We start from the raw sequence: 55,034 nt of genomic DNA, 5'->3' as shown, positions 1-55,034 counted from the left end.
CGGGGGATACCGCTCGAGACCGTCGTGCCGTGGTTCACGACCGGTCCCGCCGACCTCGTCGGCCTGTCCGACCGTGGGCGGATCGCGGAGGGTGCCGTCGCACACCTCGCGGTGTTCGACCCCGCCGCCACGGGCGTCGTCGACGTCACGGCGCTCGAGCACCGCAACCCGGTGTCGGCCTTCGCCGGGCACCGCACGCTCGGATCGGTGACCGAGACGTGGCTGCGCGGCGAACTCGTCGCGACCGCCGCCTCCGGTGTGACCGCCGTCCGCGGGGCGCTGCTCGACCGACCCGGCGCGGACACCACCCCGCAACACGTCCGTAACGAACGTTCCGGTAGCGTTGTTCTCGGAACGGAGGCACCATGACGCAGCCAGTGAACCCGCCTGCCCGACTCCTGATGGGCCCGGGACCGATCGACGCCGACCCGCGGGTGCTCCGCGCGATGGCGACGCCGCTCGTCGGGCAGTACGACCCGTGGATGACCGGCACGATGACCGCGACGCAGGCGCTGTACCGGCAGGTGTTCGGGACCGCGAACGAGGCGACGGTGCTCGTCGACGGCACGTCCCGCGCCGGCATCGAGGCGGCGCTCGTGTCCCTGCTGGCACCGGGGGACCGCGTGCTCGTCCCGGTGTTCGGCCGCTTCGGGCACCTCCTCGTCGAGATCGCCACGCGCGCCGGCGCCGAGGTGCACACCATCGAGACCGAGTGGGGTCAGGTGTTCCCGCCGTCCGTCGTCGAGGACGCCGTGCGCCGGGTGCGGCCGAAGGTGCTCGCGGTCGTGCAGGGCGACACGTCCACCACGATGAACCAGCCGCTCGACGAGCTCGGGGCGATCTGCGAGCGGTACGGCGCGCTGCTGTACACCGACGCCACCGCCTCGGTCGGCGGGAACCCGCTCGAGGTCGACGCGTGGGGGATCGACGCCGCGACCGCCGGCCTGCAGAAGTGCCTCGGCGGGCCGTCCGGCTCGGCCCCGCTCACGCTGTCGCCGCGGGCCGTCGACGTCGTCGAGGGCCGTCGCAGCGTCGAGGCCGGCATCCGCGAGGCCGACGACGTCGTGTCCGACGACCCGATCCGGTCGAACTACCTCGACCTCGCGATGATCCTCGACTACTGGGGGCCGCGGCGGCTGAACCACCACACCGAGGCCGCCTCGATGCTCTACGCGGCGAACGAGTGCGCCCGGATCCTGCTCGAGGAGGGCAAGGACGCCGCGGTGCTCCGGCACGCGACCGCCGGGCGGGCGATGACCTCCGGCGTCCAGGCCCTCGGGCTCACGGTGTTCGGCGACCAGGCGCACAAGATGCACAACGTCGTCGCCGTCGAGATCCCCGACGGCGTGGTGGGCGACGCCGTCCGCACCGCGATGCTCGAGGACCACGGGATCGAGATCGGCACCTCGTTCGGGCCCCTGCACGGGCGGGTGTGGCGGATCGGCACGATGGGCTTCAACGCGCGGAAGGACGCCGTCGTGACGACGCTCGCCGCGCTCGAGCACACGCTGCGCCGCGCCGGCCACGCCGCGCCGCAGGGTGCCGGGGTGGACGCCGCGCTCGACGTCTACGCGGGTGTCGTCGCCGCCCCGGAGCTGACCGGTCCGGAGCCGACCGGTCCGGAGCCGACAGGTGCGGTCGCCCCGCCCGCCTCGGCGGCGCAGGCGGCGGTCGCCGCTCCGGCGGTGTCCGCGTGAGCCCCCGGACGGCCACCGTGCCGGTTGCGAGCCGCCGTGCGCTCGCCGACGCCGCGACGGTCGTGCGCTGGTGCGACACGCTCGCCGCCGTGTCCCAGGACCCGGACCGGATCACCCGCGTGTACCTGTCACCCGAGCACGCCCAGGTCGACGCGATCGTCGCCGGGTGGATGCGCGACGCCGGACTCGAGACGTGGCAGGACGCCGCCGGCAACCTGCACGGCCGAGTCGCGGGCGCCGCGCCGGACGCACCCGTGCTGCTGCTCGGCTCGCACCTCGACACCGTGGTCGACGCCGGGCGCTACGACGGTGTCGTCGGGGTCCTCATGGCGATCCGCACGGTCGCCCGGCTCGTCGAGGGCGGACCGCTGCCGTTCGCGCTCGAGGTGATCGCGTTCTCCGACGAGGAGGGCACCCGGTTCGGCAAGGCGCTCCTCGGGTCCTCGGCGGTCGCCGGGGTCTGGGACGACGGGTGGTGGGACCTCGTGGACGGCGACGGTGTCACGCTGCGCCAGGCCTTCATCGACTTCGGCCTCGACCCCGCCCGCGTCGGCGAGGCAGCCGTCCGGCCCGAGCAGGTCGTCGGGTACCTCGAGGCGCACATCGAGCAGGGCCCCTGGCTCGAGCAGGCCGGGCAGGCGCTCGGCGTCGTCACGAGCATCGCGAGCGCCCGACGGTTCTCGGTCGAGGTCGTCGGCGAGGCCCGGCACGCCGGCGGGACCCCGTACGAGCGCCGCCACGACGCGCTGCTCGCCGCTGCCGAGGCGGCGCTCGCCGTCGAACGGATCTGTCGTGCCGAACAGCACGTCGGCACCGTCGGCACGATGACCGTCGAACCGGGCGCCGTGAACGTCGTGCCCGGCCTCGCCCGGTTCGCGGTCGACCTTCGCGGTGAGTTCGACGAGGGCCGGGACCGCGTGTGGGATGCGATCACCGACGCCTTCGACGAGATCGCCGCACGCCGTGGCGTCACCGTCACCCCGACCGAGGTGCACCGCGCGCCCGCCGTGTTCTGCGCCGAGCGGCTCACCGACGCCGTGCGGGCCGGGATCACCGCGACGGGGGAGTCCGCGCCCGCCGAGCTGTTCTCCCGCGCCGGCCACGACGCCATGTCGCTCGGGTTGGTCACCGACGTGGCGATGCTCTTCCTCCGCAACCCGGACGGCATCAGCCACCACCCGGACGAGTTCGTGTCGGAGGACGACGTCGCACTCGGGCTCGACGCGCTCGCGGTGGCGGTCGAGCGGATCGCGGACGACCGCGGTGCCGGTGCCGGTGCCGGTGCCGGTGCCCGCGCCGAGCGCGCCGCCGACCGCGGGGCCACCTCGTGAGCCCCGCCGTGCAGGACGTCCGCGCCCGGGTCGACGCCGTCTGGGACCGCCTGTCGCCGGCCGAGCGCCGCGTCGCCGCAATGGTCCGCCACGACCCGGAGCTCCTGCTCGTCGGGACGTCGGCCGAGCTGGCGGCCGAGTCGGGCACCTCGAAGGCCACCGTCTCCCGGCTCGTCCGGTCCCTCGGCTTCCAGGACGCCGCCGAGGCACGTCAGGAGCTCATGTCGGCACGCGGCAACGGGCTGCCGTGGGCCGCGGAGGACGCCGCACACGTCGACCAGCGTGCCGTCGAGGCCCGCAACCTCGACGCCGCGTTCGCCTCGCTCGCCCGTGCCGACCGGGTCCGGTTGGCGCGACGGATCGTCCGGGCGCACCGGGTGCTCGTCTTCGGCGAACGGGCGGCGCACCCCGTGGCGATGCAGCTCCGCTCCCAGCTCGCGCAGGTCCGTCCCGACGTCCGGATCGGACCGGCGCCCGGGCAGCGCCTCGGCGAGGAGGTCGCCGACCTCGACCGCCGCGACCTCGTCGTGCTGGTCACCGTCCGGCGGCACGCGGCCGGTGCGGCCGGGCTCGTGCGGCACTGCGTGTCGACCGGTGCCGACGTCGTGGTGCTCGGCGACCCGACGGCCGCCGTGATCGCCGCACCGGCGGCCACCGCGGTGCTGTGCCCCGTCGACTCGCCGTCGGCGTTCGACTCGATGTCGGCGATGTTCGCCGTGGTCGCGGCCATCGCGAACGACGTCTACGAGGCGGCGGGTCCGGCGGGGCGTGCCCGTGTCGAGGCGGTCGCGGCGGCGTACGACACCCTCGGGGAGCTCGCCGCGTCGTGACGGTGCCGCCCGGACACCGACCGTCCGCGGAGCGCGGCGGTCCCGTGGACGCACGGACGTGGTCCGCCGCGGCGGGGCGGTGGGACCGACACCCGGCAGGCCGCGATACTCGTGACGTGACCCGTGCCCTCGTCCTCGTCGACATCCAGCGTGACTACTTCCCCGGAGGAGCGTTCCCCCTCGTCGAGCCCGAGGCCGCGGCCACCGCAGCCAGGACGGTCCTCGACGCGTTCCGGGCGTCCGGTGAGCTCGTCGTGCACGTCTTCCACGTCAGTACGGACCCCGAGGCGACGTTCTTCCGCCCCGGGACGGCGGGGGTGGCGTTCCACCCGACGGTCGCACCGGTCGAGGGAGAGGTCGTGCTCGAGAAGCACCGCCCGAACAGCTTCATCGACACCGGTCTCCGGGACGTCCTCGACGACGCCGACGTCACCGAACTGGTCATCGTGGGCATGATGAGCAGCATGTGCATCGACTCGACCACCCGAGCGGCGCACGAGCTCGGGTACCGCAACACCGTGGTCGCGGACGCCTGTGCGGCACCGGACCTGCGGCTCGGGGACACGACCGTCCCCGGTGCGGCCGTGCACGCCGCCTTCATGGCAGCCCTCGACGGCAGCTTCGGGACCGTGACCACGAGCAGCTCCCTGACCTGACCGGCAAGGCAGGCCGCGCAGCCAGCTCCCTGACCTGACCGGCACGGCAGGCCGCGCAGCCAGCTCCCTGACCTGACCGGCACGGCAGGCCGCGCAGCCAGCTCCCTGACCTGACCGGCACGGCAGGCCGCGCAGCCGGAGATCCCCGCTCGCGCTCCTCGACGGCGGCCTCCGTCAGGCCGTCCCGATCAGCCACCCGTTGTCCGCGGCGACCCGCAGTGCCTCGGTCGCGTTCCGCGCCGCGGTCTTGCCGATCGCCGCGGACAGGTGGTTCCGCACCGTCCCCTCGGACAGGTGCAGCGCCGCCGCGACGCCCGCGACGGTCGATGCCGTGCGGAAGGCGACGAGCACGTCGGTCTCCCGCGGGGTGAGCGGGGACGGGCCGGCGGCCAGTGACTCCGCGGCGAGCACCGGGTCGACCACGCGGAAGCCCCCGGCGACCCGGCGGACGGCGTCGGCCAGCTGCTCGGCGGGGGTGTCCTTCACCACGAAGCCCGCGGCCCCGGCCTCGAGCGCCCGCCGCAGGTACCCGGGCCGGCCGAACGTCGTCACGATCAGGGACCGGCAGCCGGGGTGTTCGCGGGCCAGGGTCGCGGCGGCCGTCAGGCCGTCGGCGCCGGGCATCTCGACGTCGAGGAGCGCGACCGTGGCCCCCGACGCCCGGGCCGCGTCGAGCACCTCGTCGCCGCGGGCGACCTGCGCGACGACGTCGATGTCCCGTTCGAGCGACAGCAGCGACGCCAGGGCCCCGCGGACGAGCGCCTGGTCGTCCGCGAGCAGGACGCGGATCGGGTCGGTCACCGTGGTCTCCTCTCGACCCGCAGCAGGAAGCCGCCGAGGTCGCTCGTGCCCGTCGTCACGGTGGCGCCGACCGCGTCGGCCCGCTCGCGCAGTCCGCGCAGGCCGTTGCCACCGACGCCGAGGGGGTCGGCGGGAGCGGCGCCGTCGACCGTGCGGGTGCCGTCGCCCGTGCCGGTGCCGTCGTCCTCGACGGTCAGGGCCGTGCGGGTCAGGGTCACCCGCGCCCGACTGGCCGCTGCGTGCCGCACGACGTTCGTCACGCCCTCGCGGAGCACCCACGCGAACAGGCTCCGGACGTCGGCGGCCGCCGCGTCCCCGGTCGCGGGCAGCTCCGCTGCGACCCCGGCCGCGTCCAGGGCCGACCGTGCGGAGACGAGCTCGGCGTCCAGGTCGGCCTGGCGGTACCCGCTGACCGCCTGCCGGAGGCCTTGCAGCGCCTCGCGCGACAGCCGCTGGACGTCCTGCATCTCGGCCTTCGCGCGGGCCGGGTCGACGTCGACCAGCCGCGCGGCGAGCTCGGACTTCATCGTGACGACGGTCAGGGAGTGCCCGAGGACGTCGTGCAGGTCGCGGGAGAACCGCGCACGTTCCTCGACGACCGCGAGCCGGGTGAGTTCGTCCTGCGCGATCCCGAGCCGGTCCTCGGCCTCGCGCTGGCGACCGAAGAACACCATCGAGGCGCCGATCGACACCGCCACGATCGGGGCGAACAGGATGCCCGTGCCCGACGCGGTGTCCCACCCGACGACCGCGGCGACGACGAGTTCGGCGGCGACGACGACCCCGAGGACCGCGAGGGCGACCCAGAGCCGCACCGCCACGAACCCGGACAGGGCGACGACCAGCAGCCAGGACCACACCGCGGCCGGGCCGACCGGTACGAGCAGGAGCCCGGCGTACGCGGCGAGGACGGCGAGCACGACCACGCGCCGTCGGAGCCCGTGCCCCCACATGGCCTCGGGTGCGAACAGGTACCCGGCGTACAGCACCGCGAGCGCGAGCGTCGCGGAGACGTGCTCGTCGACGGAGCGGCCGTCGGTCCACACGGCGACGAGCAGGAGCGCCTGCCAGAGCAGGCCGAACGCGGCGCCGCCGTACCAGCGGCGGCGGGCGACGCGCACCTCGGCGTCGTCCGCGTCCGGCGGGGCGGCCCACGGGAAGGCGCGGGCGGACGGCCGGGAGGCGCGGTGCGCGTCGTCCGCGCCCCGCGCCTCGGTCGTGGTGGTGCCGGGGTCGGTGGTGGTCGGGTCCGTCACGTCGGGCACCTCCGCCACCTCCGCGCTGTCCGTCACGTCGGTCAGCGTACGACCGTCCGGGTCGGTCACCGGCGTGCCGCGTCGCGCTGGTAGCGCCAGACGATCACGGCGGCGAGGGCGACCGTCCAGCCGAGCAGCACCAGGGTCGGTTCCGTCATCCCGGCGGACCCGGTCGCACCGGCGCCCGTCTGACCGATCCGGTTGAGCCAGTAGGACGGCAGCAGGTGCGCGACCGAGCCCATCCAGGCGGGCATCACCGAGAGCGGGACCCACAGTCCGCCGAGGATCGACAGTCCCATGAAGACGACCATGAACATCGGTTGGGCGTACGCGGGCTTCGCGAACTGCCCGATCAGGATCGCGATGAGCGCGAACGGCACCACCCCGGCCCAGATGCCGAGCCCGGCCGCGAACCAGTGCCCGGCACCGAGCGACGCGTGCATGCCGAGGATCGCGACCGCGAACGTGAGCGTGATCGAGACCGCCGCGAACGCCATCGCCGAGACGAGCTTCGAGACGAGGAACGCCCACCCGGACAGCGGCGTCACGCGGAGCTGTCGGTTCCACCCGAGCGACCGCTCGTTGACCAGCGCGAAGGCCTGGCTGAGCGCCGCCATCATCGCGCCGTACGCCGTCATCTGCAGCGTCGTGACGACGAGGAACGGCAGGTGGGTCCCGGGGTCGGTCTGCCCGCCGTACGCGGCACCGAACACCAGGAGCATGACGATCGGGATCGCGAAGGTGAAGACCATCGCCTTGACGTTCCGGAGTTGCCGGCGCGTCTCGAGGAGCACGTAGCGCAGGGGGAGCCGACCGGCGGCGGCGCTGCGAGCGGTCGTGGCGGGTGCGGTGACGGGGGTGGCGGTCATGCGAGGACCCCTTCGGTCTCGGTGGTGCTCGTGGTGGTGGTGGTGGCCGGGTCGGCGGTGATGGCGAGGAAGGCGTCGTCCATGGTCGAGGCGACCACCTGCAGGTCGTGCGCCTCCGGGAACGCGGTGAGCAGGGCCCGGAGCGTGTCGTCACTGCGGTCGGTGCGCAGCGAGACGGCGTCGTGCCCGGGCTCGCAGGCTCGCCCGCGGTCGTCGCGCGTCGCTCCGCGCCGCCCCCGAGCGTCGACCGCCATCCCGACGACGCCCGGCAGACCGCGCAACGCGTCGTGCCGGTCCGCGGCGACGCCCGCGAAGCGGACGGTGCGCGTTGCGGCGGTCGCCTTGATCGCCGCGGGCGTGCCGTCGGCGACGACCCGACCGTCGCGGATGATGACGATGCGGTCGGCGAAGGTGTCCGCCTCGTCGAGGTAGTGCGTTGCGAAGACGACCGTGCGGCCGGCGTCCGTGAAGTCGCGCATCGACGACCAGAAGACGTGGCGGGCCTCGACGTCCATGGCGGCCGTCGGCTCGTCGAGCACCAGCAGGTCCGGGTCGGACACGACGGCGACCGCGAAGCGTGCGCGCTGGAGCTGGCCGCCGGACAGCTTCGACACCCGACGGGTCGCGATGTCGGTGCAGCGCGCCCGGCGGAGTGCCTCGGCGACGGGCATGGGGTGGCGGTGCGCGGCGGCGGCGAGGGCGACCGCCTCGCGGACCGTGACGTCGGGGAGCAGCGCCCCGCCCTGCAGCATCGCCCCGACGCGGCCGTCGACGACCGCGGTGCGCGGGTCCGTGCCGAACAGCCGGGCCTCGCCGTCGGTCGGGGTCGCCAGGCCGAGCAGCAGGTCGACCGTCGTGGTCTTGCCGGCGCCGTTCGGGCCGAGGAGGGCGACGACCTCGCCCGGGCGGATCGTCAGGTCGACGCCGTCGACCGCGGTGACGGCGCCGAAGCGCTTGCGGAGCCCGCTGAGCTGGATGACCGGTGTCTCGTTCATGGCTCCACGATCCCGCCGTGCAGCAGGTGGCTCCGGTGCCGGTCGTCACGACTCGGCCGTGACATCTGTCAGGGGAGGGGCGCCACCCCGTCCGTCGGGTCCCCCACCGTCCGGCCAGCGCTCCTGGTGCGCTTCCACTGCTCGACGTCGAGGAAGGCGAAGTGGGCGCCGTACTCGTTCGGCTGGTCCGTCGGGTCCACCCGGCGGACCGTGAACAGCACGCCGTGCAGCAGGAACACCCCGCTCGCCAGCTCCTCGAAGCCGCTCTCGTCGAAGGGGAACCCGTCACTGATCCCGCAGCTCAGGGACCCGTCCGGCCACGCGCGGTAGGTGTCGAAGTCCCAGAAGTCCACGTACCAGTCGCCGACCAGCCGAGGGCGGACGCGACGCCGGTTCCACCACGGCCCTTCCTCGTCGAAGACGTGGTCAGGGCGCACGGACAGGTAGCCGGCGAGGTCGCACGGGTGGTCCGGGAGGTGCAGCGTCCAGAGGCCCGGCTCCACGCCGACGGGGAGCGGGGGCACGGGCTCCTCGGCGGGCCGGAACAACACGCTCGGAGCGTACCTCGTCGTCGCGGTCCCCTCGCCGTTCGGCGGACCGAGACCATTGGAGCGGGGTGTCAGTCGCCGGTGCCTCCGCGCGGGGCGTCGCCCTCCTGGGCGGGATCGCCGTGGATGCCCACGAAGGACCGGTTGAACGCGCTGGTGTCGTAGCGCGCCAGGAACCGACTCGTGCCCGCCAGGAACGCGGGGAGCTCCGACAGCGGCAGCCACGTGCCGTCCTGCGGGTCGGGCGCGAACACGCCGTCGAGTCCGTCGTCGACGAGTCGGTCGACCACGCGGTGCGCAGGACGGAAGGACTTCGTGACGTGCACGTCCCGCCCGCCGAGGGCTCGGATCCGCTGCAGCGCTTCCCGCTTGTCCGCTGCCACGAGCACGACCCGCACGATGAACGGGTCGAAGATCGTCGCCTCGACGGCTGTCCGTCCGTCCGGCAGCACACCGGAGTACTGCGCGAACGGTTTGTGACTGCGGGACACGGGTCGATCGTAGGGCCGCGAGGGACGACGGGACCACCACGCCAGCGGAGCGGCACGGGCGGACGGCTGGTCACCGCCGACCGCCACGGACCTCACCCCGTCGGCCACCCCTCCGCCACCCCGCGGTCGTCCCACCGCAGCACCGCGGCCGTGAGCTCGTCGTGCCGCCGCCCCCGGTGCAGCGACCCGGAGCGTCGCCGTCCCTCGTAGGTCATCCCGAGGCGCTGCGCCACCGCGGCCGAGGCCCTGTTCGTCGCGAGCGCCCGCCACTGCACCCGGACCAGCCCGAGCCCGTCCGGCGCGTCCGCGAAGGCCCACCGGACCAGCCGGTCGGCCGCCTCGGTCACGTAGCCGTGGCCCCGGCCGTCGGGGTGCATCGCGTACCCGATCTCGGCCGCGCCGTCGGCGATGCCGAACAGCCCGACGGTGCCGAGCAGCCGGAGGTCCTCGGCGCGGCGGATGCCGAACTCGTAGCGGGTGTCGTCACGCCAGCCGGCGGCGACCACCTCGTCGACGAAGCGCTTCGCCTCGGCGTGCCCGTACGGCACGGGGACGGGGGTCGTCGCGATGACGTCGGGGTCGTTGGCGTAGGCGATGACGTCCTCGGTGTCCGCCGCGGTGGGGGCGGAGAGGACCAGCCGGTCGGTCCGGAGCGTCAGGGGTTGCACGCCGCGAGCCTACTGACCGACGGGTGCACGGTAGCGTCGGCGGCATGACCCTCGACGCGCTCGACTTCCCCGTCATCGACGGCCACAACGACCTGCCGTGGGAGCGCCGCGAGTCGCACGACTCCGGCGTCGAGGGGATCGACACCGAGCAGGACACCCTGCACACCGACCTGCCGAAGCTCCGCGCCGGTGGGGTCGTCGGGCAGTTCTGGTCGGTGTTCGTGCCCGCGGACGACCCGGACCCGGTCCGGACCACGCTGCAGCAGATCGACACCGCGCACCGGATCGTGGAGCGGTACCCGGACGACCTCACGTTCGTGCGCACCGCGGCCGAGGCACGGGCGGCGGTCGACGCGGGCCGGATCGCGTCGTTCCTCGGCGCCGAGGGCGGGCATTCCATCGGCGACGACCTCGCCGTGCTGCGCTCGTTCGCGCGGCTCGGGGTCCGGTACATGACCCTGACGCACAACGACGACACCTCGTGGGCTGACTCGGCGACGGGCGTCCGCGCCCACGGCGGCCTGACCGACCGCGGCCGCGAGGTCGTCGCCGAGATGGAGCGCATCGGCATGCTCGTCGACCTGTCGCACACCGCGCCCGCCACCATGCGGGACACCCTCGACGTCGCGACGCGTCCGGTCCTGTTCAGCCACTCGTCGACGGTCGCGGTCGACGACCACCCGCGCAACGTCCCCGACGACGTCCTCGCCCGGCTCGCCGACAACGGCGGTGTCGTGATGATCACGTTCGTGCCCAAGTTCGTCTCGCGCGCGTGGGCCGACTGGGAGGAGGCCGGCTCCGAGGGCGAGCCGCCCCTGGTGACGGTCGCCGACGTCGCGGACCACGTCGACCACGCCCGTCAGGTCGCCGGCGTCGAGCAGATCGGGATCGGCGGCGACTACGACGGCACCCCGGTGCTGCCGCCGGACCTCCGCGACGTGTCCCGGTACCCGGTCCTCGCCGAGGAACTGCGACGCCGGGGCTGGGGCGACGACGACCTCCGCGCGCTCGCGAGCGGCAACGTGCTCCGCGTGGTCGCGGCGACGGACGACCGGTTCGCTCGCACCGCGCTGCGCTGACGCGCCGCGGACCGGCCTGGAGGCACGGCGCGCGCCCGGCGGACCGGGTCGCGTCCGGCGAGCCACCGGACCGGCCCGGAGGCGCGGCGCGCGCCCGGCGCACCGGCCCGCGTCAGCGGACGTCACGCGACAGGGGAACGCCGGGTGCCGTCGCTAGGATCGCACCCGACCCGCGCCTCCAGGACGGCGGCGCGACACGACCCGAGGAGGACGGACCGGATGAGCGGCACGATCTACGACGACATCTCGCAGGCGTTCGGGAACACCCCGCTGGTGCGCTTGAACCGCATCCCGCAGCAGGGCGGCGCCGAGGTCCTCGCGAAGCTCGAGTTCTACAACCCCGGGTCGAGCGTGAAGGACCGCCTCGGCGTCGCGATCATCGACGCGGCCGAGGAGTCCGGTGCCCTCACGGCCGGCGGCACGATCGTCGAGGGCTCCTCGGGCAACACCGGCATCGCGCTCGCCCTCGTCGGCGCGGCCCGCGGCTACCGCGTCGTCATCACGATGCCCGAGACCATGAGCGTCGAGCGTCGGGCGCTGATCCGCGCGTTCGGCGCCGAGATCGTCCTGACCCCCGGCCCGAAGGGCATGAAGGGCGCGGTCGCCCGTGCGGAGCAGATCGTCGAGGAGACCCCAGGGGCGATCCTCGCGCACCAGTTCGAGACCTCGGCGAACGCGGCGATCCACCGGAGGACCACGGCCGAGGAGATCCTCCGCGACACCGAGGGGCACGTCGACGTGTTCGTCGCCGGCGTCGGCACCGGCGGCACCATCACGGGCGTCGGCCAGGTCCTCAAGGAGCGCGTGCCCGGCGTGCAGATCGTCGCCGTCGAGCCGAAGGACTCCCCGCTGCTGACCGAGGGCAAGGCCGGGCCGCACAAGATCCAGGGCATCGGCGCGAACTTCGTCCCCGAGGTCCTCGACCGCGACGTCATCGACGAGGTGTTCGACGTCGAGCTCGACGACGCCCTCCGCGTGGCCCGTGCGCTCGGCACCGAGGAGGGGATCCTCGCGGGGATCTCGTCGGGTGCGATCATCCACGCCGCCGTCACGGTGGCCGCACGGCCCGAGAACGCCGGCAAGCGCGTCGTCGCGATCGTCTGCGACACCGGTGAGCGCTACCTGTCGACGCCGCTGTTCGAGGGGCTCACTGCGTGACGCGAGCCGTCCGTCGCGGCGTGCTGCAGACGGTCCGCGAGGACCTGGCCGCAGCGCGCCGCGGTGACCCCGCCGCCCGGGGCGACCTGGAGAACGCGGTGGTCTACTCCGGCCTGCACGCCGTGTGGACGTACCGGTTGACGCACCGGCTGTGGAACGCCCGAGGGCTGCCCGGCTCCCGGTTCGCCGCGCGCGTGCTCGGCCAGGTGGCACGGTCGGTGACCGGCATCGAGATCCACCCCGGCGCCCGGATCGGTCGCCGGTGCTTCATCGACCACGGCATGGGCGTGGTCATCGGCGAGACCGCGGTGGTCGGCGACGACGTCGTCGTGTTCCACGGGGTGACCCTGGGCGGCCGGGGCGGCGACCACGGTCCGGGCGCCCGTCGGCACCCGGTCGTCGGGGACCGCGTGGTGCTCGGCGCGGGGTCGTCCCTCATCGGCGCGATCACGATCGGGGCCGACTCGGTCGTCGGCGCGAACACCGTCGTCACGAAGGACGTCCCGCCGGGCTCGGTCGTCACCGGGGTCGCCGGCACCGCGCGCCCCCGTTCCGGGCACGAGGGCGTCCCGCCGCTCTGACGCCCGCTCCGCCGTGTCGGTGGTCCGCGCGAGCAGGACCCGCGGCCAGGGCGGGGCGGCTCGCGCGGGCAGGACCCGCGGCCAGGGCGGACACCGCGTCGGGTGCGGGCACCGCGTCGGAGGCGTGCGGCATGCTTGGGCGCATGGACGGCGAGGCACTGCACGAAGTGGCGATCCGGACCGCGACGGCACTGCCCGCGGTCGAGGAGACGCAGCCGTTCGGACCGGACGCCCTGGTGTACAAGGTCGTCGGCAAGATGTTCGCGATGGTCACCGAGGTGCGCGGCACCCCGATCGTGAACCTCAAGTGCGCGCCCGCCCACGGAGCCGCACTGGTCCGCGACCACGCCGAGGTCACCCCCGGCTGGCACATGTCGAAGCGGCACTGGATCACGCTCGCCCCCGGCGACGGCATGCACGAGACGATGGTCGAGGACCTCGTCGCGAACTCGTGGGAGCTCGTCGTCGCCGGACTCCCGCGGGCCCGCCGACCCCTCGACCCGACCCGGCGCGGGGACGCCCCCGGGCCCGGGGACGACCGGGGACCCCGCTAGGCCTCGACGCGACCGCGCGCGAGCACCTTCGACACGTCCCGCACGACCTTCGGCGCCAGGCGGTCACCCTCCGCGAGCACGGCCCGGGCCTGGTCCGGGGTCAGCCCGGCGCCGATCTGCCCGATCGTCACGCCGTGCGCGGGGCGGTGCGTCACGACCACGGGGTCGCCGGCGCGCACGGACCCGGACCGGACCACCCGCAGGTACGCGCCGGGGCGGTTCTCCGCCGCGAACCGCTTCACCCACCCGTCCAGGCGCATCCGCCGCGCGAAGGTGCCGCACGGGGTGCGCGGGATGGTGACCTCGAGCTCGAGGGTCTCCCCGATCCGCCAGCGTTCGCCCGTGACCGCGCCGGTGACGTCGACGCCGCTCGTCCGCAGGTTCTCGCCGAACAGCCCGGGCGGGACCTCCCGGCCGAGCAGCTCGGCGAAGTACGCAGCGTCCTCGTCGGCGTAGGCGTACACGGCCTGGTCCTCGCCGCCGTGGTGCTTCCGGTCGGCCTGGACGTCGGCGTGCAGGCCGAGGGGTCGGATCCGCACGGCACCGTCGACCGGCCGTTTGTCGATCGCGGTGATCCCGATCGTGCCCGAGTCGCGGAGCAGCTGGTGGACGCGGCAGACGGCGGTGACGGAGGACACCCCTCGATCCTGGCGCACCGCTGGATCCCCGTCGAGACCGACAGCGCCCCGGACGACCACCGTCGAGCCCGACAGCGCACCGACGCAGCCGTTCCGCGCAGCCGCGTGACGACCGCCCGCCCCGGTCCGTCACACCCGTGACCGTCCGACGGACCGGCCCCCGGCCCGACGGACCGCCCGACCGACACCCCGGCGAGGAGGCCAGACCATGACCGACACCGTCCCGACCCGACAGCCGCACGAGCGCCCTCACGGCCCCCGGACCGGCACCGTGCACCACCTCGCCCAGGCCCGCGTCCGCTCCCTCGCGTCCCGGCCCGCGGGTCCGTTCCGGGTCGTCCCCACCCACCCAGTGTTCCCACACCAGTGACCAGTAGAAGGAATCCGTGCCCCACCAGTCCCTCGTCGACCTCGACGACGCCGTCCTCGCCGGTCGGTCGTCCGACGGCGACGTGCGGGCCTTCGAGGTACTCATCCGGCGGTACACCCCGCTGCTCCGCGCCTACGCCCGACGCACGCTCGGCTCCACCGACGAGCTCGACGACGTCGTGCAGGAGACCTTCATCACCGCGTGGGGGCGTCTCGACGCGCTCGAGGACGGCGCGAAGGTCAAGTCGTGGCTCATGCGCATCCTCAGCCGGAAGTGCATCGACCGCATCCGTGCCCGCCGGGACCACGACGACGTCACCGAGCTCGAGGTCGCCGCACCCCGCGACGACGCCCCGGACCGTGTCGCCGAGGCCCGCTCGCGCGAGGAGGCGCTGGAGACGGCGCTCGCCGAACTGCCCGAGCAGCAGCGGCGGTGCTGGCTGATGAAGGAAGTGCTCGAGTACCGCTACGAGGACATCGCCGAGGAGCTCGACCTGCCGGTGTCGACCGTCCGCGGTCTGCTCTCGCGGGCCCGGAAGAACATGATCCGTCTCATGGAGGCATGGCGATGACCCCGCACGACGACGAGCTCGGCGCCGACCTGCGCCCCGACGGCACGGGTGCCGCCGACGCGTCCGCCGCCGACCCGCGCTCCGGTACCACCAGCGCCGCGGACACGCACCCCGACGACCTCCGCCTCGACGCGCTCGAGCCCGAGGACCTCGACGGCCACTCCATCGACGAACTCGCCGACTACCTCGACGCGGGCATGCAGCCGGCCGACCCGTCGATCGACGACTCCGCCGCGTGCCAGAACGCCCTCGCCGCGATCATCCGGCTCCGGCAGTCGTCGCTCGGCTCGCTCGAGGCCGCGGCCGCCCAGGAGCCCCCAGCCGACGAGTCGTGGATCGGCGGCGTGCTGGCGAACATCTCGCTCGAGGCCCGCGCCGGCCGCGACGTCCCGCTCCGCGCGGAGTCGCCGACCGAACGCCCCGTGATGACCGAGGGTGCGATCCGCTCCCTCGTGCGCTCCGCGGGCGACGTCGTCCCCGGCGTCGTCATCGCCCGGTGCTCCTTGGACGGCGACGTCGTCCGGCTCGGTGCCCCGGTCCGCGTGACCGTGGAGCTCGCGGTCCGGGCGGGTTCGCCCATCCACGACGCCGCAGACCGGGTCCGGTCGGCCGTCGCGGCGGTGCTGGCCGAGCAGACCGACCTGGTGGTGGAGGCCGTCGACGTCCGTGTCCGCGACCTCCTGCCGGCGCTGCCCGACGACGACCACGAGCCCACCCACGACCACGAGCCCACCCACGACGAGGACGGAGCCTGAGCATGGACGACGAGACCGCCGCCGCGATCGAGGACGCCGTCCTCGCGGTCCCCGGCGTGGCCGACCTGTACCGCGCCCGTCCGACCGTCGGCAGTGCGCTCGCCTCGGCGCGCAACCTCGCCACGGGCACCGCGGTGTCCCGCGTCGTCCTCGACGACGACGTCCTGCGCGTCGTGATCGGCACCGACGGGTCCGCACCGGCGCCCGCCACCGCGCGCGCCGCGCACCGCGCGGCCCTCGACGTGGCGACCGCGCGCGGCGTCACGCTCAGCCGCGTGGACGTCCGCATCGCCCGCGTCGGCTGACCGCTCGGCCCCACGACACGACGTGGCGGACGGGAGGCGCGTCACCGGCCCGCCCCGCGCCTCCGGTCGCCGACCACGCTGCGGACGGGAGGCGCGTCACCGGCCCGCCCCGCGCCTCCGGTCGCCGACCACGCTGCGGACGGGAGGCGCGTCACCAGTCCGCCCCGCGCCTCCCGTCCGTCACCGCCCCCGCACACGACGACGGCCCCGGGCCGGAGCCCGGGGCCGTCATCGTGTGCGTCCGATCAGTAGAAGTCGTTCGCCTGCGAGTGCGCCCACGCGGCACACGGCGTGCCGTACGCGGCGCTGATGTACTGCAGGCCCCACGTGATCTGCGTCGTGGCGTTCGTCTGCCAGTCGGCCGCGACGGTGGCCATCTTCGAGCCGGGGAGCGCCTGCGGGATCCCGGTCGCGCCACCGTTCGGGTTCACCGCGCGGTAGTTCCACCCGGACTCCTTGGTCCAGAGGTTGTCGAGGCAGCGGAACTGCGCGGAGCCCCAGCCGTACTTCGACGCGGCCAGCGACGTGGCGGTGGCCTTCGCACCGGCGACGGTGTTCGCGGCGGCCTGCTGACGGGCGGCTTCGGCCTCGGCTGCCGCCTGCTCGGCGGCTGCCTGTGCGGCCGCGGCTGCCGCTGCCTGCTGGTCGGCGTCGGCCTTGTCCTGGACGGCGCTCGCGTCGGCGACCTGGGTCGTGGCGTCGACCGTCGAGGCGATGCGCGACGTGATCGCGCCGCTCGACATCGACCGGTAGTCCGACAGTGCCGCGACCTGGCGTTGCAGCGCGGCGGTGTCGGTCTTCTCGTTCGCGTCGGCGAGCACGGTCTGGGCGGTCGAGATCGTCGCTGCGGCCTGTGCCTTGTCGAGCGCGACGCCGCGGAGGGCCGGCGCGCTGCTCGCCGAGGCGGTCGGGCTCGGCAGCCCGATCGCGTCGCCGATGGCGGGCTGGGTGCCGAGCGTCGCGACGCCGCCGACGATCGCGAGCGTCGCGGCACCGCCCACGACGAGCGTGGAACGGCTGCGGATCGCGCGGCGGAGGCGCCGGCTCGGGGTGTCGAGTGCCTGGCGTCGCGTGGTCGCGGGGGTCGTGCTGCTGGCGGGGATCGTGCTCGGGTCGGTGGGGGTGGTGCGTCGTGTCATCGGATCCGGTGGTCGGCCGGCTGCTCGTGCGGACCCCCGGTTCGGCGCGCGGGGTGGGGGGAGCGCGCCGGTGCCGTCACGAGGACGGCGTCGTGGGGGGAGCCGCGAGCCGGGGGAGGACCGGACGGTGGTGTGGGGCCCGTCCGTCCGCCACGCAGGCGGCCTGGGGGAGCCACCCGCTCGGGCGGAGCCAGAACGATGACGCGTCAGCCTGGGCAGGTCGTCCAGGGAGGCTGGCAGAACCGTCCGTCCACCCCTCGATAACGGTTCGGTAACGGTCCGATCAGCGGTCCGAGGTGGGAGCTTCCTGGACGCGCTCGCCCTGCGCCACGCGCTCGAGGGCATCGAGGGCGCCGGCGATCGCGGCGACGTCCTCCGGGGCGAGCTCGGCGATGAGGTCGGCGACGATCCCGGTCCGGGTCGAGCGGGCCTCCTCGACGGCTGCGGCGCCCGCTGCGGTGATGCTCACCATGAAGGCGCGGCCGTCGCTCGGGTCGGCCTCGCGCTCGATGAACCCCCGCTGTTCGAGCTCGGTGAGGATCCGCGTCATGGTCGGCTTCGTGACGACCTCGATCCGCGACAGGTCGCCCGGGCGCAGGGGTCCGTGCCGCTGGATCGACGCGAGCGCGGACACCAGGCCGTAGCCGAGCGCGGCGGAGTCGGTGCGGGCACGACGGTTGATCCGGCCGACCGCGGCGGCCAGGCGCGCGGCGATCTCGGTGCGGTCCGGCTGGCGGTGGCTCATGCGGGGCTCCGGGTCGTTCGGGGTCGGGCGGTCGGACTGCTCGACCACGTCGCCGGTGATGCTACCGGTCGCCCGGAACGTGTGACCGAGCGCCCCGCTGGTGGCCCTCCGGACGGGACGCGCCCACCTCGACGGGTCGGGGCGGGCGCGTTCCTGTGCGGGTGTTCAGGGATGTTCAGCGTTTCTCGCCCGGGAGCAGGTGGATCGCCTCGGTCGCGAGCTCCGCGGCGATGTTGTCGCCCGCCTCGGTCGCGGCCCGGAGGCGGCGGAAGTCCTCGGTCATGGCGTCCCAGTCGACCAGTTCGTCGAGGTTCGGCAGGCGCAGCCGGAAGGCCAGGCCGTCCATCGTGTCGCGGCACACGCGCTGCAGGTTCTCGTTGCCGCAGGCGTCGACGTACAGCGTGAAGACGTCGAGGGCGTCGCGGTTGACCGCCACGACGTCGTGCGCCTCGAGCTCGGTGATCGTGCGGTCGAGCTTCGCCGTGATCCTGCGGCGCTGGGCGGCGGTCAGACGTGGCACGGCGAGCCGGACCACCCCGCCGAACAGCACGCCGAGGGTCTGCATCGCCTCGACGACCTCCTCCGGCTTGGGGGTCGTGACGCGGGTGTACCGGTTCGGTGCCATCTCGATGAGGCCGGCACGGGCGAGCTGGCTGAGCGCCTCGCGGATCGGGGTGCGGGAGACGCCGAGCCAGGCGATGAGCTCCTCGTCGTTGAGGCGCTCGCCCGGCTCGAGCGTGCCGTCCATGATCGCGGCGTGGATCTTCAGGCGGACGGTGTCGCGCAGGAGCTGGTGCTCGGTGGGGGTGCTGCTGGGGACCGGCATGCGGTGTCCTCGGTTCTCGGGAGCGGTCGGGCTGCACCCCGCGACCGCGCGCGGTGTGCAGGGACACCGTACCTGATGTACCACCGGCGGACGGCTGCCCGCCGGGGGTCAGTCAGAGGGGTCGAGCAGGCGGAGCGTGACCGGGTCCTCGGAGCCGCGGTACCAGCGGTCGAGCACGGCGCGGAACGGTGCCGGGTCGTCGGCGGCCCGGGCGAACAGGGTCATCGAGGACCGGGCCTTCATCGCGTCGACGCCGCCGAACAGGTCGTCGGCGCTGCGTGCGGGCGCAGCGGCGGCCACCGCGGCGGCCTCGCGCAGCCGCGGACCGAGCACCGGGTGGGCGAGGTACGCACGCGCCTCGCGCAGGTCCCGGACCGCGTAGTGCTGGGCGGTGGCGCTCCGTCCGAGGCCGGCGAGCTGCGGGAACACGAACCACATCCAGTGCGAGCGCTTCCGGCCCGCGCGCAGCTCCTGCAGGGCCTGGTCGTGCACCCCCTCCTGCGCGTGGACGAACCGGTCGAGCGATCGGTCGGTCGCGTGCTCGGACGTGCGGTCCGGCGTACCGTCGTCGGCGCTCACCGGACCACGTCCCCCCACGCGTACCGGACGGTGGTCGCGTCCACGACGAGCAGCGAGTCCGGGTCCCGGTCGAACAGGCCCGGCAGGCCGACGGCTGCGGGGAGGTCGCCCTCGAGCCGCTCCAGGACGGCCGAGCGGACGGTCAGGGGTGCGTGCTGCCGCTGCCAGAACAGCGTCCTCGACAGCAGCCGGGCGTGGATGCCGGCACGGTCGGTGAGCTCGACGGCCAGCGGGTCCTCGACGACCGCACCGGCCACGACGCGCACGGTGGCGTCGTGGCGGGGGCGGGGCGCGCCTCCCGACCGTCCGGTCGTGGCCCGCAGCCCGGACCAGGCGGGTCGGGCCCCGGAGCCGGCGTCTCCGGACGCACCCGGAGCGGCCAGCCGTGGTCCGAGCGTCCGGGCCGCCCACCGCAGCGGGTGCGCGGCGCGGGCCGGGTGGCGGACGGACCGGTGCTCGACGGTGTCCCCGCGACGTCGGGCGCGCGTGTGCGCGAACGTGTACGGCACGCCGAGCAGCGCGTGCGCGGCGACGATCGCCGGGACGTTCGACGTGTCGACGGTCCGGTGGACCACCCCGCGGCGGCCGCGGTCGTCCACCGTGAGCACCTCGATCGTGACCTCCGTCATCGACCCGAGTCGGCGCGAGGGCGGGAACGGCGGGACGCTCGTCTCCCGGAACACGTACGCCGACAGACCGACCCAGGCGCTGCCGCCGACCACGTCGGGACGCGTCCCCGGCGGCAGCATCCGGGCGAGCTGTGCGGGCTCGCGGCGCCAGTGCGCGAAGACGACGTCCTCCCAGGCGTGCACCGTCACCGGACGGTGGCGCAGCGGTGCGGACGCCCGGGTGTCGGTCACCGCTTCGAGGCGTGCCGGCCGACGCGGGCGGCCCACGCGACGAGCGGGGCCTGGAGCGGGAGGCGGAGCACCGACACGAGCCGCGATGCGCGCGTCGACCGCGGGCTGTCGAGCAGGTCGCGCGCCATCGTCACGTTCGCCGGGAAGACCGCGAGGAACAGGGCCGCGGCCGCCCAGCCCGAGGCGCGGCGGGTCGCCGGGACCGCGAGGCCCACCGCGACGACGAGCTCGGCCAGGCCCGAGGCCAGCGTGGTCGTCCGGGGCGGGAGGCCGTCCGGGACGATCCGGTCGTAGGTGCGGGGGCGCAGGAAGTGGGTCACGCCGGCACCGCCGAGCAGGACCGCGAGGGCCGCCGCGGTGCGGTCCGCGCGTCGGGTTCGTTCACGTCGTCGCATGGGTCCATCGTGCCCGCACCGGCGCGGCGCGGTCCAGGTTCGCGGCACGTCGCGCGGTCGGTCGGGCTCTGCCGGTCAGGCCAGCGCGGTCGCCACCAGGTCCAGCACGGCCGCCGCGACCTCGGCCTTGCTGCCCGCGGTCTCCTGCACGACGGCGCCGCCGGGGACGAGCACCTCGATCGCGTTCTCCTCCCGCTCGAAGCCCGCCGACCAGCTGACGTGGTTCACGACGAGCAGGTCGGCCGGCTTCCGCGCGATCTTCGCCCGGCCGAGTTCGATCCGGGCGTCGCGGTCCGGCTCGGTCTCGGCGGCGAAGCCCACGATCACCTGGCCGGTCCGGCGGGCCGCGACGAGCTCGGCGAGCACGTCGGGGTTCCGGACGAGCTCGAGGGTCATGGTGTCGCCCTGCTCGTCCTTCTTGAGTTTCTCGGTGCGCACCTCGGTCGGCCGGTAGTCGGCGACCGCGGCGGTCATCACGACGACGTCGGCGTCGGCCGCCGCTGCGTGCACGGCCTCGGCGAGCTCGACGGCGGAGCCCACCGGCACGACGGTCGCGTCGAGTCCCGCGGTCAGCGACGCGTCGACGTTCGCGGCGACCACGGTCACGGTCGCGCCGCGGCGGGCGGCGTCCACCGCGATCGCCAGGCCCTGCCGACCGCTCGAGCGGTTGCCCACGAAGCGCACGGGGTCGACGGGCTCGCGCGTGCCGCCCGCGCTCACGACGACACGGACGCCCGCGAGGTCGCCCTGCTCGCCGCGGGCGGTGGTGCCGGTGGTGCCGGTGGTGCCGGTGGGTGGCGCGGTGGCCGCCCGGGTCGCGGTGCCCGCGGTGGTCCGCTGGTCGGCCGGGAGGCCCGTCCCGCGTCCGTCGGTCCCGCCCGCGGTGGTCGGGTGGTCGGCCGGGAGGCTCGTCCCGCGTCCGTCGGTCCCGCCCGCGTCCGACAGGTGGCCGGTCGGGGCGCGGTCGAGCACCGCGAGCGCCGCCGCGACGATGTCCTCGGGCTCGGACATGCGGCCGATCCCCGCGTCGTCCCCGGTGAGCGCGCCGACGACCGGGCCGACGACGTGCACGCCCCGCTCGCGGAGCGTCCGCAGGTTCGCCCGGGTGGCGGGGTGCTCCCACATCTGCGGGTGCATCGCCGGCGCCACGACGACCGGGGCCTCGGTCGCGAGCAGCGTCGTGCCGAGCAGGTCGCCCGCGAGGCCCGCCGCCATCCGGGCGAGGGCGTCGGCGGTCGCGGGGGCGACCACCACGAGGTCGGCACGGCGACCGAGCGCCACGTGCCGGACCTCGGCCACGTCGTCCCAGACGCTCGTCGTGACCGGGTTCCGGCTCAGGGCCTCGAGTGTCGGCAGCCCGACGAAGCGCAGTGCGCCCTCGGTCGGGACGACGTGCACGTCGTGCCCGCGCTTCACGAGGTCACGGACGACCCCGACGGCCTTGTAGGCGGCGATCCCGCCCGTGATCCCCACCACGACGGACAGACGGCGAGCAGCTGCGGCTTCCACGTCGGTCACGCTACCCGGCCGCCCGTGCGAGGATCGGACCCATGTGCACCGTCGTCGTCCGCGTCGACCCCGCGGCCGAGTGGCCCGTCACCGTGCTCGCCCTGCGCGACGAGTCACCCGAGCGTCCGTGGGACCCGCCGGCCGCGTGGTGGCCCGACCGCGACCCGTCCGTCCGCGGCGTGCGGGACCGCTCCGCCGGTGGGGCGTGGCTCGCCGCGTCGGACGAGGCAGGACTCGCGGTCGTGCTGAACCGCGCCGAGCCCGTGCCGAGCGCGGACGGGACCTGGACCACCCGCGGGGTCGTGCCGCTCGACGCCGTCGACGGGGTCCTCCCCGGTGCCGACGGCGTGCTGCCCACGACCCGCGCGTTCAACCTCGTGCGTGCCACGGCCGACGGCGTCGAGGTCGTCACCTGGGACGGCACGACCGTGACCACGACCGACCTCGGACCCGGCGTGCACATGGTCACGCACGGCGCCGCCGACGACCCCGCGGCTCCGCGCATCGGGCGTTGGCTCAGCGCCTTCCGCGAAGCAGCTGCCCCGGACGGCCCGCCGGTCCTCGGCCCGTTCGACGAGCTCCGCACCGCCGACGCCGGAGCTGACGCCGGTGACGGGTGGAGCGGCTGGTTCGGGCTGCTCGCCGAGTCCGCGGCGCTGCCCGCCGACGACCCGGACGCGATCCTCCGCGACGCCGTGGAGCCCGACGGGCACGTCGCGACCCTGTCGATCGTCGCCGCGGCGGTCGGACGGGACCGGACGGTGCTGCAGCACGCGCGGCTCGAGCGCCCCGGCCGGCTCGACGGATCGGTCGAACTGCACCACGCCTGACCCGGGGTGGTGTCCCGGGCCCGACCCGGACGCCGGTGCCTGTGCGGACCGGCAGCCGCCGAGCCGTCCCGGGGTGCCCGCCACGGCGTACCTTCACGCCTCGTGACCCCCACCACACCCCGCCGATCCGGCGACCCCGCCCCGCGTCCCCGGACGCGCCCCCGACGTCGGCTGCTCGCCGTCGGGGCCGTGGCCCTCGCGGTGACCGGGCTGCTCGTCGGCTGCGCCGAGGACCGCTCCGTCGCCGCCTCGTCCACCCACTCGTCCGCCGTGCTCCGGCCGTGGGACGAGGCCCGCGGCGAGCGCATCGTCGTGATCGGCGACTCGATCAGCGGCGGCCACGGGTTGAGCGCCGAGCAGGCCTGGCCGGCCACCCTCGCCCGCAAGGAGCACTGGCAGCTGACGAACTTCTCGTGCGACGGCGCCGGCGTGGTCACGGAGGGGGACGAGGACCAGTGCGCGAGCGCCTACCAGACGCTCGTCCGCCGGGCCGCCGACCTGCGCCCCGAGGTCGTGTTCGTCCAGGCGAGCTCGAACGACCTCGGGGTCGACGACGCCGTGGTCACGAGCCGCACCGACCAGCTCGTCGCCGAGGTGCACCGTCTGCTGCCGGACGCCCGGGTCGTCGGGCTCAGCGCGATCTGGAACGAGCAGGAGCCGCCCGCGCAGCTCGCGGTCATCTCGCACGCCATGCACCGCGCGGTGCGACGGGACGGTGGCACGTACGTCGACATCGGCGAGCCCCTCCGCGGGCACCCGGCGTGGATGCAGTCCGACGACGTGCACCCCACGGTGCGCGGTCAGCAGGCGATCCAGGCGTCCGTCGAGGCCGCGTTCAAGCGGGACCACCTGCGGTTCTGAGCCCGCGTGACCACCCGCGGCTCTCCGCCGACGCGACCACTTGCGGTCCCGCGACGATGCAGGACCGCCAGCGGTGCGTGGCGCACGCGCCCACCCCGGTCCCGAGCCGGCGGGGCGGGCCTGCACCGCGCCTCCCGGCCGCGCAGCGCGTCGTCAGGCCGGTGCGCGAGTGCCGGTGAGGTCCTCCGCGACCGCCCAGAGGGAGCGCGCGAGGTCGGTGCTGCGCGCGCTCCGCGGGATCGACGCGGTCGTCGTCGTGCCGGTGAGGCCCGCCGGTCCAGAGGGGCCGTAGTAGGCGCCGCCGACCGCTGCGGGGCCGACCGCCGCGTACAGCAGCGGCTCCGTGCCCTGCTCGACGGCCTGCGTGAAGGGGAGTGCGCGGTCGCTCGACCGGGCCGGCCGGGACCGGCCGAGGGAGCGCCCCGCGGTCTGCAGGTTCGTGCGGGTGAAGCCGGGGTGCGCGGCCGTGCTCGTCAGTGCCCAGCCGCGTTCGACCGTCAGTCGGTGCAGGTGGAGGGTGAGGAGCAGGTCCGCGAGCTTCGACTGGGCGTACGCACGCCACGGGTTGTAGCCGTGCTCCCACTGCAGGTCGGTGAAGCGGATGCGGCCGCCCACGGCGGCGAGGCTCGACATCGTCACGACCCGGGGGAGTGCCGTGCCCGGGTGCGGCCGCGCGTTCCCCGCACTGTCGAGCAGCGCGGGCAGCAGCAGGTTGGTCAGGGCGAACGGGCCGAGGAAGTTCGTGCCGAACTGCAGCTCGAACCCGTCCGCGGTGGTGAAGCGCTCGGGCGGCGCCATCACCCCGGCGTTGTTGACGAGCACGTCCGGCCGGCGGTCGTCGGCGAGCAGCCCCTCGGCGAAGGCGTGCACGCTCGCGAGGTCGGCGAGGTCGAGTCGGCGGACCTCGAGGTCGGCGGACGGGTGCTCACGGCGGATCTCGGCGGCGGCGTCCTCGCCCTTGGACGGGGTGCGCACGCCCATCACGACGCTCGCGCCGGCGGCGGCGAGGCGCTTCGCGGCCTCCTTGCCGGTGCCGCTGTTCGCGCCGGTCACGACGATGCGTCGGCCGGTCTGGTCGGGGATCTTCGGCATGCGCGTGACCGTACCCGGGAGGGCTGGTCGCAGGCCGCGCGGCGGACCGGCTCGCAGGCCGCGCGGCGGACCGGCTCGCAGGAGGCGCGGCGTGCGGGCGCGGGGCTGTCGGTACGCCGAGCGGCGTGCTATGTTTATGCAAACGCATCGATCAGGAGGCGCGCCATGAGCAACGCATTCGGTTCCGACCGTCCCTCGGACGTCCCGCCGCCCGCACCCGAGCGCATCGGTCCGGTGCAGCTCGGCCTCGACACCTTCGGGGACGTCACCGAGCGCGCCGACGGGTCGCTCCGCAGCCAGGCGCAGGCGCTCCGCGAGCTCGTGGACGAGGCCGTCCTCGCCGACCAGGTCGGCATCGACTTCATCGGCGTCGGCGAGCACCACCGCGAGGACTACGCGGTGAGCGCCCCCGAGGTGGTCCTCGCCGCGATCGCCGCCCGCACCGAGCGGATCCGGATGGGCAGCGCCGTCACGGTGCTGTCGAGCGACGACCCCGTCCGCGTGTACGAGCGCTTCGCCACCGTCGACGCGATCTCCGACGGCCGCGCCGAGGTCATCCTCGGGCGCGGGTCCTTCACCGAGTCGTTCCCGCTGTTCGGCTACGAGCTGAGCGACTACGAGGTCCTGTTCGAGGAGAAGCTCCAGCTCTGGAACGCCCTCCGCGGCGGCGACAAGGTCACCTGGTCCGGCACGAAGCGGGCCTCGCTCACCGACCAGGACGTCTTCCCGAAGCTCGAGCACGGCCCGATCCCGACCTGGATCGGCGTCGGCGGCTCCCCGCAGTCGGTCATCCGTGCGGCGTCCTACGGCCTGCCGCTCTTCCTCGCGATCATCGGCGGTCAGCCCGCCCAGTTCGCCCCGTTCTCGCGCCTGTACCGCCAGGCACTCGCGCAGCTCGAGCTCCCGCAGCAGCCCATCGCGATGCACTCGCCCGGCTTCGTCGCCGAGACCGACGAGGAAGCGGCCGAGCGCTACTGGCCGTACCACAAGGCCGTCACCGACCGGCTCGGTCGTGAGCGCGGTTGGCCGCCCCTCGACCTCGCGCAGTACCAGGCGGGTCTGTCGGCCGGCGGATCGCTCTACGTCGGATCGCCCGAGACCGTGGCGCGCAAGATCGCGCGGAACATGCGGATCCTCGGCGTCTCGCGCTTCGACATGCGCTACGCCACCGGCCGCCTGCCGCACGAGGACATGATGCGGTCGATCGAGCTCTACGGCACGCGGGTCGCCCCGCGGGTGCGCGAGCTGCTCGCGGAGCCGGTCCCGGTCCCGTAGGTCGGCGGTCCGGTCGCTGACCGGTCACCGTCCGGTCGCCTGGACGAGGCATGCGTCCGTCCCGGCGGCTGCGCGGCGCGCGTCGGCTGCGCGGGTCGCGCCGGCTGCGCGGGCTGCGCCGGCCTGGAGGCCCGGGGCACGTCCGCCACGGCCGCTCACGGCTGCCGCGGGTACGGTCGGCGCCATGCTGCGACCAGACGGGACCACCGAACGACGCTTCCGCGGTCGGATCCTCGGCGTCGGGACGACGTCGGGGATCCGTTTCGTCGTCGGGATGTGGGACGACTCGCCCTTCGGATCGTTCACCGACGTGTTCCTCGAACACCCGGACGGCACGAGCGTGCTCCTCGCCCCGGACGAGATCGTCGCCGCCTACGTGTCCGGCACCTACCGGTTCGACACCGTCTCCGTCGTCGACGTCCGGTCTCGTCGGACCGCCCGCGGCCTGGAGCTCGACGCCGGACCGTTGCAGGCGACGATCGACGTCGGCGGGATCTCGCCGCTCGGGCGGGTGCTCCGCATCGTGCCGAAGCCGATCGCCCGTGACCCCCGCTGGCTCGCGCTCATCGATCCCGTCGCGCGGATCGTCTCGCCCGGCTCCGCGACCGCCGGTACCGCGGGCGGAGGCCGACGCGAGTACTACGGCGTGACCGGCGCCCACGAGGTCACCGCGGTGTCGGGCACCTGGGCCGGGGAGGCCCTCGGCTCGATCGCCCCGCTCGACCCGCCCGTGGCGTTCGGCTTCGCGTCGATGCCACGCGCGCCACAGGTCGTCGACGTCGAGACGACGATCCGCGAGCCCGCCTCCTGAGCGCGGACGCGCGGTCTCGACTGCGCGCCGTCGTCGGCCGCTGCCGAGCGACACGTCCGCTGTCGTCCGACGTCGACGTTGTCGCACAACCGGTCGCACCCGGCGTCCCGCGTGGTGCGCGCCCCGTCCACCGCTGCCCTGCGACACGTCCGCTGTCGTCCGACGTCGACGTTGTCGCACACCGGACCACGCGTCTCCACCGGCCACCCACCCGGGTGAGTGGGAAGGCGGAGCCGAGCCGAGCCTCCAGGCCGTGGGCGACCACGGGCCGACGTGAGTCGCCGCGCGGACCGGCACGCGCAGGGCGACGCGCGCGCGACCGGGCGGCGCACCCGCCCGGTACCGAGCCGTGACGGACGCGTCCAGCACGGAGGGGCACACTGGTCGGAACGGAACGCGCCCGGGCACGCCCGGCCGGACGTCGAGCACAACGGGGCGCACGACGAACAGGAGCATCATGACCGACACGCAGGCAGACCACCGCGCAGCCATCTCGGACATCGTCCACGGCGCACGCACCGCCCTGCTCACCACCGTCAGCGACGACGGCCAGCTGCACGCCCGACCCCTCGCGGTGCAGGACAAGGCGTTCAACGGGACGCTGCGCTTCCTGGTGCAGGACGGCAGCGAGAAGGTGGACGACATCGCCCGCAACCCGCACGTGAACGTGGCGATCGAGTCGCAGGGCGGGTACCTCTCGATCGCCGGCACCGCGACCGTGACCCGCGACGAGTCCGTCATCGACGAGCTGTGGTCGCCGTTCGCCGAGGCCTGGTTCCCGGACGGGCGCCAGGACCCGACGATCCGCCTCCTCACCGTCGAGGGCGACTCCGTCGAGTACTGGACGCAGGACACCGGGCCGGTCGGCAGCCTCGTGCAGACGATCAAGGCCGCGCTGGGCAAGCAGAGCCAGCCCGACACGGGGCACCACGGGACGGTCGAGCTCTAGGTGTAGTTCCCCGTGAGGTTGTGAACGCGATCTGATGGGGTTTGGCCGCCGAGGCCGGTGTGTGGTCGGTGGTGATTGTAGTGATGCAGCCAGTCCGCGTAAGTCGCGGTTCTGGCTGCATCACTTTCGTAGTGGCAGGCGTAGGCCCACTCGGCTGCGAGGGTCCGGTTGAACCGCTCGACCTTGCCGTTGGTCTGTGGCCGGTAGGGGCGGGTGAAGCGGTGCTTCGCCTGACCGAGCGCGGCGGCGAAGTCCCGGGACCGGTAGCAGGCGCCGTTGTCCGTCATGACCGCCTCGACCCGGATCCCAGCAGCGGCGAAGAACGTGTTCGCGCGCTCCCAAAACCCGGCAGCGGTGGTCCCGCGTTCGTCATCGAGGACCTCTGAATACGCCAATCGGGAGTGGTCATCGACGGCGTGGTGGAGGAACCTGAACCCGCGAGAACCACGCGCACCACCTCGGGCAGCACGATCGCGAGCGGACCCCGCTGATCGGTCCTGCGCAGACCCGCGGCCATGGAAACGCCACCCGCCACCGTCCGGGATACGGCCTTGTTTTTTGATGTCGACGTGGACCAGCTCACCTGGCCGGGCCTTCTCGTATCGGACCGGTATCGGCCGGCGGACGGGCAGCCCTGTTGCTTGGTCAATGTTGCGCAGTAACGGCATCCGAAACCGTGTCAGGACTCGACCGACGGTTGAGCGCGCCAGGTGCAGGTGAAACGCGATCCGGTGCGGACCCCAACGCCTTGTCACGCGCAACGCGATGATGCGGCGCTCCAGCCGTGTGGGCAGTCGTTTCGGACTGGTCAACGGTCGTGATGACCGATCTTGCATCGAGGTTCCAGCCCGGTATCGGGCCGCCCATCTGGCAGCAGTCGCGGGCGAGCACTGGAACCGTTCCGCAGCGCGACGAACGGGCCAACCATCTTCGACAATCAGCCGAGCAAGACGTTCCCTGCCGGTCGGGGTGAACGGGGCGTTAGCGTGAGTCACGAAGACCTCCGGTGCGACGTGTTGGTGTGGTAACCCACATCGTCCCGGAGGTCTTCTTCTACGTCACCCGTTCACAACGTCCCGAGGAACTACATCTAGGGAGCGGGGCCGGCTGGTCCGACCCGGCCAGCCGGCCCGACCCGGCGGGCTGGCCGGCCAGGCCAGGCCGGCGCGACCCGGCCGGCCTGGCCTGGCCGGCGCGACCCGGTCGGCCTGGCCTGGCCGACGCGACCCGGCCGGCCTGGCCCGACCTGGCCTGGCCTGGCCGGTCGGCTGGCCCGGCCCGCAGGACGAGACACGGGCGGTTCCTCATCCGAGGGACCGCCCGTGTCGCGTCGGGGGAGTGCGCGGCGCATCCGCCCGCGCGCGTCAGGGCGGGCCGAGCAGCCAGAGCACCGCGACGAGCACCGGCTGCCCGAGGAGCGCGCAGCTCACGAACGTCCAGCGCATCCACGGTCGCGCGACCAGCTCGGGCGACCCGAACAGCGGCGCGAGCGGCATGAGCAACCGCGGCGTCGAGGCCATCGGCAGCGACACCGCGAAGATGTACAGCGCGTACGCCGCCGAGTACAGCACCGTGGTCTGCCCGAGCTGCCGGGTCGAGCGGCGCAGCAGCCAGACCGGGTACGCCACGAGCAGGAACACGACGATGAACACGCCGCCGACGCCGATCCAGCGCAGCGCGATGAGGAACCACGGCGACATCGGCACGAACTCGACCCGGCCGATGAAGTTCACCCACCAGGACATCTCGGTCTCGAGGTAGGCGTCCGGCCGCCCGGTGACGTGCGACGCGATGAGGGGCCACGCGACACCCGCGGCTGCCATGACGACGCCCGCGGCGACCACGCGCACCCGCTCGGCCACGGGGAAGGCGTCGAGCGAACGGACGCCCGTGCCGGCCTCGGCCCGCCGCGCCCGGACCCACCGCACCAGGGCGATCACACCGAGCAACAGCGGCAGGGCGAGCGCTCCCGGCCGGGTGAACGCGGCGACCACCCCGAGCAGGGTGAGCAGGCCGTACCGCCGACGCTCGAGCGCGAGCAGCGCGCCGAACGTCAGGGCGAGGAACGTGCTCTCGGCGTACCCCACCTGCAGCAGGAAGGACAGCGGGCCGCACGCGAAGAAGAAGACCGCCCACATGCCCGCGGCGTGCCCGGCGTGGTCGCTCACGAGGCGGTGCAGCAGGAACGTCGCGACGAGCCCGGCCAGCAGCGCGACGAGCGGCGCCCCCACCGCGAACGGCAGCCCGGTCGAGGCCGTGAGCGCGCGGATCGCGAACGGGAACGCGGGCAGGAACGCCCAGGCGTTCTGGGCGACGTGCCCGGCCTGGTCGAGCGGGAGGGTCGTCGGGTACCCGTGCACCGAGATCGTCTCGTAGTACTGCCCGTCCCACGCGGTGAGGAACGCCCCGAACCCGTGCCCGTTGCCCCAGATCGCGTTGTCGGGCATGGCCCGACCCATCAGGGGGAACGCCAGCGCGAGCCAGGAGGTCGACAGGGCTCGTCCGCCGACCCAGGTCAGCAGGACGGCGGCCCACACCGGCAGGCTCGTCGCGAGGTCCACCACGCGGCGCCGGCCGCTCGCCAGCGACCCGGCGACGGCGCCGTCGGTACGGCTCACCGGACGGGTCCTCGAGCTTCGGGTACAGGGGTGGGCACGCCCTGAGCGTAGTCAGCGCAGGCTGGGGCGGGGCGCACAGCGCGGGGCACAGCACGGGTGTCGGCCGGGAGGCGCGGCTCGCCGCCGCCACCCGGCTCGCCGCCGGCGGGTGGTCGGGTCGAGGGTGGGTGGCGCGCTCGGCCGGTCGGCCGGCGGTCCCGCCGCGGCGTCTGGCGCGCTCGGCCGGTCGGCCGGCGGTCCCGCCGCGGCGTGTGGCTGAACGGAGCCTCACGGACCCGCAGGAAACCGAGCGGGCATAGCATTCGGAGCGATGACGACGATGACGACGACACGACGCCGGGGGAGCACCGCGGTGGCCGTGCTCGTCGCGGGCACCTTCTTCATGGAGCTCCTCGACGGCACAATCCTGGCCACCGCCGCACCGGCGATGGGCCGCGACCTCGGGGTGGACTCCGCCGCGGTGGGCGTGGCGATCACCGCCTACCTCGTGACGCTCGCGGTGTTCATCCCGGTGAGCGGGTGGCTCACCGACCGGGTCGGGTCCCGCACGGTGTTCGCCGGTGCGATCGCGCTGTTCACCGTCGCCTCGGCGCTGTGCGCGATGTCGACCGGGCTCGTCGACCTGACGCTGTGGCGCATCATCCAGGGGCTCGGCGGTGCGCTCATGGTCCCGGTGGGGCGGCTCGTCGTGCTCCGGAGTGCCGGCCGCGAGCAGCTCGTCACCGTGATCGCCATCCTGACCTGGCCCGCCCTGGCCGCGCCGATCATCGCGCCGTTCGTGGGCGGCGTGCTCGTGGACACCCTCAGCTGGCACTGGATCTTCCTCGTGAACATCCCGCTCGGTGTCATCGCGTTCGTGGCCGCCCTCGTGCTCGTCCCGCAGGAGCGTGCGGCGGAGCGCGTGCCGTTCGACTGGTTCGGCTCGCTCCTGGCGTGCTTCGGTCTCGGCGCGCTCGTGGTGATGGCGTCCCTGCTCGCCCTCGACGAGATCCCCGTGCCGGCCGTCGTCGTCTCCGGGGTCGTCGGGGCGGTCTGCTGCTGGGCGGCGATCCGGCACTTCCGCCGTGCGCCGCACCCGATCATGGGGCTCGAGTCCTTCCGCCTCGAGTCGTTCCGGGTCTCGCACGCCGGTGGCAGCCTGTTCCGGCTCGCGGTCTCCGCCGTGCCGTTCGTGCTCCCGCTGCTGTTCCAGGACGCCTGGGGCTGGTCCGCCGTCCTCGCCGGGTCCGCGGTCTTGTGGGTGTTCGTCGGGAACCTCGGCATCAAGCCGATGACGACGCCGTTCCTGCGGTGGTTCGGGTACCGCGCGGTCATCGTCGTGTCGAGCGCGGTCGCGGCCCTCAGCGTCGTCGCGATGGTGTTCATGACCGAGGACACCCCGTTCTGGCTCCTCGCCGCGCTCCTCGTGGTCAGCGGCGCCGCGCGGTCGGTCGGCTTCACGGCGTACAACACGATCGCCTTCGCCGACGTCGAGCAGGCCGACATGACCCCGGCGAACACGCTGTCCTCGACGCTGCAGCAGGTCGCGGCGGGCTTCGGTGTCGCCGTCGCGGCGGTGGCGATCCGGGCGGCTGCGGGACTCGGCGGCACCGGCCCGTACGACGTGGCGTTCTGGGTGATCGCGGTACTGCTCGTCGTCGCCTGCGTGGAGGGCCTGCTGATGAGCCGCACGGCGGGGGAGACGGTGCGGCCGGCTCCGCGGGTGCGCGTCCGGACCTGACGTCGGCCGCCGCGGGGTGCCGACGGCCGCCGCAAGGGGCCGTCGGGCGGCTCGTCCGGTGCCGGCTGGGCGGACGAGACGCACCGCCGCCGCCCGTTCCCGCGCTCGTCACACGCCTGCAACCCGGGGTGCGCTACGGTCACAGCTACTGATCGCGACGGCCGGGTACGGTCGGCGCGGCAGGGTGACCGAGACACCCAGGACGGAAGGCAGCATGGCCGGGCCACAGGAGCAGGGGACGATCGCAGCCGACGCGGCTGTCCAGCCGACCGAGTTGCGCGTCGTGAGCTACAACCTCCGCGAGCACACCGCGAACGGCGAGCTCGCCGCCCTGGCCGAGGCCTCCGAGGCCGACGTCATCTGCGTCCAGGAGTGCGACAGCAACGACCTCGCGACCAGCGTCGCCGGGCTGTCCCTCGCGGCCTCGACCAAGACGAACCGCCTGGGGCTCGCGATCTACACGCGGGATGACCGCTTCACCGTGCAGGACTTCAGCATCCACTCGCTGCAGAAGTCCCTCCACGACCGGGTCCTCTCGCCCGCGCACGAGCGGCTCATCGCCATGCGCCTGCAGGACACCGAGGCCGACACCGAGGTCATCGTCGCCTCCTTCCACGCGTCGCCGTTGACCGCCACCAACTCGCTCCGCCGCAAGCAGATCGAGGCGGCGCACCAGTTCGTGCGCGACCTCTCCGCCGAGGCTCCGGCGATCATGGTCGGCGACTTCAACTACCCGTGGTTCCAGACCAACCTGCGCCGCAAGATCGAGGAGCACGGGTTCGCCCTCTCGCTCTCCGACCAGCCGACGTACCTGCGCTACCGCAAGTTCACCGGCCACTTCGACTTCGCGACGAGCGTGGGGCTGCACATCGCGGGCGTGGAGACCCTGCCCGCCGGCATCTCCGACCACCGCCCGATCCTGGTCCGTGCCCACTACGAGCACCCCGGAGAGACCGGCGCGGTCGCCCTCCCGGAGGCGCCCGCTTCCTGAGCGGTCCGGCGCGCGCGGCTGGTCGCGGGTCCGTCCCGTTCCGCCGAGCGGGCGGCAGATCGAGCGGGTGGAACATGCCGCGTGCGGTTCGTCGAGCGTGCGGGACATGCCGCGTGCGGGTCGTCGAGCGTGCGGAACGTGCCGCGTGCGGTTCGTCGAGCGTGCGGGACATGCCGCGTGCGGGTCGTCGAGCGTGCGGAACGTGCCGCGTGCGGTTCGTCGAGCGTGCGGCAGATCGAGCGGGCGGAACACGCCGCGTGCGGTTCGTCGAGCGTGCGGAATACGTCGCTCCGGCGCGTCGAGCGTGCCGGATCAGGCCCGCTGAGCGGCACGCCGCCCGCGAGGGCGGAACACGCCCGACGCCAGGCAGGGGTTCCTGCGGGATGCGTCCGACCGCGTGTCTTCGAGCGGGTGGGACATGCCGCGTGCGGTCCGCCGAGCGTGCTCGAAGCGTCGCGCGAGGACGTCGAGCGTGCCGGATACGGCCCGCTGGTGGGTGGGTGGGTGGGCTGGTGGGCTGGGTGTCTGGCCGAGCGGGACACGCCCGGGCACCGGTCGCCGAGTGAGCGGGACACGCCGCGTGCGGTCCGCCGAGAGGGCGCGACACGGCGCACCGACGCGTCCAGGGTGCAGAATTCTGCGCCCTCGGCGGGCGGCGGGCGGCGGGCGGCGGGCGGCGCGGGACGGAGAGACGGACACGCGGGGACCGGCACGCTGGCTGCCGCGGCACACGACGGACGGGAGGCGCGGTGCCAACCGGCACCGCGCCTCCCGCCCGTCGCCGGGTCGAGTCGGGTCAGCGGCGCAGCGTCGCCCTCGCCAACCGGTTGCCGAGGAACTGCCCCAGCTGCACGATCACGACGATCGCGGCGACCGACACGTAGACGATCCACCAGTTGTAGCGCTGCGAGCCGAACGAGATCGCGTACTCGCCGATGCCGCCGCCGCCGATCAGGGCGCCCTGCGCGGTCATGTCGACGATGCCCACGAAGATGAACGTGTAGCCGAGGATCAGCGGTCCGAGGCCCTCCGGGATGAGCACCGTGAACAGGATCGCGAGCGGGTGCGCTCCCGCGGCACGCGCTGCCTCGACGACACCGGGGTCCACCGCGAGCAGGTTCTGCTCGACGATGCGCGAGACCGCGAACGAGGCCGCGAGCGAGATCGCGAACGTGACCGCGGGGACGCCGATCGTGGTCTGCACGGCGACGCGCGACAGCGGGGCGATCGCAGCGAGGAAGATCACGAACGGGATCGGCCGGACGATGTTCACCACGAGGTTGAGCACCGTGTACGCCGCGCGGCTGCCGAGCAGGTTGCCCGGTCGGGTCGCGTAGAGCGCCAGCCCGAGGGCGAGGCCGATCACGCCCGCGACGACGAGCGACACGAGCGTCATGACGAGTGTGTCGCGGACGGCGGCGAGGAAGACGTCGAACGTGTCCACGACGCTCTGGAAGCCGGTGTTCACGATGCGTCCTCCTCGTCGACGGTGGTGCCCTGGTCGCGCAGCGCGGTCAGCGCGCGGTCGACCGCTGCCGGGTCGGCGGCGGTGAGCTCGTAGGTGAGCGATCCGATGCGACGCTCACGGATCTCGCCGACCCCGCCGTGGACGAGTTCGGCGGTCACCCCCGTGTCGCGCCAGACGGTGTCGATCCGGCTCTGCAGCCCGACCTCGTCGGTGATCTGTACCGTGACGATGCGGCCGCCGTGGTGCTCGCGTAGGCGTCGCAGCTGGTCGGCGGACGGCCGGTCGTGCAGTGCGGACCGGACGAACCGCTTCGCCGCACCGGTCTGCGGCCGCGCGAACACGTCGTAGACGTCCCCGACCTCGACCACGCGGCCCCGCTCCATCACGGCGACGCGGTCGGCGATCTGCCGGACGGCGTCCATCTCGTGCGTGATGACGACGATGGTGACGCCGAGCTCTCGGTTGACGCGACGGAGGAGCGCCAGGACCTCGGACGTGGTGTCCGGGTCGAGCGCGCTCGTGGCCTCATCGGCCAGCAGCAGCTCGGGGTTCGAGGCGAGCGCCCGGGCGATGCCGACGCGCTGCTTCTGGCCGCCGGACAGCTGCTCGGGGTGGGCGTGTGCCCGCTCGAGCAGTCCGACGAAGTCGAGGAGCTCGGCGACACGGCGGTCCCGTTCCTCCTTCGCGACACCCGCGACCTTGAGCGGGTACGCGACGTTGCCGGCCACGGTCCGGGACCGGAACAGGTTGAACTGCTGGAAGATCATGCCGATCTTCCGACGTGCCAGGCGACGGTCCCGCTCGGGGATCGCGGTGAGGTCCTGACCGGCGACCGTCACGCTCCCGGACGTGGGCAGCTCGAGCGCGTTGACGAGGCGGACGAGGGTGGACTTGCCGGCACCGGAGTACCCGATGACGCCGAGGACCTCGCCCTGGTGCACGTCCAGGGAGACGTCCTCGACCGCCACCACGGTCTCGCCGGTGTCGGCACGGCGGTAGTGCTTCGAGACACCGCGGAGTTCGACGAGGGCGGGCACTACTGCTTGGCCGCCTTCGCGTCCTGCTCGACCTTCGCGAGCTCGTCCTGCAGCTTCGTGGCGCTCTCGTCGCGGGACACCGCCTCGGGCAGGTCCTTCTTGAACGCCTTCTGCACGGCGTCGTCCTGGAACAGCTTCGCGAGGTCGAGGTAGGTCTTGTCGTCCTTGTCGGCCGCGCGGACGGCGAAGACGTTCACGTAGGGTGCGGCGCTCGCGCTGGCGGGGTCGTCCTGGTAGATGATGTCGCTCGTCGGCAGGTTCGCCGCGGTGGCGAAGTTGTTGTTCACGACGGCGGCAGCGACGGAGCCCTGCTGCAGCGCGTTCGCGGTCTGCGAGGCGTCGAGCGGCTGCACGTCGACCTTCGACGAGGTGATGTCGGTCGTGGTGGAGAACGCGGAGCCGCCGTCCTTGAGCTCCACGAGCTTCGCGGCCTGCAGGATGAGGAGCGCGCGGGCCTGGTTGATGGCATCGTTCGGGATGGCGACCGCGGCGTTCGCAGGCAGGTCGGCGGGCTTCGAGTACTTCGTCGCGTAGAGCGGCAGCGGGTAGACGGCCGTCGAGCCGATCGGCTGCAGGTCGTCGTCCGACGAGACGTTGTAGTCGGCGAGGTACTGGATGTGCTGGAACTGGTTGATGTCCAGCTGCCCGTCCTTCAGCGCCGGGTTCGGCAGCGAGTAGTCGGAGAAGTTCGTGAGCTGCACGTCGACGCCGAGGCGCTCCTTCGCGAGCTTCGTGTAGGTGCTCCAGTACCCGAGCGACTTGTCGGAGACGCCGATCTTCACGGTCTTCTGCGCACCACCGGACGCAGCACCCTCGGACCCGCCGGCACGCACGGCACCGACGACGACGGCGACGACGATCGCGACGACGACCACCACCGCGGCGATGATCCAGCCGATCGGACGCTTGCCCTTCGGCTTCGCGGGCAGGACGGGTGCTGCGGACACCAGGTGCTCCTCGTGGGCCGTGCTGTGGGGGTCGCGGTGGTCCCGCGGTGTGCGTTCGAGTGTGACGGGCACCGACGACGCACGCCCGTTGCGTTCCGCCGTGTTACATCCCGACGAGTTCTCCACAGGTCGGCGCCGGAGAGCCCGTGCAGCGCGGCGACCGGGTTGACTCGTCACGTGCGCAGCATCGAACTCCTCCTCGACCCCGACTCCGACGCGGCGGTCCGCGCGGCGTGGGACGCCCTGACCGCGGCCGACCTGCCGAGCCTGGGCCGCTCCGGGTCGAACGACCCGCACGTGACGCTCGTGGCGGGCGATGACGTGCCGGTCCCGGACGGGTTCGCCCGGCCGGTCCCGACCTCGCTGCGGTTGGGCGGCGTGCTCCTGTTCCCGGCCGGTCCCGGTCGATCGGTGCTCGTGCGCGCGGTCGTGGTCGACCCGGAGCTCGCGGCCTTCCACCAGGCCGTGCACCGTGCCGCACCGGGGAGCGTGGACACGTCCCACCCGGAGGCGTGGTCGCCGCACGTGTCGTTCGCCCGGCGGGTGCGCGACGCTGACCTCCCGACGGCGCTCGCGGCGCTCCGGACGGCACCGCTGCCCGAGGTCCTGCAGGTCGGCGGGGTCCGGCACTGGGACGGCGCCACGAAGACCGTGACCCCGCTGGCCTGAGGCGAGTCAGCACCGAGCACCGGCTCGGTCCCGCCGCGCGGGTCCGGCCGGGCACCGTCACGGCCGGGAGGCGCGGGTCGGCCCCGTCTCGCCGGTCCGGTCCGACCTCAGGTCCGGAGCACCCGCGCCCCGAACGAGGACGCGAACACCCGGTCGGGGTCCGCAGCGGCGACCAGTCGTCGGACCTCGGGCAGCCGCGGCCAGAGCGCCTCGACCGCGTCGGCGTCGAGCGAGCTCGTCTTGCCCCAGTGCGGACGCCCGCCGAACGGCGCGAGCCGCGCCTCCAGGTGCGGCAGCAGCGCGGCCACGGCCTCCGGGTGCTTCTGCCACGTGAACGCGATGCAGAGCACGTCCTCGCCCTGGGTCGGGCTGAGCCAGAGCGGGTCGGCGGCCATCGTCCGGAGCTCGCACACGTGCAGGTGCGGCCGGATCCGGTCGGCGAGTCCACGCAACGCGTCGAGCGCCGCCGCGGCGTGCCGGAGCGGGACGAAGTGCTCGCTCTGCACCTCGGAGCCGTGGGACGGCACGGTGTCGATCGGGAAGTGCGGCAGGCGGTCCCACCACGGGCCGACCGATCCGTCGCGCGCGGTGTGGTGTCCGTCCGCGGCCAGGCCGGGCAGTCGGGGCGCACCGAGGAGGTCCTCGGGGACCGCGACGTCCTCGGCGCCGGCCGGCACGCGGGACTTCAGCAGGACCTCGCCGACCTCGTCGCCGAACAGCGTGAACGCGCACACCGAGTACGCGGCCGCGTGCACCGCGGCGACGTTCGCCGTGAACACGTCCCACGGCACCGGGCCGAAGCGGTCCTGGCGCATCCGGTAGGTCGGTTGGACGTCGACCTCGACCCGGGTGACGATGCCGAACAGCCCGAGGTGCAGGACCGATCCGTCGAAGTCCGGGTCGCCGCGACGGAGTGTCCTGGTCGACCCGTCGGGACCGATCAGCTCGAGGGAGCGGACGGCGGTGCTGAGCGAACCGAGGGCCGTGCCGGAGCCGTGCGTGCCGGTGGCGATCGCCCCGCCGAGCGAGATGTGCGGCAGCGAGCCGGTGTTGTGCAGCGCGAAGCCGGCCCGGTCGAGCGCCGGAGCGACGGCACCGTACCGCGTGCCCGCACCCATCGACGCGGTGCCGGCCTCCGGGTCGACGACGAGGTCGGTCGGGATGCCGGTCAGGTCGAGCAGGATCCCCGGGGCGTCGGCGACGTCGTTGAACGAGTGGCGCGTGCCGAGCCCGTGGACGCGGCCGGACCCGGCGACGAGCTCCGCGGCCTCGTCGATCGACCGCGGTCGCACCACCCGCTCGGCCGAGTACGTGACCGTGCCGGACCAGTTCCGCTCGCGCGCCGTCGACCGCATGCCGCCAACGATGCCATGCGCCCCGCCACGACGTCAGTGCATCGCGGGTGCCGGCGCCCCCTCGGGGGTCTCGGGCTTCCGGACGAGCGACGAGGTGACGATGCCGACCAGCGAGATGATCCCGCCGACCATGAAGGCCGTCGCCACACCGGAGGCGGTCGCGCTGGCGACGGCCCCGTCCGTGGCGCCCGCGCCGGCCGAGGCCGCACCGATCGTGAGCAACGTCACGAACAGTGCGGTGCCGGCGGCTCCGGCGAGCTGCTGGGCGGTGCCGAGGACGGCGCTGCCGTGCGAGTACAGCCGCGGCGGCAGACCCCCGAGCGCCGCCGTGAACAGCGGCGTGAAGGTGAGCGCCAGGCCGAGGCTCAGGACGACGTGGGCGCCGAGGACGAACCACACGCTGGTGTCCGCGGTCACGGTCGACAGCGCCCAGAGCACCGCGCTGATGATGATCGAGCCGGGGACGAGCAGGACGCGCGGGCCGCGGCGGTCGTAGATCCGGCCGACCACGGGGGAGAGCAGGCCCATGAGCAGCCCGCCGGGCAGGAGCAGCAGGCCGACGTGCAGCACGTCGAGGCCGAGCACGCGCTCGAGGTAGATCGGCAGCAGGATGAGCGTCCCGAACATCGCCATGAAGCTCAGCGCCATCGCGACGATCGGGATCGTGAAGCCGGGCGTCCGGAAGGTGCGCAGGTCGAGCAGTGCGCTGTCGGTGCGCTGCAGGCGGTTCTGCCGGAGGACGAACACCGCGAGGGCCACCACGCCGACGACGATCGCCGTCACGGGGACGAGAGGCCCGGTCGACCCGGACTCGCCGAAGCTGGACAGCCCGAACACCAGACCGCCGAACGCGACGGCGGACAGCACGACGGACAGGACGTCGAGCGGTGCCTTGCGCGGCGTCGAGACGTTGCGGACCTTCACGGCGCCGAGCACGAGCGCGGCGACCGCGATCGGCAGGACGAACCCGAACAGCCAGCGCCAGTCGAACGCGTTGAGGATGAGCCCCGAGATCGTCGGCCCGATGGCCGGGGCCACCGAGATGACGATCGAGATGTTCCCCATCACGCGGCCGCGGTGGGCGGGCTCGATGAGGTTCAGCACCGTCGTCATGAGCAGCGGCATCATGATCGCGGTCCCGCTCGCCTGCACGATGCGGCCGACGAGGAGCATCGGGAAGCCCGTCGCGGTGAGGGCGACCAGGGTGCCGACGGAGAACAGGGTCATCGCCGCGATGAAGACCGGGCGCGTGGCGAACCGCTGCAGCAGGAAGCCGGTGACCGGGATCACGACCGCCATGGTGAGCAGGAAGCCGGTCGTGAGCCACTGGCCCGTCGCAGCGCTGATGTCGAGGTCGTCCATCAGCCGGGGGAGCGCGACGCCCATGATGGTCTCGTTGAGGATCACGACGAACGCCGACACGAGCAGCAGCCCGATGACGAGTCGTGTCTCACCGGGGGAGGGCTGCGAGACGCTCCCGGTGCGGGGTGCGGAATCGACGGCCTGGGTCATGCGGGGCTCCTGACGGGGTCACGGCGTGGTGGGACGGCGCACGGGGCGCAGACACGGCAACACCCTGAGTGGATGCGAGTATTCCGCTTCCGCGAGATCTGCTCCATTCGGCGCGGCCCCGCGACCCTCAGTGCAGGATCGCGAACCCCTCGGCATCCCCGTGCGGCACGACCGTCCGGAGCGACACGTCGGTCACCGTGGCGGAGGGCGGACCGCTGTGCAGGAAGGCCATCAGGGCGTCGACCGCGGCCGAGGGGCCCTCCGCCTCGACCTCGACCGTCCCGTCGAACAGGTTCCGCGCGTACCCGGCGAGCTCGAGCCCGTCGGCCTTCCGCGCGGTCCAGTACCGGAACCCGACCCCCTGGACCGTGCCCGACACCACGGCGTGCATCCTCGTCACCGTCGTCATGGCCCGAACCTATGCCCGACGGCGACGCCGCTCGTTTCGGCGCTGTTCCGATCCGGTGAACACGGTGATAGTGTCAACTCCACCCCAACACTTACAGTCAAACAAACCCTAAGTCCCGGTTGCGCACGATCCCGGGACGGCACCCCAGGACGATGACCTCTCCCTCAGACCCCCTCATCCGCGTCGCGGTCTCGACCGTGATCGTGGCGCTGCGCCCGCACCCGGACACCGGCGCCCCGGCGCTGTGGATGCCGCTCGTGCGCCGCGTCGCCGAGCCGCACGAGGGATCCTGGGCGCTGCCCGGCGGTTGGGTCCGCCCCGACGAAGGGCTCGAGGACTCGGCGGCCGCCCGACTCCGCGAGACGACGAACGTGCAGCCGCGGTACCTCGAGCAGCTCTACGCGTTCGGCGACGTCGACCGCTCGCCGAGCCGGGTCGTGTCGATCGTCTACTGGGCCCTCGTGCACCCGGACGAGGCCAGCTCGGTGCCCGACGACTGGAACGTGCGCTGGTTCCTGGCCGACGAGCACCCGCCGCTCGCGTTCGACCACGACCGGATCGTCGCCTACGCCCTCTGGCGCCTCCGCAACAAGATGTCGTACTCGCGGATCGCGCAGGCGTTCCTCGGCGACCGCTTCACCCTGGCCGAGCTGCGCGGTGTGTACGAGGCGGTGCTCGGCCGCCGGCTCGACCCGGCGAACTTCCGGCGCCAGGTCGCGCAGTCGGACGCCGTCCTGCCCACCGACGAGACGACGAGCGGCGACCGGCACCGGCCGGCCCGCCTGTACCGCTCGAACCCCGACCTCGCCTACGCCGACAACGGCCCGCTGACCGACGCGCGAGCCGACGCACACGCTGCAGTCCACCGAGACCCCGCCGCCCAGCCAGCCCCGACGGCAGCCGCCGCCCACTCCACCCGCACCCGATAGGAACCGACGTGTCCATCGCGACGACCATCGACCTCATCTCCAACGGCAAGGCCGCCGGGAGCACCTGCACCCCCGACCTCGCGCTGCCGACCTGGGACTTCGACACGCGCCCGGGCTACGGTCCGGGCTCGTCGATGTCCGACGTCATCCCGACCACCGCCCCGCGCCAGGGCCAGCTGCCCGACGAGTACAAGACCGCGAGCGACGACGAGCTGCACGAGCGCATCGAGCGGGCGAAGGCCACCCTCGGCGACCGGGTCGTCGTGCTCGGGCACTTCTACCAGCGCGACGAGGTCGTCCGGCACGCGGACTTCCTCGGCGACTCGTTCCAGCTCGCGAACGCCGCCCTGACGAAGCCGGACGCCGAGGCGATCGTGTTCTGCGGCGTGCACTTCATGGCCGAGACGGCGGACATCCTGGCCCGCGACGAGCAGCGGGTGATCCTGCCGAACCTCGCCGCCGGCTGCTCGATGGCCGACATGGCCGACATCGACAGCGTCGAGGCGGCCTGGGCCGAGCTCGAGGCGCTCTACGGCACCGAACCCGACGCCGACGGCCGCGTGCCGGTGGTCCCCGTCACGTACATGAACTCCGCCGCCGACCTCAAGGCGTTCTGCGGACGGCACGGCGGCATCGTCTGCACGAGCTCGAACGCCGCGACCGTCCTCGAGTGGGCCTTCGAGCGGGGGCAGCGCGTGCTGTTCTTCCCCGACCAGCACCTCGGCCGCAACACCGCCAAGGCGATGGGGATCAGCACCGACCTGATGCCGATGTGGAACCCGCGCCTGGCCGGCGGCGGCAACGACGCGCAGACCCTGCTCGACGCCCGCGTCGTCCTGTGGCACGGCTTCTGCTCGGTGCACCGTCGGTTCACGGTCGACCAGATCGAGCAGGCCCGCCGCGAGGACCCGGACGTGACGGTCATCGTCCACCCGGAGTGCCCGATGGCCGTCGTCGACGCGGCGGACGTCGCGGGCAGCACCGACCTCATCCGCCGGACCGTCGCTGCGGCGACCGAGCCGTCCTCGTTCGCGATCGGCACCGAGATCAACATGGTGAACCGCCTCGCCGCCGAGTACCCGCAGCACCGGATCACCTGCCTCGACCCCGTGGTCTGCCCGTGCTCGACGATGTACCGCATCCACCCGGGCTACCTCGCGTGGGTCCTCGAGGCGCTCGTGCGCGGCGAGGTCCTCAACGAGGTCGCCGTCCCCGCAGCGGTGCAGGCCGATGCCCGGGTCGCGCTCGAGCGCATGCTCGCCGCGAAGCCGCGCGGCTGACGGACCACCGGCGGACACCGTGCACGTCGTCATCGTCGGCTCCGGCATCGCCGGGACCACCGCCGCGATCCGCGCCAGCGCCCGGCACGACGTCACCCTCGTGACGAAGGGGGCACTCACCGACGGTGCCACCGCGTACGCCCAGGGCGGGGTCGCCGTCGCCCTGGGCGCCGACGACCGCGTCGGCCTGCACGAGGAGGACACCCACACGGCGGCGGCCGGCAGCGCCGACGCCCGGGCAGTCGCCGTGCTCTGCGCGGACGGGCCGGCGCGCGTCCGCGACCTGCTCGCGCTCGGCGTGCCGTTCGACCGGACCACCGACCCGGCGAGCCTCGACCGCCACGGCGACGACCTCGCCCGCGGGCGTGAGGCGGCGCACGGGCGGTGGCGGGTCCTGCACGCCGACGGCGACGCGACCGGAGCCGCGATCGCACGCACGCTCGTCGCGGCACTGCACCGCCGGCACGTGACGATCCTGGAGCGCACCTGCCTGACCGACCTGGTCGTCCGCGACGGCGCGGTCGTCGGCGTCGACGTGCTCGACCTGTTCGGCGAACCGCGGCGCATCGACGCCGACGCGGTCGTCCTGGCGTCGGGCGGCGCCGGGCACCTGTTCCGGGAGACCACGAACCCGCTCGTCGCGACCGGTGACGGCGTGGCGGCGGCCTGGCGTGCCGGTGCGGTCGTCGCCGACCTGGAGTTCGTGCAGTTCCACCCGACCCGGCTCGCCGTGCCCGACGGCGGGCTGGTCTCCGAGGCCGTCCGCGGCGAGGGCGCCGTGCTCCGCGACGCCGCCGGCCGCCGCTTCATGACCGCCGTCCACCCGGCCGCCGAGCTCGCACCGCGCGACGTCGTGGCACGGGGCATCGCGGCCGCGGTGCGCGAGCAGGGCGGGCAGCCCGTGCTCCTCGACGCGACCGGCCTCGACCCGGACCACCTCGTCCGCCGCTTCCCGGGACTGACCCGTGCGACCCGGGCGGCGGGGTTCGACTGGACCCGTGAGGGCGTCCCGGTCGCCCCGGCCGCGCACTACGCGATGGGCGGCGTCGCCACCGACGCGGAGGGCCGGACCAGCCTGCCCGGCCTGCTCGCCGTCGGCGAGGTCGCCTGCACGGGCGTGCACGGCGCGAACCGACTCGCGTCGAACTCCCTGCTCGAGGGGCTCGTCTTCGCCGTCCGCGCCGCGGACGCGGTCGACGTGGCGCGCCCGGCGCGGCTCCGGCTGCGCGGCGACGCGGACCTGCCGGTCACGCGCGTCCCGGACGCCGACGTGCAGGGAGTGCGCGCCGGCTCCGGTGGTGACCGCCCCGACGACGCGAGCCGCACGGCGGGCGTGCACCGTGCCTCCAGACCGGTCCGTCGCGACCCGTCTGCGGGTCGCGACACCGCGAGCCGGCCGGGAGGCACGTCCCGCGTCGTCGACGCCGGCCCGGACCCCGCGACCCGGCCGGGAGGCGCGCCCCGCGCCGTCGACGCGGCATCCGTCCGCCGGGCGCTCCAGACCGAGATGACCGACCGGGTCGGCCTGCTCCGCGACGCCGACGGCCTCGCCGCCGCGCGGAGCGCACTCGCGGCGCTCGCCGTCCCGGCCCCCACCGGTGTCCGCGAGCACGAGGACCGCGCGCTGCTCGACCTCGCGCGCCTCACCGCGCTCGCCGCCGAGGCGCGCACCGAGTCCCGCGGCGCGCACGCCCGCACCGACCACCCCCGAACCGACCCGACCGCACCGGCCAGCGCCGCGTGGGTCCGGGTGTCCGCCGCCGTCCCGCAGGGAGTCCCCGCATGACCAGCACCACCGAGCGCGCCGCAGCCGCGCCCGCCGTCGTCGACCCGGGCACGATCCCGCCGCACGTGCTGCGACGCGTGATCGACACGGCGCTCGAGGAGGACGCGCCCTGGGGCGACGTCACCAGCGAGACGCTCATCCCCGCCGACGCGACCGCGACCGCGACCCTGGCCGCCCGTGAGCCGGGCGTGTTCGCCGGCGGCCTCGTCTTCGCGGCCGTCGTGCGTGCCGTCGACCCGACCGTCGAGACCGTCCTGCACGTGCCGGACGGCGCGCCCTTCGCCGCGGGGGACGTGCTCGCGACCGTCAGCGGGTCGGCGCGGTCGGTGCTGCGGGCGGAACGCGTCGGCCTGAACCTGGCGCAGCGCATGTCCGGGATCGCGACGGCCACGGCCGCGTACGTGCAGGCGGTGGCCGGGACGCGCGCCCGGGTCACCGACACCCGCAAGACGACGCCCGGGTTGCGGGCACTGGAGCGGTACGCGGTGCGGTGCGGCGGTGGGCACAACCACCGCTCCTCGCTGTCCGACGCCGTCCTCGCGAAGGACAACCACCTCGCCGTCCTCACCGCGCAGGGCACGAGCATCGGCGACGCGGTCGCGGGCGCGCGGCGCCGGCTCGGGCACACCGTGCACGTCGAGGTCGAGGTGGACCGGCTCGACCAGGTCGAACCCGTGGTCGCCGCCGGGGTCGACACGATCATGCTCGACAACTTCACCCCCGAGCAGCTCGTCGAGGGCGTCCGCATCGTCGCCGGGCGCGCGCTCGTCGAGGCCTCGGGCGGGGTCTCGCTCACCACGGTCGCCGCGATCGCCGCGACCGGGGTGGACGTCGTCTCGGTCGGTGCACTCACCCACTCGGCACGCGCGCTCGACCTCGGGCTCGACGTCGTCGTGACCGCCGGCCCGGGCGACGCCACGCCCGCCGGGGCCTGAGCCGGTCCCGCGTCCCGTCGTGTTCTACCTCGACCGCGCCGCGACCACGCCCGTCCGCCGGGAGGTCCTCGAGGCGATGTGGCCCTACCTCACCGGGGTCTTCGGCAACCCCTCGTCGACGCACGGGGTCGGGGACGCCGCTGCCCGGGCGCTCGCCGACGCCCGCGCGACCGTCGCTGCCGTGCTCGGCTGCCGTCCGGGCGAGGTGGTGTTCACCACCGGCGGTACCGAGGGCGCGAACACGGCGGTGAAGGGCATCGCCCTCGCCGCACCCCGCGGCCGGCACGTCGTGACGAGCGCGATCGAGCACGAGGCGGTGCTCGAGAGCTGCCGGTACCTGGAGCGCCACCACGGGTTCACCCTGACCGTGGTGCCGGTCGACCGCGACGGCGTCGTGCACCCCGATGCGCTCGCCGCGGTGCTCCGGCCGGACACCACCCTCGTGTCGATCGCGCACGCCGACAACGAGGTCGGGACGGTGCAGGACGTCCCCGCCCTGGCCGCCGTGGCGAGGACGGTCGGTGCCCGCTTCCACACCGACGCGGTGCAGAGCGCGCCCTGGCTGCCGATCGGCCTCGACCGGCTCGGCGTCGACGCGCTGTCGCTGTCCGGGCACAAGCTCGGCGCGCCGAAGGGCACCGGCGTCCTCGCCCTGCGCGGGGGTGTCCCGATCGAACCGCTCCTGCACGGCGGCGGGCAGGAGCGCGGGCGGCGCTCGGGCACCGAGGACGTCGCCGGGGCGGTCGCCGTCGCGACCGCGCTCGCCCTCGTGGCGGGGGAGCGGGCGGCCGCCGCGGCCCGGGCGACGACGACGCGCGACGCGGTCGTCGCCGGGGTCCTCGCCGGCGTCCCGGGCGCGGTCCTGACCGGCTCGCCGACGCACCGGCTGCCCGGTCACGCGTCGTTCTGCTTCCCGGGCGTCCCCGGCGTCGCCCCCGCGGTCACCGGCGAGACGGTCCTGCTCGAGCTCGAGCAGCGCGACGTGGTGTCGTCCTCGGGGAGCGCGTGCGCGGCGGGCAGCACCGAGGCCTCGCACGTGCTCACGGCCCTCGGGCTGCGCGAGGACGTGGCGCGGACGGCACTGCGGTTGACGTTCGACGCCGGGCTGCGGGACGAGGACGTCCCGGTCGTCGTGCGGTCCGTCGCCGAGGCCGTCGGGGCGGTGCGCGCGCTCGCGTGAGGCCCGCTCGTCCCGCGACCCGCGACCCGAGTCCCGCGTCCCGCGTCCCGCGACCCGGTGCCTGCCCCTGCGCCGACCCGGTGCATGCCTCCGGGCCCGGTTCGGTGCGTACGTGTACTAGACGTTCTACTCCATGAGTGGGGTCGTGTCCCCCCTTCTGCGGACCGACGTCCTCGTGCAGCATGGTGGGCATGACGAACGCGATCACGACCCGGGTGCTCGGGGAGGACCACTTCCGGGTGGTCCAGCTCCTGCCGGCACCCGCGACGCTCGTGGCGCTCGTCCTCGCCGCCCAGCACGACCTCGGCTCCGCCCCGCTCGGGGTGATCGCCACGGTCGGTGCGCTCGCGACGGTCGGGAGTGCCCTGCTCCCGATGGTCCGGCCCGCGGCGACCCGTCGACCGATGCCTGCCCCGCGGGAGACGGACCGGTACCGAGAGGACACCGAACGACCTTGAGGACCAGCGCCGGGCGGCCGACACCCGTCGACCACCGGGCGCGCCCAGACCGGACGCGGCACCCCTGACCGTGTCCGGACGGAGTGCGACATCCCCTGTCGTCGCGCTCCGCCGCACCGCCCCCGCCGTGGACGTGGCGCCGGACCCTGACCGGCGCCGCCCCCCCCCTGTCAGTCCGCGGCGGGTGGCGGTGTCGGTGTGTCCGGGGTCGTGGTCGCCGCCGGGTCGCCCTCGGTGACGGACCCGTCTCAGCCGGCCGGCGTGTCCGCGCTCGTGCCCGTCGGCGCCTGCGTGCCCGGCCACACGTAGTCGAGGTCGTCCGGCACGTCCGGGAACAGCGGCCGGTAGTGCTCGGGGGCCTTCTGCACGAGCTTCGACCGGTGCGACCGGTGCACCGCGGGGTCGTCGTTCCACGCCGGCACCGGGAAGTCCCCGCGCTCGTACGCGGCGAGGTCCTCCGGGATGCGTGCCAGGTCGAGCAGCGTCTTCTCGAGGCAGGTGTCGGCGTGCCCCCGCTCGAGCCAGACCCGGCACGTCGCGTCCTGGTAGGCCATCAGCGCCGGACGGAACCCGCGCCACATCGCCGTCACGGGGTGGTGCTGCCAGCCGTAGTCCGGCAGCGTGAGCGCCCGCATCACCTGCAGGGTCTCGACCCGCTGCTTGCCGAGCCGCTTGTCGTCGAGCACCTCCGCCGAGGCACGGAAGTCGGCGTAGGGCAGGAACGTCTGCATCCCCGGCACGGTACGCCGGGCGGCTGGCACCCGACACATGCCGTCACACCCGGCGGTCGTCGGGCGACACATGCCGTCACACCGCGGACGGGGCGCGCGGCCGCGTGTGAGCATCGGTGGCATGAGCGGAACCCTCGTCGTCGGCGTCAGCGGCAGCCCCTCCGACCCCTCGCGCACCTCCACCCTCGTGGCCGCGACGGTGGCGCGGTTCGCGGCCGAGCTCCCGGACGCCCGCACCGAGACCGTCGAGGTCGCCCCGCTGCTGGCCGACCTCGCCGCGGCGCCGTCCCGCGAGGCGATGTCCGAGCGCACCCGACGCGCCCTCGAGACCGTCGAGGCCGCGGACGTCCTGGTCGTCGGCAGCCCGGCCTTCCGCGCCGCGTACTCGGGCGCGTTCAAGCTCTTCTTCGACTGGGTCGGGCAGTACGACCTCGTCGACACTCCGGTCCTGCTCACCGCGACCGGCGGGAGCGACCGGCACGCGCTGCTCGTCGAGCACCAGATGCGTCCGTTGTTCGGCTTCTTCCAGTCGACGACGCTGCCGCTCGGGGTGTTCGGCAACGAGCGTGACTTCACCAAGCGCGAGGGCGGGTACGACGTCGCGAGCGTCGACCTCGAGCTCCGGATCGACCAGGCGGTGCGCCGGGCGCTCCCGATCGTCCGTGGTGGGTTCGCGGCGGCCGGCGCGGCCGAGGTGCGGCGACCGGCCGACTTCTAGCCGCGCGGACCCCGGTGCCTCGGCAGAGGGCGCCGGGCGTGTCAGCGCGGTGCGCGACGGACGGGAGGCGCGGTGCGGGCCCGCCCCGCGCCTCCCGTCCGCTGGGGCTCAGTCGAGGAGCGACGCGACGTGCGCGACCGCCAGGCGGTAGCCGTCGGCGCCCGCGCCGGCGATGACCGCCGTCGCGGCGGTCGCGACGTGGTCCACGTGCCGGAACGGTTCGCGCTTCCACGTGTTCGACAGGTGCACCTCGACGACGGGGACCGTCAGGGCCTCGACGGCGTCGTGCAGCGCCACGGAGGTGTGCGCGTACGCGGCCGGGTTGACGACGACCCCGACGAAGTCGTCGAGCGCCTCGTGCAGCCAGTCGACGAGCACGCCCTCGTGGTTCGTCTGCCGGAAGTCCGCCTCGAGGTCGTGCACCGCGGCCTCGGTGTGCACGATCGCCTCGATCTCGGCGAGGGAGACGGTGCCGTACTGGGCCGGGTCACGCCGCCCGAGCACGTCGAGGTTCGGTCCGTTGAGGACCAGGATCCGCCGGGGGCGCGTCGTGGTGTCGGTGACCGGATCGCTCATGGGCAGATCCTAGCGAGCGGGACGGGCACCGCGGCCGGTCGCTCGGTTGACCGGGTGCCCGGGCGCTAGCATTGACATGTCGGTCGGGTGCTGCTCGGCTGGAAGTGATCCCCGGATGTCCTGCAGCAAGCGCGGGCCCGGGGATTCGCGTCGTTGAGGGCCGATGTCCGCCGTGGACCGGCCGTACCGAGCCGGAACGGTTGCGCCGGCGGGGGAGTCGGGCCAGGTTGATCCTGACGAAAGGACCCGCCCGTGGACCAGATGGTGTTCATCAACCTCCCCGTCGCCGACCTCGACCGCTCGAAGGCGTTCTACGAGGCGCTCGGCTACTCGATCAACCCGGACTTCACCGACGAGACCGCGGCCTGCGTCGCCGTCAGCGACACCGTGTACGTGATGATCCTCACGCACGCGAAGTTCCGGGAGTTCACCGACAAGACGATCGCCGACCGCGGCTCCATCGAGGTGATCAACTCGCTCAGCGCGGCGTCGAAGGACGAGGTGCACCGCATCGTCGACGCCGCGGTGATGGCGGGCGGCGACGAGGACCGGCCCGAGACCGACCTCGGCTTCATGTACCAGCGCAGCTTCACCGACCCGGACGGCCACCGCTGGGAGTACGTCTGGATGGACCAGGACGTGATGCGGGTCGGACCGCCGACCGAGTAACGACCGCTCCAGGCGGCGACGCCCGACCGAGCATCGGGCCGGGGCTCCCGACCGAGCACCGGGCGGCGACGCCCGACCGAGCACCGGGCGGCGACGCCCGACCGTGCGACGCGCGTCGGACGTACCCGCGAGGATGGGACCGTGAGCACCTCGGACGACAGTGCCCCCGCCAGCACCCCGTCGGGCCTCGTCGTCGGTGCGGACGGACTGGCCCGCCCGGTGTGGGCCGCGACGGACCCGCTGCTCCGGGACTACTACGACACCGAGTGGGGCGTGCCCGTGCGCGACGAGCGGGGCGTGTTCGAGCGCCTGTCCCTCGAGGCGTTCCAGTCCGGACTGTCCTGGCGCACGATCCTGGCGAAGCGTCCGGCGTTCCGGGCGGCCTTCGCGGACTTCGACCCGGACACCGTCGCCGCGTTCGGGGACGACGACGTCGAACGCCTGATGGGCGACGCCGGCATCGTGCGGAACCGGGCGAAGATCACGGCGACGATCACGAACGCGAACGCCACGGTGGCCCTCCGCGCCGACGGCGGCCTCGCGGACCTCGTCTGGTCCTTCCGCCCCGACACCACGCCGGCGCCGCGGACGATCGACGAGGTGCCGACGACGAGTGCGGAGTCGACGGCGCTGTCGAAGGCCCTGCGGAAGCGCGGGTTCGCCTTCGTCGGGCCGACCACGATGCACGCCCTCATGGAGGCGCTCGGCATCGTCGACACGCACCTGGTCGGCAGCCACCGACGCGGGACCTCCGGCGTCTGGTCCTGACACCCGACACCGCCGCGGACCCCGCAGCAGCGAGCGCCGCCGCGGCAGCACCCCGACGACGGACCGCCTCAGGCCAGCGGCAGCTGCATCTGCGTCGCGGTGACGCGGTAGCCGAGCTGCGCGTACAGGTCCTGCGCGCCCGTGTTGTAGCCGAAGACGTTCAGCCCGATGCTCGTCGCCCCGTGCTCCGCCGCGACGCGCTGCGCGGCCTCGAGCGCCCGACGCGCGTGCCCGCGGCGGCGGTACGGCTCGTCGATCTCCACGTCGAACACCCACCACTCGGACCCGCCGACCGTGAAGGGGCCGATCCACAGGAACCCGACGACCTCGTCCTGCTCGTCGACGACGTCCCACACGAAGTGCTCCGGCAGCGGTGTGCCGTCCGGGAACCACTGCTCGGTGGACCGCTGGGCGTTCGCCTCGGCCCGCTCGCGCGACTCCCCGGCGCGCATCCGCGACCGGACGTACTCGGTCATCGTCCGGTCGAGCCAGCCCGGCAGCCGGTCGGCCGGCATCGGGACGAGTCGCGTCTCGGTCACCGGTTGCCCTTGGATCCGCGTTTCGGCTTCCCGTTCCCGAGGCGCTGCGTGCCCGGACGGCCGCCGCCGCGGGGCTTCCGCGCACCCTTGCCGCCGGCCTTGCCGCCGCCGGTCTGCTTCGCGCTGGCCTTGCCGCCGCCGGAACCGCTGCCCGAACCGGCGCGCCCGCCGGAACCGGCGCGGCCACCGGGCGCCGAGCCGGCCCCGCCGTCGGACCGGCTGTCCGCCCCGGCCGCAGCGTCGTCGTCGACGCGGGACGCGCCTCCCGGCCGGTCCTGGTCGGAGCGCGAGCTGTTCGCGGTCCGCCCACGGACCACGCCGATGAACTCGTCCGTCGTCTCCGAGGCGTCCGCGTCCCGCCAGACGAGCGCGACGCGCGTCCCGGCGGCGCCGTCGAGGGGCCGCGAGACCAGGTCCTTGCGGCTGGCGGCGCGGAAGAGCGACTGGGGGAGCACGACGACCCCGACGTTCGCCTCGACCAGGTCGAGCGCCGCGGCGACGTCCGCGGGGACGGGGCCCGCGTCGACGACGTGCACGTCGGCGAGGTCGGCGTCGGTGACGACGTCGCCCTCGGCGAGCGGGGAGTCCTTCGGCATCGCGACGACGGCGGTCTCGGTCCAGAGCGGGATGGCGTTGAGGTGCGCGCCGACGGGCATCCGGACGAAGGCCATGTCGGCGTCGCCGGTGAGTGCGTCGTCGACCTCGTCGTGCCCGATGGGGCGCAGTCCGAGGGCGGCGTCCGGGTGGCGTTCCCGCCAGACCCGGACCCACTTCGCGGGGGAGACCCCCGGGACGAAGGCGATGGTGAGTGCCGCGGTCATGCAACCGAGCTTAGGGGCCGTACCCTGGTCCTCATGGCGCAGGAACAGACGATGAAGCCCGAGACGGCTGCGAAGAAGCTCGGCATCCTGCTGACGGCGGCCCCGGAGTCGTTCCAGGCGGAGCCCGTCACGCGCACCGCCTTCGACGAGCTCCGCACCGCGCCGCCGGCGTGGCTCGAGGACCTCCGCCGCGACGGCCCGCACCCGCGCCCGGTCGTCGCGCAGAAGCTCGGCATCTCGATCTCGGGCCTCACCCGCGCGGGCGTCGACGAACCGCTGACCACCGCCGAGATCAAGGCGCTGCTGCAGGAGATGCCCGAGTGGCTCGTGCGCGAGCGCGCCACCCAGGCCGAGGTGCACGCCGAGAACGCCCGTGTGAAGCAGCAGCGCGCCGACAAGGCCGCCGCGCGCGCCGAGCAGGACTGACCGTCCGGCTCCAGCCGCACCGGACCCACCGCCCGACATGACCGCCGTGCACGAGACCGTCGCCGACGCGATGCTCGTCGTGCCGCAGTTCGCGTCGGTGTGCTGCATCGTCGGGGACCGCTACCGCCCGCGTCCGGGCGTGATCGTGCCCGCGACGGTGATGCTCGTCGCGATGGTGCTGCCGGTCGCGCACGCCGGTGCCGCGTGGACGATCCTCGCCGCGACCGTGCTCCTGCTCCTGGCCCCGCTGCCGGTGATGCGCCGACGTCGACCGGACGGCCGCCGCGCCGAGCCGATGGACGTGCACCGCGCGCTCTCGGCGGTCGTCATGTCCGGGATGCTCCTGACGGGCCACGCGAGCGGTCTCGCCGACGGTCACGCCGGGCACGGGATCGCGTTGACGGCGGTCCTCGGCGCCGGCGTGGTCGGCTACTGCGCCTTCAGCGGCTGGCTGCTCCGCCACGAGTGGGCCCGTGAGGACCGTCGCGCGGTGCGAAGCGGCGAGGTCTTCGCGATGACCGTCGCGGTCGTCGGCATGACGCTCGCCATGTGACGGAGCGGGTCCGGCGCGGCCGGGTCCGCTACGCGGCGCACGTCGCGCGTCGCACGGGCAGCGGCCGGGAGGCGCGGCGCACCCCCGGCGGTCGGCCCGCGCTGGGCGGACGGCGCGGCCCGCGGTACCGTCGGTGCGTGTCCGACCGCCCAGCCCGCCGTGCCACCCCCGCTCCGCGACTCGACGAGGTCGACGAGCGCATCCTCTGGACCCTGGCCGCCGACGCCCGGATCCCGAACAACCGGTTGGCGGCCGAGGTCGGCGTCGCACCGTCGACCTGCCTCACCCGGGTCCGTGCGCTCGAGGACGCCGGGCTGATCCGGGGCTACCGCGCGGACGTCGACGTCGCCGGGCTCGGGTTCGCGATCGAGGCGATGGTCTCCGTGCGGGTGCACGCCGCCGCCCGGCACGAGCTCCGGGACTTCGCGAAGCGCCTGCTCCGGGTGCCCGTCGTGCAGGACGTGTCGTTCCTCGCGGGCGACAAGGACTTCCTCGTGCACATCGCCTGCACGTCGACCGAGCAGCTCCGGGACTTCGTGGCCGACGAGCTCAGCGGCGACCCGGCGGTGGCCACGACCCAGACGAACATCGTGTTCGAGCGACTCGTGGCCGACCGGGCCACGCAGGGCCGCTCGTTCGACGAGCTCCGGCGCTGGCGGGCCTGACCCCGTCGCGGGTGCACCCGCACCGAGGTGAGGAGGGGAGGCGGCTAGCGCGTGCGGGTCATCGGGACGTGCGGGATCGCGTCCTCGACGAAGTCGTCGCCGGAGCGCACGAAGCCGAACCGGCCGTACCACCGCTCGAGGTGCGCCTGCGCGTGGATCGCGATCGAGCCCGACCGCGACTCGGCGATCGCGGCCTCCATGAGCCGGGCGCCGAGGCCCTGCCCACGCGCGTGCCTGGCCGTGGCGACCCGGCCGATCCGCTCGGTGCCGTCCGGTTCGCGGAGCAGGCGGAGGGTGGCGTCGACCGACCCCTGACCGGCCCAGAACTGCAGCGTGCCGGGCTCGAGGTCGCGGCCGTCGATGTCGCCGTAGGCGCACTCCTGCTCGACGACGAAGACGTCCTGACGCAGACGGAGGACCTCGTGCAGCGTGACGACGTCGAGGTTGCGGGTCGGGGCGTTGAAGATCGAGACCACGTCCGGCCTTTCTTGAAGATTGCTCCGAAAAGGGGTGCATTCCGGAGTGGACCGGCGTACGGTACCGGTCAACCACTCTACGTGCGCAGCCGAGATCAGGAGGTGAGCGCATGGACCAGCCGTTGCGCGACCCCTGGCGCGCGATGCTCCGGTACGTCCTCGCGGGCGTCGGCGTCGCCGCGGCCCTCGTGCTGCTCTCGCTCGTGCTCGGTGCCCGTCCGGCCTCCGCCGAGGGCGTCCAGCAGCGCAGCCTGGTCGGCGGACTCGTGCAGGGCGTGACCGGCACGGTGGGCTCCACCGTGGACCAGGTCGTCGCGCCGGTCCGCTCGGTGGTGCCCGCGGCGGCACCGGCTCCCGCTGCTCCGGCACCCGCTCCCGCTGCTCCGGCCCCGGTGCGAGCCCCGGCTCCCGCGGCCCCGGCCCCGGTGCGAGCCCCTGCTCCCGCGGCTCCGGCCCCGGTCAGCGCCCCGGCGCCCGCTGCCCCGGCCCCCGCAGCCCACGCTCCGGCCGCTGCGACGCCGTCGTCGAGCACGCCCGCTGCGGCACCGGCGACGCCGGCCGCCCCGGTGGCCGGTGCTCCGGCCGCACCCGCGCGACCGGTGGCCGACCTGGTCGGCGGCCTGACGGGGTCGGTGGCGACCACCCCGACCACGGCGGCCGACGCGGACGGCGCAGGCACCGCCTCCCGGCCGCTCACCGACACCGTGGTCGGCGTCCTCACGCCCGTCACCGGGACCGTGCAGGCCATCACCGACGCGCGCCCCACCGCGGCGG

The 55,034-nt window shown here is 74.2% G+C and carries 62 protein-coding genes (2 of these 62 cut by a window edge); 33 read left to right on the top strand and 29 right to left on the bottom strand.

Annotated elements, in window-relative coordinates:
* From allB to QOL16_RS12645, 5 genes are all read left to right on the top strand, one after another.
* Nucleotides 1–369 carry the 3' end of an allantoinase AllB gene (gene allB / locus QOL16_RS12665; RefSeq protein WP_071245586.1) on the top strand. The gene continues 1,044 nt to the left of window position 1, outside the view, so 369 of the gene's 1,413 nt are visible here — the last part of the coding sequence; its start codon lies off the left edge, out of view; it ends in the stop codon at nt 367–369.
* Nucleotides 366–1,697: an alanine--glyoxylate aminotransferase family protein gene (locus tag QOL16_RS12660; RefSeq protein ID WP_139266478.1), complete on the top strand. Its 1,332-nt coding sequence runs from the start codon at nt 366–368 to the stop codon at nt 1,695–1,697. Before allB ends, QOL16_RS12660 begins: the two co-directional genes overlap by 4 nt.
* A gap of 17 nt (nt 1,698–1,714) precedes the next feature.
* Nucleotides 1,715–3,028, top strand: a complete 1,314-nt coding sequence (locus tag QOL16_RS12655; RefSeq protein WP_071285123.1) for an allantoate amidohydrolase — start codon at nt 1,715–1,717, stop codon at nt 3,026–3,028.
* Nucleotides 3,025–3,858, top strand: coding sequence for a MurR/RpiR family transcriptional regulator (locus QOL16_RS12650; RefSeq protein ID WP_065962327.1), 834 nt, complete (start codon nt 3,025–3,027; stop codon nt 3,856–3,858). The genes QOL16_RS12655 and QOL16_RS12650 overlap by 4 nt, the downstream gene beginning before the upstream one ends.
* Nucleotides 3,859–3,974: 116 nt before the next feature.
* Complete coding sequence (locus tag QOL16_RS12645; RefSeq protein WP_071285106.1) at nt 3,975–4,514, top strand: cysteine hydrolase family protein; 540 nt, start codon at nt 3,975–3,977, stop codon at nt 4,512–4,514.
* Between the two features lie 174 nt (nt 4,515–4,688).
* Here QOL16_RS12645 and QOL16_RS12640 read toward each other — a convergent pair whose 3' ends face one another.
* The 7 genes from QOL16_RS12640 to QOL16_RS12610 all read right to left on the bottom strand — a co-directional run bounded on the left by QOL16_RS12640 (nt 4,689) and on the right by QOL16_RS12610 (nt 10,142).
* Nucleotides 4,689–5,315 carry a response regulator transcription factor gene (locus tag QOL16_RS12640; protein ID WP_065962330.1) on the bottom strand — a complete coding sequence of 209 codons (627 nt, stop codon included), beginning with the start codon at nt 5,313–5,315 and terminating at the stop codon, nt 4,689–4,691.
* Nucleotides 5,312–6,607 (bottom strand): sensor histidine kinase, encoded by a 1,296-nt coding sequence (locus tag QOL16_RS12635; protein ID WP_139266479.1) that lies wholly within the window; start codon nt 6,605–6,607, stop codon nt 5,312–5,314. The genes QOL16_RS12640 and QOL16_RS12635 overlap by 4 nt, the downstream gene beginning before the upstream one ends.
* A gap of 29 nt (nt 6,608–6,636) precedes the next feature.
* A complete protein-coding gene (locus tag QOL16_RS12630) occupies nt 6,637–7,440 on the bottom strand; it encodes an ABC transporter permease (protein WP_071285108.1) in 804 nt (267 codons plus the stop codon).
* Nucleotides 7,437–8,435: an ABC transporter ATP-binding protein gene (locus QOL16_RS12625; RefSeq protein WP_071285109.1), complete on the bottom strand. Its 999-nt coding sequence runs from the start codon at nt 8,433–8,435 to the stop codon at nt 7,437–7,439. The genes QOL16_RS12630 and QOL16_RS12625 overlap by 4 nt, the downstream gene beginning before the upstream one ends.
* Before the next feature lie 68 nt (nt 8,436–8,503).
* Entirely contained in the window at nt 8,504–8,986 is a 483-nt protein-coding gene (locus QOL16_RS12620) for a hypothetical protein (RefSeq protein WP_071285110.1), read from the bottom strand.
* Between the two features lie 68 nt (nt 8,987–9,054).
* Entirely contained in the window at nt 9,055–9,474 is a 420-nt protein-coding gene (locus QOL16_RS12615) for a hypothetical protein (protein WP_139266480.1), read from the bottom strand.
* 92 nt (nt 9,475–9,566) lie between these two features.
* Nucleotides 9,567–10,142 carry a GNAT family N-acetyltransferase gene (locus QOL16_RS12610; protein WP_071285112.1) on the bottom strand — a complete coding sequence of 192 codons (576 nt, stop codon included), beginning with the start codon at nt 10,140–10,142 and terminating at the stop codon, nt 9,567–9,569.
* A 44-nt stretch (nt 10,143–10,186) separates the two neighbouring features.
* Between QOL16_RS12610 and QOL16_RS12605 the strand changes: the two genes are divergently transcribed.
* The 4 genes from QOL16_RS12605 (at nt 10,187) to QOL16_RS12590 (ending at nt 13,514) form a co-directional block, all read left to right on the top strand.
* Nucleotides 10,187–11,221, top strand: coding sequence for a dipeptidase (locus tag QOL16_RS12605; protein ID WP_071285113.1), 1,035 nt, complete (start codon nt 10,187–10,189; stop codon nt 11,219–11,221).
* Between the two features lie 219 nt (nt 11,222–11,440).
* The gene (cysK, locus tag QOL16_RS12600; protein ID WP_071285114.1) at nt 11,441–12,379 is read left to right on the top strand and encodes a cysteine synthase A; all 939 of its coding nucleotides are present in this window, start codon (nt 11,441–11,443) and stop codon (nt 12,377–12,379) included.
* Entirely contained in the window at nt 12,376–12,960 is a 585-nt protein-coding gene (gene epsC / locus QOL16_RS12595; protein ID WP_254780307.1) for a serine O-acetyltransferase EpsC, read from the top strand. Before cysK ends, epsC begins: the two co-directional genes overlap by 4 nt.
* A gap of 143 nt (nt 12,961–13,103) precedes the next feature.
* Nucleotides 13,104–13,514: an MmcQ/YjbR family DNA-binding protein gene (locus QOL16_RS12590; RefSeq protein ID WP_071285115.1), complete on the top strand. Its 411-nt coding sequence runs from the start codon at nt 13,104–13,106 to the stop codon at nt 13,512–13,514.
* On the opposite strand, the gene QOL16_RS12585 is transcribed toward QOL16_RS12590, so the two are convergent.
* On the bottom strand, nt 13,511–14,152 hold the full coding sequence (locus QOL16_RS12585; RefSeq protein WP_083230228.1) for an MOSC domain-containing protein: 642 nt from the start codon (nt 14,150–14,152) through the stop codon (nt 13,511–13,513). The genes QOL16_RS12590 and QOL16_RS12585 overlap by 4 nt on opposite strands.
* A 386-nt stretch (nt 14,153–14,538) precedes the next feature.
* On the opposite strand from QOL16_RS12585, the gene QOL16_RS12580 reads away from it, so the two are divergent.
* The 3 genes from QOL16_RS12580 to QOL16_RS12570 are packed head-to-tail and all read left to right on the top strand — an operon-like array spanning nt 14,539 to nt 16,153.
* Nucleotides 14,539–15,093: an RNA polymerase sigma factor gene (locus QOL16_RS12580; protein ID WP_065962345.1), complete on the top strand. Its 555-nt coding sequence runs from the start codon at nt 14,539–14,541 to the stop codon at nt 15,091–15,093.
* Nucleotides 15,084–15,848, top strand: coding sequence for an Asp23/Gls24 family envelope stress response protein (locus tag QOL16_RS12575; protein WP_071285116.1), 765 nt, complete (start codon nt 15,084–15,086; stop codon nt 15,846–15,848). Before QOL16_RS12580 ends, QOL16_RS12575 begins: the two co-directional genes overlap by 10 nt.
* Before the next feature lie 2 nt (nt 15,849–15,850).
* The gene (locus tag QOL16_RS12570; protein ID WP_065962348.1) at nt 15,851–16,153 is read left to right on the top strand and encodes a hypothetical protein; all 303 of its coding nucleotides are present in this window, start codon (nt 15,851–15,853) and stop codon (nt 16,151–16,153) included.
* Nucleotides 16,154–16,398: 245 nt separating this feature from the next.
* Here the strand turns inward: QOL16_RS12570 and QOL16_RS12565 are convergent, their stop codons facing one another.
* From QOL16_RS12565 to QOL16_RS12535, 7 genes are all read right to left on the bottom strand, one after another.
* Entirely contained in the window at nt 16,399–17,292 is an 894-nt protein-coding gene (locus QOL16_RS12565; protein WP_139266481.1) for a phospholipase, read from the bottom strand.
* A gap of 283 nt (nt 17,293–17,575) precedes the next feature.
* Nucleotides 17,576–18,085, bottom strand: coding sequence for a MarR family winged helix-turn-helix transcriptional regulator (locus tag QOL16_RS12560; RefSeq protein WP_253181640.1), 510 nt, complete (start codon nt 18,083–18,085; stop codon nt 17,576–17,578).
* Between the two features lie 127 nt (nt 18,086–18,212).
* Nucleotides 18,213–18,863 carry a GntR family transcriptional regulator gene (locus QOL16_RS12555; protein ID WP_065962349.1) on the bottom strand — a complete coding sequence of 217 codons (651 nt, stop codon included), beginning with the start codon at nt 18,861–18,863 and terminating at the stop codon, nt 18,213–18,215.
* A 108-nt stretch (nt 18,864–18,971) separates the two neighbouring features.
* Nucleotides 18,972–19,442 carry a DUF1810 domain-containing protein gene (locus tag QOL16_RS12550; protein ID WP_083395122.1) on the bottom strand — a complete coding sequence of 157 codons (471 nt, stop codon included), beginning with the start codon at nt 19,440–19,442 and terminating at the stop codon, nt 18,972–18,974.
* Nucleotides 19,439–20,302, bottom strand: a complete 864-nt coding sequence (locus tag QOL16_RS12545; protein ID WP_175473124.1) for a DUF2071 domain-containing protein — start codon at nt 20,300–20,302, stop codon at nt 19,439–19,441. The genes QOL16_RS12550 and QOL16_RS12545 overlap by 4 nt, the downstream gene beginning before the upstream one ends.
* Entirely contained in the window at nt 20,299–20,697 is a 399-nt protein-coding gene (locus tag QOL16_RS12540) for a hypothetical protein (protein WP_071245614.1), read from the bottom strand. The genes QOL16_RS12545 and QOL16_RS12540 overlap by 4 nt, the downstream gene beginning before the upstream one ends.
* A gap of 75 nt (nt 20,698–20,772) precedes the next feature.
* Complete coding sequence (locus tag QOL16_RS12535; protein ID WP_071285126.1) at nt 20,773–22,182, bottom strand: phosphopantothenate--cysteine ligase family flavoprotein; 1,410 nt, start codon at nt 22,180–22,182, stop codon at nt 20,773–20,775.
* Nucleotides 22,183–22,247: 65 nt separating this feature from the next.
* Between QOL16_RS12535 and QOL16_RS12530 the strand changes: the two genes are divergently transcribed.
* Together QOL16_RS12530 and QOL16_RS12525 are read left to right on the top strand one after the other, a co-directional pair.
* Nucleotides 22,248–23,036: an NRDE family protein gene (locus tag QOL16_RS12530; RefSeq protein ID WP_071285118.1), complete on the top strand. Its 789-nt coding sequence runs from the start codon at nt 22,248–22,250 to the stop codon at nt 23,034–23,036.
* Nucleotides 23,037–23,138: 102 nt separating this feature from the next.
* Nucleotides 23,139–23,897, top strand: a complete 759-nt coding sequence (locus QOL16_RS12525; protein ID WP_175473125.1) for an SGNH/GDSL hydrolase family protein — start codon at nt 23,139–23,141, stop codon at nt 23,895–23,897.
* Nucleotides 23,898–24,050: 153 nt separating this feature from the next.
* Here QOL16_RS12525 and QOL16_RS12520 read toward each other — a convergent pair whose 3' ends face one another.
* On the bottom strand, nt 24,051–24,989 hold the full coding sequence (locus tag QOL16_RS12520) for an SDR family oxidoreductase (protein ID WP_071285119.1): 939 nt from the start codon (nt 24,987–24,989) through the stop codon (nt 24,051–24,053).
* A gap of 165 nt (nt 24,990–25,154) precedes the next feature.
* Here QOL16_RS12520 and QOL16_RS12515 point away from each other — a divergent pair, with 165 nt between their 5' ends.
* The 3 genes from QOL16_RS12515 (at nt 25,155) to QOL16_RS12505 (ending at nt 28,024) form a co-directional block, all read left to right on the top strand.
* Nucleotides 25,155–26,264, top strand: coding sequence for an LLM class flavin-dependent oxidoreductase (locus QOL16_RS12515; protein ID WP_083230411.1), 1,110 nt, complete (start codon nt 25,155–25,157; stop codon nt 26,262–26,264).
* A 184-nt stretch (nt 26,265–26,448) separates the two neighbouring features.
* Nucleotides 26,449–27,075 (top strand): hypothetical protein, encoded by a 627-nt coding sequence (locus QOL16_RS12510; protein ID WP_071285120.1) that lies wholly within the window; start codon nt 26,449–26,451, stop codon nt 27,073–27,075.
* Nucleotides 27,076–27,532: 457 nt separating this feature from the next.
* Entirely contained in the window at nt 27,533–28,024 is a 492-nt protein-coding gene (locus tag QOL16_RS12505; RefSeq protein ID WP_065964736.1) for a pyridoxamine 5'-phosphate oxidase family protein, read from the top strand.
* Here QOL16_RS12505 and QOL16_RS12500 read toward each other — a convergent pair.
* Both QOL16_RS12500 and QOL16_RS12495 read right to left on the bottom strand, forming a co-directional pair.
* Nucleotides 28,021–29,019, bottom strand: a complete 999-nt coding sequence (locus QOL16_RS12500; protein ID WP_305410921.1) for an IS481 family transposase — start codon at nt 29,017–29,019, stop codon at nt 28,021–28,023. The genes QOL16_RS12505 and QOL16_RS12500 overlap by 4 nt on opposite strands.
* A 369-nt stretch (nt 29,020–29,388) precedes the next feature.
* The gene (locus tag QOL16_RS12495) at nt 29,389–30,642 is read right to left on the bottom strand and encodes a hypothetical protein (protein WP_083230410.1); all 1,254 of its coding nucleotides are present in this window, start codon (nt 30,640–30,642) and stop codon (nt 29,389–29,391) included.
* A 310-nt stretch (nt 30,643–30,952) separates the two neighbouring features.
* Here QOL16_RS12495 and QOL16_RS12490 point away from each other — a divergent pair, with 310 nt between their 5' ends.
* Nucleotides 30,953–32,362 (top strand): MFS transporter, encoded by a 1,410-nt coding sequence (locus QOL16_RS12490; protein ID WP_083395014.1) that lies wholly within the window; start codon nt 30,953–30,955, stop codon nt 32,360–32,362.
* A 214-nt stretch (nt 32,363–32,576) separates the two neighbouring features.
* Complete coding sequence (locus QOL16_RS12485; protein ID WP_083230408.1) at nt 32,577–33,353, top strand: endonuclease/exonuclease/phosphatase family protein; 777 nt, start codon at nt 32,577–32,579, stop codon at nt 33,351–33,353.
* A gap of 796 nt (nt 33,354–34,149) precedes the next feature.
* Here the strand turns inward: QOL16_RS12485 and QOL16_RS12480 are convergent.
* The 3 genes from QOL16_RS12480 to QOL16_RS12470 are packed head-to-tail and all read right to left on the bottom strand — an operon-like array spanning nt 34,150 to nt 36,805.
* Nucleotides 34,150–34,824 (bottom strand): methionine ABC transporter permease, encoded by a 675-nt coding sequence (locus QOL16_RS12480; RefSeq protein WP_254780250.1) that lies wholly within the window; start codon nt 34,822–34,824, stop codon nt 34,150–34,152.
* Nucleotides 34,818–35,858, bottom strand: a complete 1,041-nt coding sequence (locus QOL16_RS12475) for a methionine ABC transporter ATP-binding protein (protein WP_071284441.1) — start codon at nt 35,856–35,858, stop codon at nt 34,818–34,820. Before QOL16_RS12475 ends, QOL16_RS12480 begins: the two co-directional genes overlap by 7 nt.
* On the bottom strand, nt 35,858–36,805 hold the full coding sequence (locus QOL16_RS12470) for a MetQ/NlpA family ABC transporter substrate-binding protein (protein ID WP_071284451.1): 948 nt from the start codon (nt 36,803–36,805) through the stop codon (nt 35,858–35,860). Before QOL16_RS12470 ends, QOL16_RS12475 begins: the two co-directional genes overlap by 1 nt.
* Before the next feature lie 177 nt (nt 36,806–36,982).
* On the opposite strand from QOL16_RS12470, the gene QOL16_RS12465 reads away from it, so the two are divergent.
* Nucleotides 36,983–37,474 (top strand): 2'-5' RNA ligase family protein, encoded by a 492-nt coding sequence (locus tag QOL16_RS12465; RefSeq protein WP_065964856.1) that lies wholly within the window; start codon nt 36,983–36,985, stop codon nt 37,472–37,474.
* A gap of 107 nt (nt 37,475–37,581) precedes the next feature.
* On the opposite strand, the gene QOL16_RS12460 is transcribed toward QOL16_RS12465, so the two are convergent.
* From QOL16_RS12460 to QOL16_RS12450, 3 genes are all read right to left on the bottom strand, one after another.
* Nucleotides 37,582–38,829, bottom strand: a complete 1,248-nt coding sequence (locus tag QOL16_RS12460) for an FAD-binding protein (protein ID WP_071284439.1) — start codon at nt 38,827–38,829, stop codon at nt 37,582–37,584.
* Nucleotides 38,830–38,862: 33 nt separating this feature from the next.
* Nucleotides 38,863–40,341, bottom strand: a complete 1,479-nt coding sequence (locus QOL16_RS12455) for an MDR family MFS transporter (RefSeq protein ID WP_065964861.1) — start codon at nt 40,339–40,341, stop codon at nt 38,863–38,865.
* Between the two features lie 127 nt (nt 40,342–40,468).
* On the bottom strand, nt 40,469–40,750 hold the full coding sequence (locus QOL16_RS12450; protein ID WP_253181725.1) for an acylphosphatase: 282 nt from the start codon (nt 40,748–40,750) through the stop codon (nt 40,469–40,471).
* Between the two features lie 152 nt (nt 40,751–40,902).
* Between QOL16_RS12450 and QOL16_RS12445 the strand changes: the two genes are divergently transcribed.
* The 6 genes from QOL16_RS12445 (at nt 40,903) to QOL16_RS12420 (ending at nt 47,318) form a co-directional block, all read left to right on the top strand.
* Nucleotides 40,903–41,679, top strand: a complete 777-nt coding sequence (locus tag QOL16_RS12445; RefSeq protein WP_254780246.1) for an NUDIX domain-containing protein — start codon at nt 40,903–40,905, stop codon at nt 41,677–41,679.
* A gap of 8 nt (nt 41,680–41,687) precedes the next feature.
* Nucleotides 41,688–42,959 carry a quinolinate synthase NadA gene (gene nadA, locus QOL16_RS12440; RefSeq protein ID WP_065965010.1) on the top strand — a complete coding sequence of 424 codons (1,272 nt, stop codon included), beginning with the start codon at nt 41,688–41,690 and terminating at the stop codon, nt 42,957–42,959.
* 19 nt (nt 42,960–42,978) lie between these two features.
* Nucleotides 42,979–44,745 carry an L-aspartate oxidase gene (locus QOL16_RS12435; protein ID WP_071284438.1) on the top strand — a complete coding sequence of 589 codons (1,767 nt, stop codon included), beginning with the start codon at nt 42,979–42,981 and terminating at the stop codon, nt 44,743–44,745.
* Entirely contained in the window at nt 44,742–45,680 is a 939-nt protein-coding gene (gene nadC, locus QOL16_RS12430; RefSeq protein ID WP_083395013.1) for a carboxylating nicotinate-nucleotide diphosphorylase, read from the top strand. Before QOL16_RS12435 ends, nadC begins: the two co-directional genes overlap by 4 nt.
* A 19-nt stretch (nt 45,681–45,699) precedes the next feature.
* The gene (locus tag QOL16_RS12425) at nt 45,700–46,860 is read left to right on the top strand and encodes a cysteine desulfurase family protein (RefSeq protein WP_071284387.1); all 1,161 of its coding nucleotides are present in this window, start codon (nt 45,700–45,702) and stop codon (nt 46,858–46,860) included.
* A gap of 191 nt (nt 46,861–47,051) precedes the next feature.
* Nucleotides 47,052–47,318, top strand: a complete 267-nt coding sequence (locus QOL16_RS12420) for a hypothetical protein (protein WP_139197285.1) — start codon at nt 47,052–47,054, stop codon at nt 47,316–47,318.
* A 248-nt stretch (nt 47,319–47,566) separates the two neighbouring features.
* Here QOL16_RS12420 and QOL16_RS12415 read toward each other — a convergent pair whose 3' ends face one another.
* Nucleotides 47,567–48,049 carry an MSMEG_6728 family protein gene (locus QOL16_RS12415; protein ID WP_071284383.1) on the bottom strand — a complete coding sequence of 161 codons (483 nt, stop codon included), beginning with the start codon at nt 48,047–48,049 and terminating at the stop codon, nt 47,567–47,569.
* A 121-nt stretch (nt 48,050–48,170) separates the two neighbouring features.
* Between QOL16_RS12415 and QOL16_RS12410 the strand changes: the two genes are divergently transcribed.
* Nucleotides 48,171–48,767 (top strand): NAD(P)H-dependent oxidoreductase, encoded by a 597-nt coding sequence (locus QOL16_RS12410; RefSeq protein ID WP_065964947.1) that lies wholly within the window; start codon nt 48,171–48,173, stop codon nt 48,765–48,767.
* Nucleotides 48,768–48,875: 108 nt separating this feature from the next.
* On the opposite strand, the gene aroQ is transcribed toward QOL16_RS12410, so the two are convergent.
* A complete protein-coding gene (gene aroQ / locus QOL16_RS12405; RefSeq protein ID WP_071284380.1) occupies nt 48,876–49,343 on the bottom strand; it encodes a type II 3-dehydroquinate dehydratase in 468 nt (155 codons plus the stop codon).
* A gap of 261 nt (nt 49,344–49,604) precedes the next feature.
* On the opposite strand from aroQ, the gene QOL16_RS12400 reads away from it, so the two are divergent.
* Nucleotides 49,605–50,012: a VOC family protein gene (locus QOL16_RS12400; RefSeq protein WP_254780248.1), complete on the top strand. Its 408-nt coding sequence runs from the start codon at nt 49,605–49,607 to the stop codon at nt 50,010–50,012.
* A gap of 141 nt (nt 50,013–50,153) precedes the next feature.
* The gene (locus QOL16_RS12395) at nt 50,154–50,780 is read left to right on the top strand and encodes a DNA-3-methyladenine glycosylase I (RefSeq protein ID WP_071284372.1); all 627 of its coding nucleotides are present in this window, start codon (nt 50,154–50,156) and stop codon (nt 50,778–50,780) included.
* A gap of 68 nt (nt 50,781–50,848) precedes the next feature.
* Here the strand turns inward: QOL16_RS12395 and QOL16_RS12390 are convergent, their stop codons facing one another.
* Nucleotides 50,849–51,319, bottom strand: coding sequence for a GNAT family N-acetyltransferase (locus tag QOL16_RS12390; protein WP_083395012.1), 471 nt, complete (start codon nt 51,317–51,319; stop codon nt 50,849–50,851).
* Nucleotides 51,316–52,140, bottom strand: coding sequence for a LysR family transcriptional regulator substrate-binding protein (locus QOL16_RS12385; protein WP_071284370.1), 825 nt, complete (start codon nt 52,138–52,140; stop codon nt 51,316–51,318). The genes QOL16_RS12390 and QOL16_RS12385 overlap by 4 nt, the downstream gene beginning before the upstream one ends.
* A 33-nt stretch (nt 52,141–52,173) precedes the next feature.
* On the opposite strand from QOL16_RS12385, the gene QOL16_RS12380 reads away from it, so the two are divergent.
* From QOL16_RS12380 to QOL16_RS12370, 3 genes are all read left to right on the top strand, one after another.
* Complete coding sequence (locus QOL16_RS12380) at nt 52,174–52,566, top strand: DUF5997 family protein (RefSeq protein ID WP_071245643.1); 393 nt, start codon at nt 52,174–52,176, stop codon at nt 52,564–52,566.
* Nucleotides 52,567–52,603: 37 nt separating this feature from the next.
* A complete protein-coding gene (locus tag QOL16_RS12375; protein WP_071284366.1) occupies nt 52,604–53,119 on the top strand; it encodes a hypothetical protein in 516 nt (171 codons plus the stop codon).
* A gap of 137 nt (nt 53,120–53,256) precedes the next feature.
* The gene (locus tag QOL16_RS12370; RefSeq protein ID WP_065964927.1) at nt 53,257–53,784 is read left to right on the top strand and encodes an Lrp/AsnC family transcriptional regulator; all 528 of its coding nucleotides are present in this window, start codon (nt 53,257–53,259) and stop codon (nt 53,782–53,784) included.
* A gap of 44 nt (nt 53,785–53,828) precedes the next feature.
* Here QOL16_RS12370 and QOL16_RS12365 read toward each other — a convergent pair whose 3' ends face one another.
* The gene (locus tag QOL16_RS12365; protein WP_071245647.1) at nt 53,829–54,260 is read right to left on the bottom strand and encodes a GNAT family N-acetyltransferase; all 432 of its coding nucleotides are present in this window, start codon (nt 54,258–54,260) and stop codon (nt 53,829–53,831) included.
* Between the two features lie 110 nt (nt 54,261–54,370).
* On the opposite strand from QOL16_RS12365, the gene QOL16_RS12360 reads away from it, so the two are divergent.
* On the top strand, nt 54,371–55,034 hold the 5' end (the start) of the coding sequence (locus tag QOL16_RS12360) for a hypothetical protein (RefSeq protein ID WP_071284363.1). 731 nt of this gene lie beyond the right edge of the window; 664 of the gene's 1,395 nt are visible here — the first part of the coding sequence; it begins with the start codon at nt 54,371–54,373; the stop codon falls past the right edge of the window.

The organism is Curtobacterium sp. MCBA15_004, assembly GCF_001865055.2.
In the GTDB taxonomy this organism is placed as follows: Bacteria; Actinomycetota; Actinomycetes; order Actinomycetales; family Microbacteriaceae; genus Curtobacterium.
The sequence above is the reverse complement of the archived record's forward strand: the minus strand, read 5'-3'. Positions and strand labels throughout refer to the sequence as shown.

Coding starts and splice junctions, on each gene's coding strand:
- QOL16_RS12410 (WP_065964947.1), top strand. CDS start 48,171: ATGAGCGGAACCCTCGTCGTCGGCGTCAGCGGCAGCCCCTCCGACCCC.
- nadC (WP_083395013.1), top strand. CDS start 44,742: ATGACCAGCACCACCGAGCGCGCCGCAGCCGCGCCCGCCGTCGTCGAC.
- QOL16_RS12605 (WP_071285113.1), top strand. CDS start 10,187: ATGACCCTCGACGCGCTCGACTTCCCCGTCATCGACGGCCACAACGAC.
- QOL16_RS12660 (WP_139266478.1), top strand. CDS start 366: ATGACGCAGCCAGTGAACCCGCCTGCCCGACTCCTGATGGGCCCGGGA.
- QOL16_RS12445 (WP_254780246.1), top strand. CDS start 40,903: ATGACCTCTCCCTCAGACCCCCTCATCCGCGTCGCGGTCTCGACCGTG.
- QOL16_RS12450 (WP_253181725.1), bottom strand. CDS start 40,750: ATGACGACGGTGACGAGGATGCACGCCGTGGTGTCGGGCACGGTCCAG.
- QOL16_RS12420 (WP_139197285.1), top strand. CDS start 47,052: ATGACGAACGCGATCACGACCCGGGTGCTCGGGGAGGACCACTTCCGG.
- QOL16_RS12485 (WP_083230408.1), top strand. CDS start 32,577: ATGGCCGGGCCACAGGAGCAGGGGACGATCGCAGCCGACGCGGCTGTC.
- QOL16_RS12590 (WP_071285115.1), top strand. CDS start 13,104: ATGGACGGCGAGGCACTGCACGAAGTGGCGATCCGGACCGCGACGGCA.
- QOL16_RS12380 (WP_071245643.1), top strand. CDS start 52,174: ATGGCGCAGGAACAGACGATGAAGCCCGAGACGGCTGCGAAGAAGCTC.
- QOL16_RS12570 (WP_065962348.1), top strand. CDS start 15,851: ATGGACGACGAGACCGCCGCCGCGATCGAGGACGCCGTCCTCGCGGTC.
- QOL16_RS12565 (WP_139266481.1), bottom strand. CDS start 17,292: ATGACACGACGCACCACCCCCACCGACCCGAGCACGATCCCCGCCAGC.
- QOL16_RS12540 (WP_071245614.1), bottom strand. CDS start 20,697: ATGCGACGACGTGAACGAACCCGACGCGCGGACCGCACCGCGGCGGCC.
- QOL16_RS12575 (WP_071285116.1), top strand. CDS start 15,084: ATGGCGATGACCCCGCACGACGACGAGCTCGGCGCCGACCTGCGCCCC.
- QOL16_RS12385 (WP_071284370.1), bottom strand. CDS start 52,140: ATGACCGCGGCACTCACCATCGCCTTCGTCCCGGGGGTCTCCCCCGCG.
- QOL16_RS12515 (WP_083230411.1), top strand. CDS start 25,155: ATGAGCAACGCATTCGGTTCCGACCGTCCCTCGGACGTCCCGCCGCCC.
- QOL16_RS12400 (WP_254780248.1), top strand. CDS start 49,605: ATGGTGTTCATCAACCTCCCCGTCGCCGACCTCGACCGCTCGAAGGCG.
- QOL16_RS12490 (WP_083395014.1), top strand. CDS start 30,953: ATGACGACGATGACGACGACACGACGCCGGGGGAGCACCGCGGTGGCC.
- QOL16_RS12520 (WP_071285119.1), bottom strand. CDS start 24,989: ATGCCGAAGATCCCCGACCAGACCGGCCGACGCATCGTCGTGACCGGC.
- QOL16_RS12375 (WP_071284366.1), top strand. CDS start 52,604: ATGACCGCCGTGCACGAGACCGTCGCCGACGCGATGCTCGTCGTGCCG.
- QOL16_RS12415 (WP_071284383.1), bottom strand. CDS start 48,049: ATGCAGACGTTCCTGCCCTACGCCGACTTCCGTGCCTCGGCGGAGGTG.
- QOL16_RS12625 (WP_071285109.1), bottom strand. CDS start 8,435: ATGAACGAGACACCGGTCATCCAGCTCAGCGGGCTCCGCAAGCGCTTC.
- QOL16_RS12555 (WP_065962349.1), bottom strand. CDS start 18,863: ATGCCGGTCCCCAGCAGCACCCCCACCGAGCACCAGCTCCTGCGCGAC.
- QOL16_RS12505 (WP_065964736.1), top strand. CDS start 27,533: ATGACCGACACGCAGGCAGACCACCGCGCAGCCATCTCGGACATCGTC.
- QOL16_RS12630 (WP_071285108.1), bottom strand. CDS start 7,440: ATGACCGCCACCCCCGTCACCGCACCCGCCACGACCGCTCGCAGCGCC.
- QOL16_RS12510 (WP_071285120.1), top strand. CDS start 26,449: ATGCTGCGACCAGACGGGACCACCGAACGACGCTTCCGCGGTCGGATC.
- QOL16_RS12530 (WP_071285118.1), top strand. CDS start 22,248: ATGTGCACCGTCGTCGTCCGCGTCGACCCCGCGGCCGAGTGGCCCGTC.
- aroQ (WP_071284380.1), bottom strand. CDS start 49,343: ATGAGCGATCCGGTCACCGACACCACGACGCGCCCCCGGCGGATCCTG.
- cysK (WP_071285114.1), top strand. CDS start 11,441: ATGAGCGGCACGATCTACGACGACATCTCGCAGGCGTTCGGGAACACC.
- QOL16_RS12460 (WP_071284439.1), bottom strand. CDS start 38,829: ATGCGGTCGACGGCGCGCGAGCGGAACTGGTCCGGCACGGTCACGTAC.
- QOL16_RS12455 (WP_065964861.1), bottom strand. CDS start 40,341: ATGACCCAGGCCGTCGATTCCGCACCCCGCACCGGGAGCGTCTCGCAG.